Source organism: Streptomyces sp. NPDC030809 (assembly GCF_055572195.1).
The window spans coordinates 132-56,473 of record NZ_JBVIDV010000011.1 but is presented as its reverse complement, the minus strand read 5'-3'; the positions used below and the strand labels follow the sequence as shown (position 1 = coordinate 56,473).

Annotated in this window: 50 protein-coding genes; 19 read left to right on the top strand and 31 right to left on the bottom strand. The window is 73.3% G+C overall.

The window, feature by feature from the left end; genetic code table 11:
* Positions 1-150: 150 nt before the first annotated feature.
* From ACZ407_RS16585 to ACZ407_RS16510, 16 genes are all read right to left on the bottom strand, one after another.
* Positions 151-1,674: an aspartate aminotransferase family protein gene (locus ACZ407_RS16585; protein ID WP_468128797.1), complete on the bottom strand. Its 1,524-nt coding sequence runs from the start codon at positions 1,672-1,674 to the stop codon at positions 151-153.
* Positions 1,671-3,515, bottom strand: a complete 1,845-nt coding sequence (locus ACZ407_RS16580) for a 1-deoxy-D-xylulose-5-phosphate synthase (protein ID WP_468128796.1) — start codon at positions 3,513-3,515, stop codon at positions 1,671-1,673. The genes ACZ407_RS16585 and ACZ407_RS16580 overlap by 4 nt, the downstream gene beginning before the upstream one ends.
* A 73-nt stretch (positions 3,516-3,588) precedes the next feature.
* Entirely contained in the window at positions 3,589-4,611 is a 1,023-nt protein-coding gene (gene hpnH, locus ACZ407_RS16575) for an adenosyl-hopene transferase HpnH (RefSeq protein WP_468128795.1), read from the bottom strand.
* A gap of 5 nt (positions 4,612-4,616) precedes the next feature.
* Positions 4,617-5,384, bottom strand: a complete 768-nt coding sequence (locus tag ACZ407_RS16570; protein WP_468128794.1) for a phosphorylase family protein — start codon at positions 5,382-5,384, stop codon at positions 4,617-4,619.
* Positions 5,384-7,435: a squalene--hopene cyclase gene (gene shc / locus ACZ407_RS16565; protein WP_468128793.1), complete on the bottom strand. Its 2,052-nt coding sequence runs from the start codon at positions 7,433-7,435 to the stop codon at positions 5,384-5,386. The genes ACZ407_RS16570 and shc overlap by 1 nt, the downstream gene beginning before the upstream one ends.
* A gap of 110 nt (positions 7,436-7,545) precedes the next feature.
* Positions 7,546-8,703 carry a polyprenyl synthetase family protein gene (locus ACZ407_RS16560; protein ID WP_468128792.1) on the bottom strand — a complete coding sequence of 386 codons (1,158 nt, stop codon included), beginning with the start codon at positions 8,701-8,703 and terminating at the stop codon, positions 7,546-7,548.
* Positions 8,700-10,100, bottom strand: coding sequence for a hydroxysqualene dehydroxylase HpnE (hpnE, locus tag ACZ407_RS16555; protein WP_468128791.1), 1,401 nt, complete (start codon positions 10,098-10,100; stop codon positions 8,700-8,702). Before hpnE ends, ACZ407_RS16560 begins: the two co-directional genes overlap by 4 nt.
* 163 nt (positions 10,101-10,263) lie before the next feature.
* Positions 10,264-11,226 (bottom strand): presqualene diphosphate synthase HpnD, encoded by a 963-nt coding sequence (hpnD, locus tag ACZ407_RS16550; protein WP_468128790.1) that lies wholly within the window; start codon positions 11,224-11,226, stop codon positions 10,264-10,266.
* Entirely contained in the window at positions 11,223-12,134 is a 912-nt protein-coding gene (gene hpnC, locus ACZ407_RS16545; RefSeq protein ID WP_468128789.1) for a squalene synthase HpnC, read from the bottom strand. Before hpnC ends, hpnD begins: the two co-directional genes overlap by 4 nt.
* A 332-nt stretch (positions 12,135-12,466) precedes the next feature.
* Positions 12,467-13,279: an ABC transporter ATP-binding protein gene (locus ACZ407_RS16540; protein ID WP_468128788.1), complete on the bottom strand. Its 813-nt coding sequence runs from the start codon at positions 13,277-13,279 to the stop codon at positions 12,467-12,469.
* Positions 13,272-14,201, bottom strand: a complete 930-nt coding sequence (locus ACZ407_RS16535) for an ABC transporter permease (protein ID WP_468128787.1) — start codon at positions 14,199-14,201, stop codon at positions 13,272-13,274. The genes ACZ407_RS16540 and ACZ407_RS16535 overlap by 8 nt, the downstream gene beginning before the upstream one ends.
* A gap of 110 nt (positions 14,202-14,311) precedes the next feature.
* Positions 14,312-15,160, bottom strand: a complete 849-nt coding sequence (locus ACZ407_RS16530) for a glycosyltransferase family 2 protein (RefSeq protein ID WP_468128933.1) — start codon at positions 15,158-15,160, stop codon at positions 14,312-14,314.
* 35 nt (positions 15,161-15,195) lie between these two features.
* Positions 15,196-15,975 (bottom strand): CDP-alcohol phosphatidyltransferase family protein, encoded by a 780-nt coding sequence (locus tag ACZ407_RS16525; RefSeq protein ID WP_468128786.1) that lies wholly within the window; start codon positions 15,973-15,975, stop codon positions 15,196-15,198.
* Positions 15,953-17,014, bottom strand: coding sequence for an iron-containing alcohol dehydrogenase family protein (locus ACZ407_RS16520; RefSeq protein ID WP_468128785.1), 1,062 nt, complete (start codon positions 17,012-17,014; stop codon positions 15,953-15,955). Before ACZ407_RS16520 ends, ACZ407_RS16525 begins: the two co-directional genes overlap by 23 nt.
* Positions 17,002-17,754: a phosphocholine cytidylyltransferase family protein gene (locus ACZ407_RS16515; protein ID WP_468128784.1), complete on the bottom strand. Its 753-nt coding sequence runs from the start codon at positions 17,752-17,754 to the stop codon at positions 17,002-17,004. Before ACZ407_RS16515 ends, ACZ407_RS16520 begins: the two co-directional genes overlap by 13 nt.
* Positions 17,751-19,523, bottom strand: a complete 1,773-nt coding sequence (locus ACZ407_RS16510) for a DUF5941 domain-containing protein (RefSeq protein ID WP_468128932.1) — start codon at positions 19,521-19,523, stop codon at positions 17,751-17,753. The genes ACZ407_RS16515 and ACZ407_RS16510 overlap by 4 nt, the downstream gene beginning before the upstream one ends.
* 416 nt (positions 19,524-19,939) lie before the next feature.
* On the opposite strand from ACZ407_RS16510, the gene ACZ407_RS16505 reads away from it, so the two are divergent.
* Both ACZ407_RS16505 and idi read left to right on the top strand, forming a co-directional pair.
* Positions 19,940-21,187 carry a GNAT family N-acetyltransferase gene (locus ACZ407_RS16505; RefSeq protein ID WP_468128783.1) on the top strand — a complete coding sequence of 416 codons (1,248 nt, stop codon included), beginning with the start codon at positions 19,940-19,942 and terminating at the stop codon, positions 21,185-21,187.
* Positions 21,188-21,322: 135 nt separating this feature from the next.
* Positions 21,323-21,925 carry an isopentenyl-diphosphate Delta-isomerase gene (gene idi, locus ACZ407_RS16500; RefSeq protein ID WP_468128782.1) on the top strand — a complete coding sequence of 201 codons (603 nt, stop codon included), beginning with the start codon at positions 21,323-21,325 and terminating at the stop codon, positions 21,923-21,925.
* Positions 21,926-21,935: 10 nt separating this feature from the next.
* Here idi and ACZ407_RS16495 read toward each other — a convergent pair whose 3' ends face one another.
* Both ACZ407_RS16495 and ACZ407_RS16490 read right to left on the bottom strand, forming a co-directional pair.
* Complete coding sequence (locus tag ACZ407_RS16495; RefSeq protein WP_468128931.1) at positions 21,936-22,394, bottom strand: ATP-binding protein; 459 nt, start codon at positions 22,392-22,394, stop codon at positions 21,936-21,938.
* Between the two features lie 130 nt (positions 22,395-22,524).
* The gene (locus ACZ407_RS16490) at positions 22,525-23,217 is read right to left on the bottom strand and encodes an HdeD family acid-resistance protein (protein ID WP_468128781.1); all 693 of its coding nucleotides are present in this window, start codon (positions 23,215-23,217) and stop codon (positions 22,525-22,527) included.
* Positions 23,218-23,293: 76 nt separating this feature from the next.
* On the opposite strand from ACZ407_RS16490, the gene ACZ407_RS16485 reads away from it, so the two are divergent.
* Positions 23,294-24,046, top strand: coding sequence for an enoyl-CoA hydratase/isomerase family protein (locus ACZ407_RS16485; protein WP_468128780.1), 753 nt, complete (start codon positions 23,294-23,296; stop codon positions 24,044-24,046).
* On the opposite strand, the gene ACZ407_RS16480 is transcribed toward ACZ407_RS16485, so the two are convergent.
* A complete protein-coding gene (locus ACZ407_RS16480) occupies positions 24,036-24,671 on the bottom strand; it encodes a DJ-1/PfpI family protein (protein ID WP_468128779.1) in 636 nt (211 codons plus the stop codon). The genes ACZ407_RS16485 and ACZ407_RS16480 overlap by 11 nt on opposite strands.
* A gap of 164 nt (positions 24,672-24,835) precedes the next feature.
* Positions 24,836-25,798, bottom strand: coding sequence for a GlxA family transcriptional regulator (locus ACZ407_RS16475; protein WP_468128778.1), 963 nt, complete (start codon positions 25,796-25,798; stop codon positions 24,836-24,838).
* A gap of 235 nt (positions 25,799-26,033) precedes the next feature.
* On the opposite strand from ACZ407_RS16475, the gene ACZ407_RS16470 reads away from it, so the two are divergent.
* The 4 genes from ACZ407_RS16470 to ACZ407_RS16455 all read left to right on the top strand — a co-directional run bounded on the left by ACZ407_RS16470 (position 26,034) and on the right by ACZ407_RS16455 (position 31,180).
* Positions 26,034-28,463: a Tex family protein gene (locus ACZ407_RS16470; RefSeq protein ID WP_468128777.1), complete on the top strand. Its 2,430-nt coding sequence runs from the start codon at positions 26,034-26,036 to the stop codon at positions 28,461-28,463.
* A gap of 213 nt (positions 28,464-28,676) precedes the next feature.
* The gene (locus tag ACZ407_RS16465) at positions 28,677-29,174 is read left to right on the top strand and encodes a hypothetical protein (RefSeq protein WP_468128776.1); all 498 of its coding nucleotides are present in this window, start codon (positions 28,677-28,679) and stop codon (positions 29,172-29,174) included.
* Positions 29,164-30,354 (top strand): MAB_1171c family putative transporter, encoded by a 1,191-nt coding sequence (locus ACZ407_RS16460; protein WP_468128775.1) that lies wholly within the window; start codon positions 29,164-29,166, stop codon positions 30,352-30,354. The genes ACZ407_RS16465 and ACZ407_RS16460 overlap by 11 nt, the downstream gene beginning before the upstream one ends.
* A 52-nt stretch (positions 30,355-30,406) precedes the next feature.
* Positions 30,407-31,180: an SDR family NAD(P)-dependent oxidoreductase gene (locus ACZ407_RS16455; RefSeq protein WP_468128774.1), complete on the top strand. Its 774-nt coding sequence runs from the start codon at positions 30,407-30,409 to the stop codon at positions 31,178-31,180.
* A 40-nt stretch (positions 31,181-31,220) separates the two neighbouring features.
* Here ACZ407_RS16455 and ACZ407_RS16450 read toward each other — a convergent pair whose 3' ends face one another.
* Positions 31,221-32,858, bottom strand: a complete 1,638-nt coding sequence (locus tag ACZ407_RS16450) for an ABC-F family ATP-binding cassette domain-containing protein (protein ID WP_468128773.1) — start codon at positions 32,856-32,858, stop codon at positions 31,221-31,223.
* Positions 32,859-33,237: 379 nt separating this feature from the next.
* Here ACZ407_RS16450 and ACZ407_RS16445 point away from each other — a divergent pair, with 379 nt between their 5' ends.
* On the top strand, positions 33,238-34,770 hold the full coding sequence (locus ACZ407_RS16445) for a M1 family metallopeptidase (protein WP_468128772.1): 1,533 nt from the start codon (positions 33,238-33,240) through the stop codon (positions 34,768-34,770).
* 9 nt (positions 34,771-34,779) lie between these two features.
* Here the strand turns inward: ACZ407_RS16445 and ACZ407_RS16440 are convergent, their stop codons facing one another.
* Positions 34,780-35,649: an oxygenase MpaB family protein gene (locus tag ACZ407_RS16440; protein ID WP_468128771.1), complete on the bottom strand. Its 870-nt coding sequence runs from the start codon at positions 35,647-35,649 to the stop codon at positions 34,780-34,782.
* Positions 35,650-35,794: 145 nt separating this feature from the next.
* Here ACZ407_RS16440 and sph point away from each other — a divergent pair, with 145 nt between their 5' ends.
* Together sph and ACZ407_RS16430 are read left to right on the top strand one after the other, a co-directional pair.
* Positions 35,795-36,787, top strand: coding sequence for a sphingomyelin phosphodiesterase (gene sph / locus ACZ407_RS16435; protein WP_468128770.1), 993 nt, complete (start codon positions 35,795-35,797; stop codon positions 36,785-36,787).
* Between the two features lie 146 nt (positions 36,788-36,933).
* Positions 36,934-37,659 carry a MerR family transcriptional regulator gene (locus tag ACZ407_RS16430; protein ID WP_468128769.1) on the top strand — a complete coding sequence of 242 codons (726 nt, stop codon included), beginning with the start codon at positions 36,934-36,936 and terminating at the stop codon, positions 37,657-37,659.
* Positions 37,660-37,748: 89 nt separating this feature from the next.
* Here ACZ407_RS16430 and ACZ407_RS16425 read toward each other — a convergent pair whose 3' ends face one another.
* The 5 genes from ACZ407_RS16425 to ACZ407_RS16405 form a co-directional block, all read right to left on the bottom strand.
* The gene (locus tag ACZ407_RS16425; RefSeq protein ID WP_468128768.1) at positions 37,749-39,917 is read right to left on the bottom strand and encodes a 3-hydroxyacyl-CoA dehydrogenase NAD-binding domain-containing protein; all 2,169 of its coding nucleotides are present in this window, start codon (positions 39,915-39,917) and stop codon (positions 37,749-37,751) included.
* A 54-nt stretch (positions 39,918-39,971) separates the two neighbouring features.
* Positions 39,972-41,186, bottom strand: a complete 1,215-nt coding sequence (locus ACZ407_RS16420) for an acetyl-CoA C-acetyltransferase (protein WP_468128767.1) — start codon at positions 41,184-41,186, stop codon at positions 39,972-39,974.
* 45 nt (positions 41,187-41,231) lie between these two features.
* A complete protein-coding gene (locus ACZ407_RS16415) occupies positions 41,232-42,374 on the bottom strand; it encodes an acyl-CoA dehydrogenase family protein (RefSeq protein ID WP_468128766.1) in 1,143 nt (380 codons plus the stop codon).
* Entirely contained in the window at positions 42,371-43,531 is a 1,161-nt protein-coding gene (locus tag ACZ407_RS16410; RefSeq protein WP_468128765.1) for a CaiB/BaiF CoA transferase family protein, read from the bottom strand. Before ACZ407_RS16410 ends, ACZ407_RS16415 begins: the two co-directional genes overlap by 4 nt.
* Positions 43,532-43,697: 166 nt before the next feature.
* A complete protein-coding gene (locus ACZ407_RS16405; RefSeq protein ID WP_468128764.1) occupies positions 43,698-44,087 on the bottom strand; it encodes an MmcQ/YjbR family DNA-binding protein in 390 nt (129 codons plus the stop codon).
* 78 nt (positions 44,088-44,165) lie between these two features.
* On the opposite strand from ACZ407_RS16405, the gene ACZ407_RS16400 reads away from it, so the two are divergent.
* A complete protein-coding gene (locus tag ACZ407_RS16400; protein ID WP_468128763.1) occupies positions 44,166-45,356 on the top strand; it encodes a saccharopine dehydrogenase family protein in 1,191 nt (396 codons plus the stop codon).
* 86 nt (positions 45,357-45,442) lie between these two features.
* Here ACZ407_RS16400 and ACZ407_RS16395 read toward each other — a convergent pair whose 3' ends face one another.
* The gene (locus ACZ407_RS16395; protein ID WP_468128762.1) at positions 45,443-46,123 is read right to left on the bottom strand and encodes an endonuclease V; all 681 of its coding nucleotides are present in this window, start codon (positions 46,121-46,123) and stop codon (positions 45,443-45,445) included.
* Between the two features lie 27 nt (positions 46,124-46,150).
* Between ACZ407_RS16395 and ACZ407_RS16390 the strand changes: the two genes are divergently transcribed.
* Positions 46,151-46,450 carry a YciI family protein gene (locus ACZ407_RS16390; RefSeq protein ID WP_468128761.1) on the top strand — a complete coding sequence of 100 codons (300 nt, stop codon included), beginning with the start codon at positions 46,151-46,153 and terminating at the stop codon, positions 46,448-46,450.
* Positions 46,451-46,517: 67 nt separating this feature from the next.
* Here ACZ407_RS16390 and ACZ407_RS16385 read toward each other — a convergent pair whose 3' ends face one another.
* Complete coding sequence (locus tag ACZ407_RS16385) at positions 46,518-47,600, bottom strand: WD40/YVTN/BNR-like repeat-containing protein (RefSeq protein ID WP_468128760.1); 1,083 nt, start codon at positions 47,598-47,600, stop codon at positions 46,518-46,520.
* Positions 47,601-47,870: 270 nt separating this feature from the next.
* Between ACZ407_RS16385 and ssgD the strand changes: the two genes are divergently transcribed.
* The 6 genes from ssgD (at position 47,871) to ACZ407_RS16355 (ending at position 53,472) form a co-directional block, all read left to right on the top strand.
* Positions 47,871-48,287 (top strand): spore wall synthesis regulator SsgD, encoded by a 417-nt coding sequence (gene ssgD, locus ACZ407_RS16380; protein ID WP_468128759.1) that lies wholly within the window; start codon positions 47,871-47,873, stop codon positions 48,285-48,287.
* A 221-nt stretch (positions 48,288-48,508) separates the two neighbouring features.
* Positions 48,509-50,188: an ABC-F family ATP-binding cassette domain-containing protein gene (locus ACZ407_RS16375; RefSeq protein WP_468128758.1), complete on the top strand. Its 1,680-nt coding sequence runs from the start codon at positions 48,509-48,511 to the stop codon at positions 50,186-50,188.
* Between the two features lie 179 nt (positions 50,189-50,367).
* Complete coding sequence (locus ACZ407_RS16370; RefSeq protein WP_468128757.1) at positions 50,368-51,219, top strand: helix-turn-helix domain-containing protein; 852 nt, start codon at positions 50,368-50,370, stop codon at positions 51,217-51,219.
* Positions 51,220-51,293: 74 nt separating this feature from the next.
* The gene (locus tag ACZ407_RS16365; RefSeq protein WP_468128756.1) at positions 51,294-51,554 is read left to right on the top strand and encodes a hypothetical protein; all 261 of its coding nucleotides are present in this window, start codon (positions 51,294-51,296) and stop codon (positions 51,552-51,554) included.
* A gap of 40 nt (positions 51,555-51,594) precedes the next feature.
* Positions 51,595-52,371 carry a dimethylargininase gene (ddaH, locus tag ACZ407_RS16360; protein WP_468128755.1) on the top strand — a complete coding sequence of 259 codons (777 nt, stop codon included), beginning with the start codon at positions 51,595-51,597 and terminating at the stop codon, positions 52,369-52,371.
* 114 nt (positions 52,372-52,485) lie between these two features.
* Positions 52,486-53,472: an acyl-ACP desaturase gene (locus tag ACZ407_RS16355; protein WP_468128754.1), complete on the top strand. Its 987-nt coding sequence runs from the start codon at positions 52,486-52,488 to the stop codon at positions 53,470-53,472.
* 387 nt (positions 53,473-53,859) lie between these two features.
* Here ACZ407_RS16355 and ACZ407_RS16350 read toward each other — a convergent pair whose 3' ends face one another.
* A complete protein-coding gene (locus ACZ407_RS16350; protein ID WP_468128753.1) occupies positions 53,860-54,144 on the bottom strand; it encodes a WhiB family transcriptional regulator in 285 nt (94 codons plus the stop codon).
* A 69-nt stretch (positions 54,145-54,213) separates the two neighbouring features.
* Positions 54,214-55,008, bottom strand: a complete 795-nt coding sequence (locus tag ACZ407_RS16345; RefSeq protein WP_468128752.1) for a VOC family protein — start codon at positions 55,006-55,008, stop codon at positions 54,214-54,216.
* Positions 55,009-55,149: 141 nt separating this feature from the next.
* On the opposite strand from ACZ407_RS16345, the gene ACZ407_RS16340 reads away from it, so the two are divergent.
* A complete protein-coding gene (locus tag ACZ407_RS16340) occupies positions 55,150-55,875 on the top strand; it encodes a TetR/AcrR family transcriptional regulator (protein WP_468128751.1) in 726 nt (241 codons plus the stop codon).
* Positions 55,876-56,342 lie beyond the last annotated feature (467 nt).

Here is a 56,342-nt window from a genome sequence, read left to right as displayed (position 1 = left end):
CCGCGTCATCCGCCCCGCCCGCACCGGCCGCGTCATCCGCACCGCCCGCACCGATCGCGTCGCCCGCCCCCTCCACCCCGGAAGCCTGAGAGCGGGCCCCCGCCCCCGGCCCGAGTGACCACTCGGCGCGCCGGGGGCCCGCCCCACGGCTCAGCGGTTCGCGACGGCCTGCTTGACCAGCGTCCGGCCGAACTCCCACATCAGCCCGCCGCCCGCATGGGCCTCGTCCATGACCTCCCGGAAGGCCGTGACGAACCGGTCCACGTCCTTCTCGTCCACGACCAGCGGCGGAATCAGCTTGATCACTTCCAGGTGGTCCCCGGACACCTGGGTGAGGATCCGGTGCTTCTGCAGCAGCGGGACGACGACCATCTGCGCGAAGAGCCCCTTGCGGGCCGCCTGCAGCATGGTCCACCGGCTGCGCAGGCCCAGCGACGAGGGCCGGCCGAACTCGATGCCGACCATCAGCCCGCGCCCGCGCACCGCGTGCAGCAGCTCGTACTCGTCCACCATCGCCGCCAGCCGGCCGCGCAGCAGGTCCCCGGTGGCCCGGGCCCGGGCCACGATGCCCTCGTCCTCCATCACCGCGAGCACGGCCAGCCCGGCGGCCATGGCCTGGGCGTTGGAGCCGAAGCTCGCGGAGTGCACGAGGACGCGGTCCATGGACGAGTAGACCTTCTTGAAGATCCAGTCCTTGCCGAGGGTCGCACCCACCGGCACGTACCCCCCGGAGAGCGCCTTCGCCACGCACACGAGGTCCGGCTCCACCCCCTCCTCGTGCTGGTACGCGTAGAAGTCCCCGGTGCGGCCGAGCCCGGTCTGCACCTCGTCCGCGATGAGCAGCGCCTTGTGCCGGTGCAGCAGCTCCTGGGCGGCGCGCAGGAACCCGGGCGGGGCCTCGTGCACGCCCTTGCCCTGGATCGGTTCGACCACGAAGGCCGCCACGTCCCCGCGGCGCAGCTCGCGCTCCAGCGCTCCGAGGTCGCCGAGCGGGATCTGCGTGTCGGGGAGGAGGGGGGCGAAGCCCTCCCGGAAGCCGTTCTCCCCGTTGACCGACAGGGAGCCGGTGGTCAGGCCGTGGAAGGCGTGGGCGCAGTACAGGATCCTGGTGCGGCCGGTGGCGTAGCGGGCGAACTTCAGGGCGGTCTCGACGGCTTCGGTGCCGCTGTTGCCGAAGAACACCCGGTCCAGGTGCGGGCTGTGGGCGAGCAGCCGTTCGGCGAGCAGGCCGGGCAGGGGCTGGCAGTCGAAACGGGTCAGGTCGGCCAGCGAGGCGTCGAGCACGTCGTGCAGGGCCTTGCGGACCACCGGGTGGTGGCGGCCCAGCCCCATCACCCCGAAGCCGGCGAGCATGTCGAGGTAGTCGTTGCCCTCGGCGTCCCAGAAGTGGGCGCCTTCGGCCCGTACGTAGACCTTGTCGAAGCCGATGGTGTGCAGCATGCGCGGCAGCTGGTGGTTGAGGTGGCGGGCGTGCAGCTCGTACCGTTCGGCCCCGCGCTCGGCCAGCAGCCTCCCGAGGTCGAACCCGCCCGGCCGCTCCGCCCGCCCGGCCCCCTGCCCTCCCTCCTTCCCGCCGGCGCGCCCGGCACGGTCCGCGTGTTCCACGCGCTCCGCGTGCTCGGCGGGCGCCGCGTGTTCCACGCGCTCCGCGTGCTCTTCTGCGTGGCTGCTCATCCCGGTGACTCCCAGTCCTCCGTGGCTCCTCCCGTCAGGGCCGAGCCGATCGCCCCGGCGATCTCCACCGGGGTCAGGCCGATGTCCGCGAGCACCTCGCTCCGCTTGGCGTGGGCGAGGAAGCGCTCGGGGATCCCGAAAGTGCGCAGCGGTACGTCGTTCCCGGCGTCGCGCAGGGCCTGCCCGACCGCCCATCCGACCCCGCCCGTACGGCTGTTGTCCTCGACGACCGCGACCAGGCGGTGCCGGGCGGCGAGCGGGGCCAGGGCCGGGTCCAGGGGTTTGACCCAGCGGGGGTCCACCACGGTGGTCCCGATGCCCCGTTCGGCCAGCAGTGCGGCGGCGCCGAGGCAGACGGGGGCGAGGACCCCGGCGGACACCAGCAGCACGTCCGCCGGGGCGCCGGCCCGGGGCTCGGCGCCGCCCCAGCGCAGGACGTCCATCCCGCCGACCCGGCCGACGGCGGGCAGCGGCTCCCCGGCCGCCTCCTTCGGGAAGCGCAGGACGGTGGGGGCGTCGGCCACGGCGAGGGCCTCGCGGAGCTGGGCGCGCAGTTCGGCCGGGTCGCGCGGGGCGGCGATGCGCAGGCCGGGGACGACCTGGAGCAGGGACAGGTCCCACATGCCGTGGTGGGAGGGGCCGTCCACGCCGGTGATGCCCGCCCGGTCCAGGACGAAGGTGACCCCGCAGCGGTGCAGGGCCGCGTCCATGAGCACCTGGTCGAAGGCGCGGTTGAGGAAGGTGGCGTAGACGGCGACCACGGGGTGCAGGCCGCCGGTGGCGAGGCCGGCGGCGGAGGTGACGGCGTGCTGCTCGGCGATGCCCACGTCCCAGACCCGGTCGGGAAAGCACCGGGCGAACTCGGTGAACCCGACCGGGTGCAGCATGGCGGCGGTGACGGCGACCACGTCGGGGCGCTCGGCACCGATGCGGGCGAGTTCGGCGCCGAACACGTCGGTCCAGGAGAGGCCGGGCGGCGGACCGAGGGGTTCTCCGGTGAAGGGGTCCACGACTCCGACGGTGTGGAAGCGGTCGGCCTCGTGGGCGAGCGCGGGCGGGCAGCCGCGGCCCTTCTCCGTCAGGCAGTGGACGAGGACCGGCCCGGGGTGGCGGGCGGCCCGGTGCAGGGCCTCCTCGACGGCGCCGACCTCGTGGCCGTCGACGGGGCCGATGTACGCGATGCCCAGGGCCTCGAACAGGCCGGGGCCGGCGACCGTGTCCGCCCCGGGCCCGGACCCGGACCCTGCACCGGCCCCCGAAGCACTCCGTGCCCTGAGGTGTGCCGCGAGCCCGCCGACGGTGGGCAGGTAGGAGCGCCCGTTGTCGTTGAGGACGATGACGACCGGGCGGTCCCGGGCGGCCGAGATGTTGTTGAGGGCCTCCCAGGCCATGCCCCCGGTCAGGGCCCCGTCGCCGGTGACGGCCACGACGTGGCCGCCCAGGCCGCGGACCTGCCGGGCCTTGGCCAGGCCGTCGGCCCAGCCGAGGACGGTCGAGGCGTGCGAGTTCTCGACAAGGTCGTGCTCGGACTCCTCGCGGGCCGGATATCCGGAAAGGCCTCCCTTGCCGCGGAGTTTGGAGAAGTCCTGGCGTCCGGTCAGGATTTTGTGCACGTAACTCTGATGACCGGTGTCCCAGAGAATTCGGTCGGCCGGGGAATCGAAGACCCGGTGCAGGGCGATGGTGAGCTCCACCACCCCGAGATTGGGTCCGAGATGGCCTCCGGTCCTGGCCACGGAGTGGATGAGGAATTCCCTGATCTCTCCGGCGAGTTCCGCGAGCCGCTCCCCGGGGACCGCTTTCAGATCGCGCGGTCCCCGGATTCCTTCCAGGATCGACATACCGGTCCCCCTTGCTGGCGCTGGCTGCCGGGTCTTGCGGGGCGGGACGGGGCGGGCGGGGCGGCCGCCCGTTTCAGTCGCGGTTGCCCGTGACCGTCTCCCGGGCCGCTCGGATCGACTCCTTGAGGGAGCCCATCGTGGCGAGGACGGCGGTGGGCTCGTAGCCGCAGTGCGCCATGCAGTTGGCGCAGCGCGGGTCCTTGCCGCGGCCGTACTTGTCCCAGTCGGTCTCCTCGACGAGCTCGCGGTACGTGGGCACGTAGCCGTCGCTCATCAGGTAGCAGGGCCGCTGCCAGCCGAAGAGGGAGTAGTTCGGGATGGCCCAGGCGGTGCACGGGAAGTCCGCCTTGCCCTCCAGGAAGTCCAGGAAGAGCGGCGAGTGGTTGAGCCGCCAGCGGCGCCGGTTGCCGCCGGCGAAGGCCTTCCTGAAGAGCTCCCGGGTCTGCTCCACGCCGAGGAAGTGCTCCTGGTCGGGCGCCTTTTCGTAGGCGTAGGCGGGCGAGATCATCATCTCGTCCACCTTCAGGTCGTCGTTGAGGAAGTTCAGCACCTCGATGACGGTCTGGGGGGTGTCGGTGTTGAAGAAGGTCGAGTTGGTGGTGACCCGGAAGCCGCGCCGCTGGGCCTCCTTGATGGCGGCCACCGCCTCGTCGAAGACGCCTTCCTTGGCGACCGACTCGTCGTGGCGTTCGCGCAGGCCGTCGATGTGCACGGCGAAGGCGAAGTAGGGCGAGGGGGTGAAGTTCTCGATCTTCTTGCGGAGCAGCAGGGCGTTCGTGCACAGGAAGACGTACTTCCGCCTCGCCACGAGCTGCCGCACGATCTCGTCGATCTGCGGGTGCATCAACGGTTCGCCGCCCGCGATCGAGACCATCGGCGCACCGGACTCCAGTACGGCGCCCACCGCCTGCGCCACCGGCATGCGCTGCTTCAGCACCCCGGCCGGGTGCTGGATCTTGCCGCAGCCCTCGCACTTCAGGTTGCACGCGTAGAGCGGTTCCAGCTCGACGATGAGCGGGAACTTGTCGCGCTTGCGGAGCTTCTGTTCGAAGAGATAGGTCCCGACCCTGATGGACTGTCGCAGCGGCATGGCCATCTGGCTCACCTCCTGGGGAGCAGCAAAGAACGGTGCCAGTCGAAGAAAGCAGGTAGGACGGCACGAAGGACGCGGAAGGCCGATATTCCACCGCGTACCGTGCCGATTCGGACGAGCTCATGCTCCGGAGCGTCCACGATCACCCGGACGGCCGCAACCGGGCGGCGCCCGGCCCCCGGCCCGGTCCCGGACCCGGTCCCGGCGTCGGATCCGGATCCGGAACCCGGACCGGAGGCCGAGGCGGTCCACAGCGTGGCCGCCGATTCCATGTCCACGGCCACCGCCCCGCTCGCGCGCAGCGCCGCCCGTTCGGATCCGCGTACGACGTGGTCGGAGCCGATGAGCGGGCCGGTGTGGACGGTCCGGCCCGGTACGGCGCGGGCCACCGCCTCGGCGAGCGGCCCGGTCCCGGTGCAGGCGGTGGTGCCCCGGGGGTCCCGGGTCTCCTCCGCCACCACCAGGTCCCCGGGGTGCATCCCGGGGACGAGTCCGGCGCAGAAGCCGGTGGCGAGCACGGCCGCGTCCCGCAGCCGCGGGTCGCCGAGGGTGCGGCGCACCGCGGCGTCGGCGGCCTCGGGTCCCATGCCGGTCCGCAGCAGGGTGTAGCCGTCCGGGGCGCCGTGCCGGCCGCCGCTGCGCAGCGCGAACCGCTCGATGCCGAGGGCGCAGGCGATCACCAGCGCGGCCCCGGGCCCACCGGCGTGCGCAACGCCCGAGTCCGGGCCCGGATGCGCACCCGCACCCGCCGCCTCCCTGCCCCGCCCGGTGTCCATCAGGGCCCCTCTCCCCCGCCGGCCCGGACCCCCGCGGGTCCGCCGGCAGCGCCCGCGAAGGGCTCTCCGTACAGGTAGCGGCCCAGGGCGGTGAGCGGGAACACCTGCCGGTAGAGGTGGTAGTTGATGGAGAAGTCCCAGGGGAAGCCGGTCCCGGTGAAGTGCGGCTCGTCCCAGCTGCCGTCCGCCCGCTGGGTGCCGGTGAGGTAGCCGATGCCGCGGGCCACGGCCTTGCCCTCGCGCTCGCCCGCCGCGAGGAGGGCGAGCAGCGCCCAGGCGGTCTGCGAGGGGGTGGAGGCGCCCCGCCCGGCCCAGCCCGCCGGGTCCCGGTAGGAGCGCTGGTCCTCGCCCCACCCCCCGTCCTCATTCTGTACGGACTCCAGCCAGGCCACGGCCCGCCGGACCGCCGGATGGGAGGGCGGGATCCCCGCGGCGGTGAGGGCGGGCACCACCGAGCCGGTCCCGTACACGTAGTTGGTGCCCCAGCGGCCGAACCAGGCCCCGGTGGGCTCCTGTTCGGCGAGGAGCCAGTCGACTCCGCGCCGGGTGCGCGGGTCGGCGGCCCGCCCCTCGGCGGCCAGCATCTCGACCACGTGCGCGGTGACGTCGGCCGAGGGCGGGTCGATGACCTCGCCGAAGTCGCAGAACGGCAGCCGGTTGGGCAGCGGGCTGGTGTTGTCGGCGTCGAAGGCCCCCCAGGCTCCGTTGCGGGACTGCATGCCGAGGGTCCAGGAGACCCCGCGGGCGATGGCGGCGTCGAGCCGGGGCCGGTCGGGGTGGTCGATGCGGCGCAGGGCGAGGACGACCTCGGCGGTGTCGTCGATGTCGGGGTAGGTGTCGTTGTGGAACTCGAAGGCCCAGCCGCCGGGGGCGAGCCCGGGCCGCCGTACCGACCAGTCCCCGGGCCGCCGGATCTCCTCGGCGAGCATCCAGTCGGCGGCCTTCACCAGCGCCGGGTGGTCGGCCGGTACGCCGGCGTCGACGAGGGCGATGGCGGCGAGGCAGGTGTCCCAGACGGGCGACTGGCAGGCCTCGATCATGCGGGCCCCGTCCTCGCGCCAGACGGCGAACCGGTCGAGCGACTCCAGGCCCGCGCGCATCACGGGGTGCCCGAGGTCGTAGCCGAGCAGGTGGAGGGCGATCAGGGAGTACACGGCGGGGGGCTGGATCCCGCCCCAGCAGCCGTCGTTCTCCTGCCGTTCGACGATCCAGCGGGCGGCGGCGTTCATGGCGGCCCGGCGCAGCGGGCGGGGGGCGACCCGGTGGTAGAGGTGCAGGGCCCGGTCGAGCCGCTGGAAGGCGCCGTCCCAGCTGAGGGCGCGGGCGAGGGGCCGGCGCGGGTTGGGGCGGCGGGCGTCGGTGTGCAGCTCGTCGAGGGCGAAGGGGGCCGGGCGGACGGGGCGCAGGGCCGAGACGATGGTGAGCGGCACGATGGTCTGCCGGGCCCAGCAGCCGAAGTCGTAGATGTTGAGCGGTACCCAGGAGGGCAGGAAGATCAGCTCGGGCGGGACCTCGGGGAGGTCCTCCCAGCGCCACCAGCCGAAGAGGGCGAGCCAGATCCGGGTGAACACGCGGGCGGCCGCGATGCCGCCGTGGGCGCGGATCCAGGCGGAGGCCCGGGACATGTGGGGGGCGTCGGGGGGGTCCCCGGCGAGGCGGAGGGCGACGTAGGCCTCGATGGTGGCGGAGAGTTCGGGGGGCCCGCCGTGGAAGGTGGCCCAGGTGCCGTCGGGCCGCTGTTCGCCGCGGATGTGGAGGGCGGCGGCCCGGGTGAGGGCCTCGTCCCCGATCCCGAGGAACTGGCGCAGCAGCAGGTCCTCGGCGTCCATGGTGACGTTGGTTTCGAGGTCGCCCTTCCACCAGCCGGCCGCGTCCTGCCGCGCCAGCAGCCGGTGGGCGGCCCGCGCCACGGCCTCTTCCACGGCCGCGTCGGCCGGCGGGGGCTGCGGCCCGTCCCGGCCCGCCGGGGCGGCCGCCTCCCGGCGTGCCGTGCCGTTCGCCGCGTCCGCGTCGGGCGCAGACCCGCCGCTTCCGTCGGTCGTCGCTGTCATGCCTTCCCCTTCCCGCAGTGTCCTCTGCTTGCTGGGGTCCGACGTCGGCCGGCGGCTGCTCGTGAGGCAGGCCGCCGGCCGGCGACGCGCGATTCATCTCCGAACGGTGATCATCTCTTGCGGACGACGACAAAGTCCGCAAGCGCCACGAGCTGATCGCGGACGGTCTGCGGCATGTCGACCTCGTCGAGCGCCTGTACGGCAACGGTGTGCTGACGGCGGGCCTCCTCCTCGGTCCACCGGCGGCCGCCGGCCTCCTCGATGAGGGCGGCGCGCGCGGCGAACTCCTCCTCGGAGAAGTTCTCGAAGTCGGCGCTCTGCGCGTCGGCGGCGAGCAGGGCGCCGAGCCGCTCGGAGGCCGGTCCGCCCGCGGCGAGCGCGGCGACGACCGGCAGGGACTTCTTGCGCTGGCGCAGGTCGCTCCAGGTCTGCTTGCCGGTGGACTCGGGGTCGCCCCAGATGCCGAGCAGGTCGTCCACCGCCTGGAAGGCGAGGCCGAGGTGGTAGCCGTACTCCTCCAGCTTGTCGGCCGTGCGGTCGTCGGCGCCGCCGAGCACCGCGCCGATGGAAACGGCGCAGGCCAGCAGGGCGCCGGTCTTGTTGCCCTCCATCTCCAGGCACTCTTCGACGCTGACCCGCTCGCGGTGCTCGTACGAGATGTCCTGGGCCTGGCCGTCGATGAGCTTGCGGGTGGCCGCGGTCAGGCGGCGGGTGGCGCGGCCCGCCTCCACGGTGCCCATCTCCAGCAGGAGTTCGTTGGCGAGCGCGAAGAGGGCGTCACCGACGAGGATGGCCTGGGCCGGGCCGTGCACCTTCCACACGGTGTCCCGGTGGCGGCGCTGCTCGTCGCCGTCCATCAGGTCGTCGTGCAGCAGGGAGAAGTTGTGGACGAGCTCCACGGCGACCGCGCCGGGGATGCCGGTCTCGGCGGGGACCCCGGCGGCCTCGGCGGAGAGCAGGGCGAGCGCGGGCCGGACGGCCTTGCCGCTGTCGGCGTCGGTGGGGTTGCCCTCGGCGTCGATCCAGCCGAAGTGGTAGGCGGCGACGGTGTCCATGGGGGGTGCGAGGCGGGCGACCGCCGCGCGGAGTACGGGAGTCGACAGGGTGCGGCCGCGCTCCAGGAGCGCGAGCGTGTCTGCCTGCCGGCTGCCGCCGGCGCCTGCGGCGGGTGCCGCGGGCGCGGTGTCCGCCGGATTGTCGACAGCCGGGTTCACTGGCTCTCCTCTGGTTCCTGTACGTACCGTCGTGCGGGTGGTGCTGATCGTCATGCCGGCCTCCTGCCGGGGGTCTCCCCGGCGAAGCCGGGGAGCGGGTCTGTGCGGGGGCGGCCGAGGCCGGCGAGCGCGGCGTGTGCCGCGGTCAGTCCGCTGCGGACGGCGCCTTCCATGGTCGCGGGCCAGCCGGTGGCGGTCCATGCTCCGGCCAGGAAGAGACCGGGGGCGTGGGTGCGGGCGGGCGGGCGCAGCCGGCCCACCCCGGGGGTGGGGGCGAAGGTGGCGGTGCGCTCCCGGGTCACGAAGAAGTCGCGCACCTTGGCCCCGCGGGCGGCGGGGAGCAGCCGTTCCAGTTCGGGCAGGTACTTGGCGCGCAGGACGGAGACGGGTTCGTCGATGTCGTCCTGGGCGGCGGACTGGGAGAGGGCGAGGTACTGGCCGCCGTCGGTGAGCCCGGAGCTGTCGGTGCGGTCGAAGACCCACTGGACGGGGGTGCCGAGGGCGGCGAAGAAGGGCCGGCGGAGCACCTTGCGGTCGTAGACCACGTGCACGTTGAGGATGGGTGCGGTGCCGATGTCGAGGAGGGTGTCCGGGTCGTCGAGGGCGCCGTGCGGGAGCAGTCCGTGGGCCTCGCGCTGGGGTACGGCGAGGATGACGGTGCCGGCGTCCAGCGGGCCGCTGTCGGTGGTGACGCGCCAGCCGCCGTCGGGGGTGCGGGTGATCGAGCCGGCCCGGGAGCGGGTCTCGGTGTGCACGCCGGCCGCGTCGAGGGCCTTGCGGGCGAGGGTGTCGTGGAGTTCGCCGAGGGGTACGCGGGCCCAGCCGATGTCTGCGGCTCCGGGTTCGGAGAGCAGGCCGGTCTTGAAGACCATGGCGGCGAGTCCGAGGGAGGAGTGCTCGGCGGTGGCGTTGAGGGTGGCGATGCCGACGAGGTCCCAGAGGGCTTCGATGGTGCGCGGGGACTGGCCGTAGCGGCCGAGCCAGGTGGCGAAGTCCACTCCGTCGAGGGCCGGGTCGGCCGGGTCGAGGGCGCGCAGCGCGAGGGCGGCGCGGCCGACGGCGGCGCGTTCGGCGAGCGAGAGGTGCGGGTAGCGGGCCAGGGACGCGGCAAGGTGCAGCGGTACGGGCAGGGCGGCGCGGCGGAGCCGGCCGAGACGGGGGCCCTTGGGGTGGGCCACGTCGAGGACGGGCACGTCGAGCCGGTCCTGGAGCGGGGCGAGGGCGGTGCCGTCCACGCGGTCGAGGAACCACCGGTAGGCGGTGCAGCAGCGCAGGTACACGTGCTGGCCGTTGTCGACGGTGAGGTCCCCGCGCTTGAAGGAGAACGCCAGTCCGCCCAGCCGGGGGCGGCCTTCGAGCAGGGTGACGGAGAGTCCGGCGTCGGCGAGTTCGAGGGCTGCGGTCACGCCTGCGAGACCGCCGCCGACGACCACCGCGTGCTGCGTGGTCATGCGCCCTCCTGGGGTACCGGGCCCGTCCGCTCGGCTCGCGCGGCCGTCGCCTTGAGGGACGCGGCCGCGGCCCGCGGGGTTGCGTACCGGTTCCGCTGGTTCGTCTCTTCTGCCGGTGTTGTCCGTACGGGTGCCGTCCGTACGGGTGTTGCCGCTGTTCTCATCAGACCCGCCTCCTGGCCGCCTGGCGCGAGATGGTCCGCGCGTCGAGCCCCGACAGGCCGCGCACGGCGACGTACGCCTTCTCCCGCACGGGCAGCGAGACGCGTCCGCGCAGGACCGCCTCCGGCTCGCGTTCGATGCGGTCGAGCAGGCGGCGGTAGATCCCGGCCATCGCGGCCACGCACGCGCCGCTGCGCCGGTCGAGCATCGGCAGCAGCCGGTACCCCTCGGCGAACAGGGCCCGGGCGCGCCGTACTTCGTGGTGGACGAGACCCGCGAAGTCCGAGCCGGCCGGGGCCCGGCCCGCGCGGGATTCGCCGAGCCAGTCGGTGGAGCAGCCGAACTTGGCGAGGTCCTCGGCGGGCAGGTAGGTCCGGCCGTTTCCGGCATCTTCCCGGACGTCCCGGAGGATATTGGTCAGTTGGAGCGCGAGACCCAGTGTGTCGGCGTACTCGGGGGCGTGCGCGGCGTCGCGCGCGCCGGGTGCGGTGCCGAACACGCCCAGGGAGAGGCGTCCGATGGCACCGGCGACGCACCGGCAGTAGGCCTTGAGGTCGTCCCAGGTCTCGTACGTCTCCCCGCGGACGTCCATGAGGACCCCCTCGATGAGCTCGTCGAGCCCACCGAGCGGGATCGGGAAGCGGCCGGCCGCGTGCGCGAGGGCGACCGCGACCGGGTCGGTGTCGTCCTCGTCGATCCCGCCGTCGCGGATCCGGCCGAGCAGGCTTCGGGTCTCCTCCAGCCGGACCAGCTTGGCCTCGGGGGGCAGGGCGCCGTCGCCGATGTCGTCGACGCGCCGGGAGAAGGCGTACAGGGCGGACATCGCCTGCCGCTTCTCGGCGGGGAGCAGGCGGATGCCGTACGCGAAGTTGCGCGCCTGCGCTCCGGTGACGGCCTCGCAGTAGCTGTAGGCCGCGAGTACGGGAGCGGACACGTGCGGTTGGCCCTCCACTGTCGGGCTCACCCCTCTCTCGGCGCAGTGCGCAGAACGGCGCCCACCTCGCGGAGCAGGCCGGTCTTGGTGGGTTTGGGCGGGCCGGGTGCGACGTCGAACCCGGCCCGCTCGATGGCCTTCAGGGCCGCGCGGCCGCCGCCCGCGAAGCCGGCGAGCAGCAGCCGGAGCCGGCCGCGGACGCTGCCGACGAGCGGCAGGCCTTCGTCGATCAGGGCGCGGGCGCGGTCGGCTTCGAACGCGATGAGGGCCCGTACGGAGGACCCGGCGGCGGGGGCCTTCAGGTCGGCCTCGGTGACGTGGAAGCGGCGCATGTCCTCGGCGGGGAGGTAGATCCGGTCCCGGCCGAGGTCTTCGGTGACGTCCTGGAGGTGTTCGACGATCTGGAGGGCGGTGCAGATCATGTCGGAGCGGCGGACCCGTTCGGGGCTGCTGGTGCCGGTGATGGAGAGCACCAGGCGGCCGACGGGGTTCGCGGACAGCTCGCAGTAGGCGAGCAGCTCCTCGTAGGTCTCGTAGCGGCGGACCCGCTGGTCCTGCCGGTTGGCCTCGATGAGCCCGAGGAAGGGCTCGGGGGTCAGCGCGTACGCGGAGACCACGGGCTGCAGGGCGCGCAGCAGGGGGTGGCGGGGGGCACCGTGGAAGACCCGGCCGAGGTCGGTCTCGAAGGCGTCGAGCATGGCGAGGCGGTCGTCGGCGGAGGAGGCGGGGAGGCCGAGGTACTCGGCGTCGCGGCCGCCGGGGGCGAGGTCGCCGTCGCCGATGTCGTCGACGAGGCGGGCGTACCCGTAGACGGCGGTCAGGCCGGCGCGCCAGGCCTGCGGGACGAAGAAGGGGGCCACGGGGAAGTTCTCGTCGGCTGCCTTGCCGAGGGTGGCCTGGGCGTGGTCTTCGGGCCGGGTGCCGGGTGCCGGCGTCACCGGCCGCCGCCCGCGGCGGGGACGGCTCGAGCCCGGAGGGGCAGGAGAATTCCCGTAGCCATTGCCGTCACATCTCCCGTTCTACACTGCCGACCCAATACATCCTATTTCGGACACGCCGCCGGTCCGCCCCGGGAAGGTGTGCCCTCTCACCTGCGGGGAATCGTCCCCACTTGCCGCGATTCAGCACCGGTACAGCTTACGTTGTACAACGCGAAGCGGCCCCACCGGGTGTACGGCCCGTTACGTGATGTCGCGGCGTTCCCCGGCGCAGCACGGGACCCCCGCCGCGGTGCGGCGGGGGTCCCGTGAGGGGCGCGGGGGCCGTTGCCCTAGCGGCTGGTTTCCTTCTCGTACGCCTTCACGACCTCTTCGGTGGGGCCGTCCATCAGCAGCTCGCCCTTCTCCAGCCACAGGACGCGGTCGCAGGTGTCCCTGATCGACTTGTTGCTGTGGCTGACGAGGAAGACCGTGCCGGCCTCCTTGCGGAGCTCGCGGATGCGCTCCTCGGAGCGGATCTGGAAGCGCCGGTCACCGGTGGCGAGCGCCTCGTCGATCATCAGCACGTCGTGGTTCTTCGCCGCGGCGATCGAGAAGCGCAGGCGGGCGGCCATGCCGGAGGAGTAGGTCCGCATCGGCAGGGTGATGAAGTCGCCCTTCTCGTTGATGCCCGAGAAGTCCACGATGCCCTGGTAGCGCTCCTTGATCTCCTCGCGGGACATGCCCATCGCGAGGCCGCCGAGCATCACGTTGCGCTCGCCGGTCAGGTCGTTCATCAGGGCCGCGTTGACGCCGAGCAGCGAGGGCTGGCCGTCGGTGTAGACCTTGCCGGACTCGCAGGGCAGCAGGCCCGCGATGGCGCGCAGCAGGGTGGACTTGCCGGAGCCGTTGGAGCCGATCAGGCCGATGGCCTCGCCGCGGTAGGCGGTGAAGGAGACGCCGCGCACCGCGTGCACCTTGCGGACGCCGGGCTGCTCGCCCTTGCGGCGGAGTATCTTGCTGAGCGCCGCCGTGGCGCTGCCCTTGCCGCCGCCGCCCGCGTTGACGCGGTAGACGATGTGCACGTCGTCGGCGATCACCGTGGGGATGCGCGCGCCGTCCGGCGTGTGGTTGGGGTTGGGGTTGGGGGTGAGTCCGTCAGCCACGGCCGTAGCGCTCCTCAGCCTTCCAGAAGTACACGAAGCCGCCGAGGCCGATGACCACGGCCCAGCCCACCGCGAACGCCCAGACGTGCGGCGGCAGGAAGGAGGAGTCGTACTTGTCGATCAGGGCGAACCGGATGAGGTCCATGTAGATGGCGGCGGGGTTCCACTGCAGGACGTCCGCGACCCAGGCCGGCGCCTCCTTCAGGTACACGCCGATGGAGAACATGACGCCCGAGGCGTACATCCACGTACGCATGACGAACGGCATCAGCTGGGCGAGGTCCGGGGTCTTCGCGCCCATGCGGGCCATCACCATGGCGAGGCCGGTGTTGAAGACGAACTGGAGGAACAGCGCCGGGATCACCAGCAGCCAGGAGAGCTTCGGGTAGTTGCCGAAGCCCACGGCGACGATGAAGACCACGATCATCGAGTACAGCAGCTGCTGGAGCTGCTGGAGCGAGAACGAGATCGGCAGGGCGGCGCGCGGGAAGTGCAGGGCGCGGACCAGGCCGAGGTTCCCGGAGATCGCCCGGACGCCGGCCATCACCGAGCTCTGCGTGAAGGTGAACACGAAGATGCCCATGACCAGGAACGGGATGTAGGTGTCCTGGTCCATGCCGCGGCCGGCCTTCAGGATCAGCCCGAAGATCAGGTAGTAGACCAGCGCGTTGAGCAGCGGGGTGGCCACCTGCCAGATCTGGCCGAGCTTGGCCTGGCTGTACTGCGCCACCAGCTTGGCCGAGGAGAAGGCCAGGATGAAGTGGCGGCGGCTCCACAGCTGCCGCACGTACTCGACGAGCCCGGGTCGGGCACCGCTCACCGACAGGCCGTACTTCGCGGCGAGCTCCGCCGGGGTCAGCCCCTCGTCGGGAGACGGCGGCTTGCTCGTGGCGAGGGCGCCGTCGTGGGTTGTGTCACTCACAAGTTGAAACTTTCGTCTTCAAGATGCGCAGCAAGGGCGGACATCGGGCTCTGGGCCCCGGCCCCGGGAGGGTACCCGGAGTACGGGACATGCTCCCAGAGGCGAGCTTGTCAGATGACGGGCGGGCGGCCCAGCCGGGTCAGCCGCCACACGGTGCGCCACTTCATGGGGCGCCGGGGCCCGCAGGGAGTGGCCCAGCCTTCGCGGAAGCCGCCGAACCAGGCCTTGAGCGCGGCGGCCGAGGGCCTGCGCGCCAGGGTCAGCAGGGTCCAGACGCCGACGTAGACCGGGACCAGGGGGGCCGGCAGGTTGCGCCGGGCCAGCCAGACCCGGTTGCGGGCCACGTTGTGGTGGTAGCTCGCGTGCCGGGAGGGCGCGGTCGTCGGGTGGTGCAGCACCATGTCGGCGCGGTAGTCGATCTGCCAGCCCGCGTCGAGGGCCCGCCAGGCGAGGTCGGTCTCCTCGTGGGCGTAGAAGAACTCGTCCGGGAGGCCGCCGACCTGCTGGAAGACGGTGGTGCGCACGGCGTTGGCGCCGCCGAGGAAGGTGGTGACCCGGGAGGAGCGCATCGGGTCGGAGGCGCGCAGCCGGGGCACGTGGCGGCGGGCGGTGACCCCGGTGTCCGGGTCGGCGATGCGGAAGCTGACGATGCCCAGCTCCGGGTCCTCCGCGAAGGCCTGCCGGCACAGCTCGGCGGTGTCGGTGCGGGGCAGCAGCCCGTCGTCGTCGAGGAACAGCAGGACGTCCACGTCGCGGCCGCCGGGGCCGAAGGCCTCGATGCCGGCGTTGCGGCCCCCGGGGATGCCGAGGTTCTCCGGCAGGTCGAGGGTGCGTACGCCCTCGGGGACCAGGCCGGTGACCTTGACCCCCTGGCCGACCACGACCACCTCGACCGGGTCGCCCTCCTGGCGGGCGACCGAGTCGAGCAGGGCCTGGAGGTCGTCGGGGCGGTTGCCCATGGTGATGATCACCGCGCCGACGCGCAGCGGGGCGCTCACCGCAGCCTGCTCGAGACGAGGATGGACACCAGGTGCAGCACCGTCTGGAGGAGCGCGATGCCGGCGAGCACGGCGACCCCGAGGCGGGAGAAGTACAGGTCGCCGCGGACGTGGTCCAAGACGGCCAGCAGCAGGATGAGCAGCGAGGCCTCGATGCCGAGGACCAGCCGGTGGAACTTGAACGCGGCGGCGGCCCGGCGGGCCAGGGCCATGCCGGAGGAGCGCGGTTCGGCGGCGGACTCCTGCACGGGCGGCAGGCCGCCCTGGTGGCGGGCGACGCCGACGAGGTCGGTCTCCGCCTTGATCAGGATGGCGCCGAGCGCGGCGAGGGTGCCGAGGAAGGCCCACAGCCAGTCGATGCGGCCGCCGCCCCACAGGTCGGCGGCGCGCAGGCCGAAGCCGACGAGGACGGCCGCGTCGCACAGGTAGGCGCCGACCCGGTCCAGGTACACGCCGGAGAGCGAGTACTGCTGCTTCCAGCGGGCGACCTCGCCGTCGACGCAGTCGAGCAGCAGGTACATCTGGACCATCACGACGCCGAGGACGGCACCCCAGACGCCCGGCACCAGCAGGGCCGGGGCGGCGAGGACGCCGAACAGGGTCATCAGGTACGTCAGCTGGTTGGGCGTGACCTTGGTGCCCACCAGGACGCGGGTGATGCGCAGGGAGATCTCGCGCATGTAGAGGCGGCCGCCCCAGTGCTCCCCGCTGCGCCGGTCCTTGACCCCGGCGGGGTGCACGACCGGGCGGAGCTCAGCTACGGATGGTCTGGGCATAGTCGGAGTAGGCGTCCCTGATCTCGGCTGCGGACAGGTTGAGGTGCTCCAGGATGGTGAAGCGTCCCGGGCGGGTCTGCGGGGCGTACTCGACGGCCTTGACGAACTCGTCCACGCTGAACCCGATCTCCTCGGGCAGCACGGGCAGTCCGTGGCCGCGCAGCACCTCGGCGAAGAGCCCGGACTGCTCCGTGGCGCCGCGCAGGTGCATCGCGAAGGCGGCGCCGAGGCCGACCTGCTCGCCGTGGAGGGCGGAGCGCCCCGGGTAGAGCAGGTCGAAGGCGTGGCTGATCTCGTGGCAGGCGCCGGACGAGGGGCGGCTGTCGCCGCTGATCGACATGGCGATGCCGGAGAGCACGAGGGCCTCGGACAGGACCGTGAGGAACTCGTCGTCGCCGACGCCGCCGGGGTGGCGCAGCACGGACTCGCCGGCGGTGCGGGCCATGGCGGCGGCGAGGCCGTCGACGGCCTCGCCGGTCAGCCGGTGGGAGAGCTCCCAGTCGGCGATGGCCGAGATGTTGGAGATCGCGTCGCCGATGCCGGCGCGGATGAACCGCACCGGGGCGTCCTTGATCACATCGAGGTCGATCACCATGGCGATCGGCGTGGGGACGCCGTAGGAGCCCCGGCCGTTGTCGTTGTCGAGGATCGACACCGGCGAGCAGATGCCGTCGTGCGACAGGTTGGTGGCGACGGCCACCATGGGCAGGCCGACCCGCGCCGCGGCGTACTTCGCCACGTCGATGATCTTCCCGCCGCCGAGGCCGACGACGGCGTCGTAGCGGCGGCCCTTTATGTCGTCGGCCAGCTTGACCGCGGAGTCGATCGTCCCGTCGACCACCGGGTACCAGTCGGCGTGCGGGAGCACGGGCTCCAGCTTGGCGCGCAGCGCCTGGCCGGACCCCCCGCTGATCGCGATCGCCAGCTTGCCGGACGCGGAGATGCGCTGGTCGGCCAGGAGGCCGGCCAGGTCGTCCATCGCCCCGCCGCTGATGTCGACGACGACCGGCGAGGGGATCAGCCTCGTCAGTACTGGCATGCGATCTTCCGGCCCTTGGCGAGGTCGTCGTGGTTGTCGATCTCGACCCACTGGACGTCGCCGATGGGGGCCACGTCGATCGTGAAGCCGTCGTTGACGAGCTGCTGGTAGCCGTCCTCGTAGTAGAGGTCGGGGTCGCGCTCGAAGGTGGTCTTGAGGGCCTCGGCCAGCTGCTCGGCGGCCTCGGGCTCGATCAGGGTGACGCCGATGTACTCGCCGGTCGCGGTGGCGGGGTCCATCAGCTTCGTGATCTTCTGCACGCCCTGCCCGTCGGCGGTGATGACCTTCATCTCCTCGTCGGCCAGGTTCTTGACCGTGTCGAGGGCGAGGATGATCTTCTGGCCGTTGCCGCGGGCGGCGAGCAGGGTCTTCTCGACGGAGACCGGGTGCACGGTGTCGCCGTTGGCGAGGATGACGCCCTTCTTCAGGACCTCGCGGGCGCACCACAGGGAGTAGGCGTTGTTCCACTCCTCGGCCTTGTCGTTGTCGATGAGCGTGATCGACAGGCCGTACTTGGCCTCCAGCGCGGCCTTGCGCTCGTACACGGCCTCCTTGCGGTAGCCGACGACGATCGCGACCTCGGTGAGGCCGACCTCGGCGAAGTTGCCCAGGGTCAGGTCGAGGACCGTGAGGCTCTCCTCCTGGCCCTCGGGGCCGACCGGCACGAGGGCCTTGGGGAGGGTGTCGGTGTAGGGACGCAGGCGGCGTCCGGCACCGGCAGCGAGTACAAGGCCGATCATGCTGGTTCTCCTTCGTCATGTACGGCGGGTGCTCCGGAGGAGACCCAGAAGCGGATGCTCTCGGCGAGCACCACGAGTGCCACGAACGCGGCCAGGGCCGTGAGCGCGACGGGGAAGTCGTTGCGTGCGAGGACGACCGCCAGGACCGCGGTGAGCAGCACCCGGCCTTCGTGGCCGCCGGTGGTCCGCACCAGCCAGTGCGGGGGCGCGCCGGTGCCGCCGCGGATGCGGTACACCGTGTCGTAGTGATGGTAGGCGACCGCCGCCACCAGGCCGAATGCCGCGGGGAGCGCCCCGGGGACGTCCGCCTTGACCGCCAGGACCAGCACCGCCGTGTACTCGGCGGCCCGGAACAGCGGCGGGACCAGCCAGTCCAGGGGGCCGGCGGGCGGGCGGGCGGCCGTGAGGCCGGCGAGCAGGACGTAGCCCGCCGCGAAGGGCAGCAGGCGGGCGTCGCCGAAGGGCGCGGACAGGACGCCGGTGAGGATCACGGCGGTCCCGAGGACGGCCCAGACGAGGGCGGGCAGCCGCATCCACCGGGTCGCGCGGGACACGAGCTCGGCGAGCGGCCCGCTGTCGGTGAGGTCCACGAGGGCCTGCACGGCCCGGGGGGTGCGCTCGGCCCTGCGGGTCACCGAGCGCAGCACCCGGCCCGCCGTGGTGTACAGCGCGCCGAAGGCGCAGCCCGCCAGGAGGGCGTAGAAGGTGATGCGGGGGGTGGTCGCGGCGGTGAGGACCGCGATCATCGCCCAGCGCTCGCCGATCGGCAGGATGATCATCCGGCGTACCCAGACCGTCCAGCCGACGCTGTCGAGGCGTCCGGACAGGGCGGCGGTGGGGCTGGTGTTGGCCGTGGCGTCGTGGTTGGCCTCGTTGAAGGCGAAGTCCACGACGTGCCGGCTGGTCATGAGGATCATCGAGCCGAGGGCGAGGGCCCAGACGTCGTCCCCGCCGCGCGCCGCGCCGAGCGCGAGGCCGGCGTAGAAGGAGTACTCCTTGGCCCGGTCGAAGGTGGCGTCGAGCCAGGCGCCCATCGTCGAGTACTTGAGTGCGTAGCGGGCGAGCTGCCCGTCGGTGCAGTCGAGCACGAAGGAGACGATCAGCAGCACGCCGGCGGTGATGTAGCCGGCCCGCTCGCCGGTGGCCGCGCAGCCGGCCGCGACCAGCGCGGTGAGCAGCGAGGCGGTGGTGACCTGGTTGGGGGTCAGTCCGCGGCGGGCGCACCAGCGCGCGATGTAGCGCGAGTACGGGCTGATGAAGAAGGTGGTGAAGAAGCCGTCGCGGGACTTGACGGCGGTGCGCAGGCGGACCGCCTCGTCGTCCACGGCGGCGACGGCCGCCTCGGCGGCGGTGCGCGCTTCGGGGACCTCGGGCACCTGTGCCACCAGCGTGCCCAGCTCGGGCCGCTGTACGGGGGCTCCGCCGGACTCCAGGGCGGCGGCGAGCCGGTCCGGGAGGTTGGCGGCGAGCGGGTCGGGTTCGGCGGCGGCCTCGGCCAGCCGGGCGCGCAGCGGGGCCTGCACCCCGAGGGCGCCGGGGATGGCGCAGGCGTCGAAGCGCGGGTCGGTCAGCGCCAGGCGCAGGGCGTGGGTGTGCCCGACGAAGCGGCTGTCCACGAGGGCGACCCGCTCGTCGGCGGGCAGCGCGGACAGCACGTGGCCGGCGTCCCACGGAGCGGGGGCGCGCCGCACCTCGAATCCGAGGGAGCGCAGTTCGCCTTCGAGCGGCGATCCGGGGACCGGCGGGCCGGTGAGGATGGCGGTCGGCAGACGAACTCACTCCTTGGGACAAGTGCGGAAGCGGGCCCCGCGCGGGGGCGGCGGCACGTCCGGCAGAGGCTATCGGATGAATGGAAGGGCCCGTTCATCACCCGTTCACGCCCCGATAAGCCCATGAATGCGGGGCTCGGAGCCGGTCCGCCGGGCCGTGATCATCATGGTGGAGATCCCCTTCCGGCGACAAACCGCCCGGTGTTAGGCTGCCTCAGGGACATCCGAGGTCCCCCAGTGCGCGTGTGCGCCCCGAACGCCTTGAAGGAGGTGGGTTGATGACCGTCGCAGTGTCCGCTGCCGTGTGCGGCGACGAGCGGTTCATCCCCACGTTCCGGGCGTCCGGCCGGGTCTGATCGCGCCTTCTGCGCGCTGATCGCGCCGCGGTCCGGAGCCCCTCCATCCAAGGGTTCACGTTGACCGACAGCACTTTCTTCGAGGCATTTCTCACTCTCCACCGCGGGCTGCCCCGCCAGGGTCCGGGTTCCGACGCCACGACCCGGCGGCTGCTCTCCCTCGCCGGACCGCTGCCCGAGCGGCCGCGGGTCCTGGACCTGGGCTGCGGCCCGGGCCGCAGTGCCCTCCTCCTCGCCGCCGAGGCGGGGGCCGAGGTGACCGCCGTCGACCTGCACCAGGGCTTCCTGGACGAGCTGGCCGCGGCCGCGCGGGCGCGGGGGCTGGCCGGGCGGGTGCACCCGGTGCGCGCGGACATGCGCGCGCTCCCCTTCCCGGACGGTTCGTTCGACCTGGTCTGGGCGGAGAGCTCCGTGTTCGTCGTCGGCTTCGACACCGCGCTGCGGGAGTGGAAGCGGCTGCTGGCACCCGGGGGCACCCTCGTGCTCACCGAGTGCGTGTGGACCACCGGCGAGCCCTCCGGGGAGGCCCGCGCCTTCTGGGAGGAGCACTACACCCTGCGCTCCGACGCGCAGAACGCGGCGGCCGCCGAGGCGGCCGGCTACCGGGTCCTGGGGGTGCACCCGCAGCCCGAGGGCGACTGGGAGGAGTACTACGGGCCGCTGGCCGGCCGGGCCGCGGCGGCGGACCTGTCCCTGCCGTGGATGGCCGAGGCCGTCGAGGGGGCCCGCCGGGAGATCGCACTGCGCCGCGAGCACGGCGCGGAGTACGGCTACAGCGGGTACGTCCTGCGGCCCGCCGGGCCGGAGGGCTGGGCGGTGCGCGAGGAGCGGCCGGCCGACCGGGCGGCGGTGCACGCGGTGCACGCGGCCGCGTTCCCGACCCCGTACGAGGCGGATCTCGTGGACGCGCTGCGGGCGGACGAGGCCTGGGTACCGGGCCTGTCGTACGTGGCGCAGGCCCCGGACGGGTCGGTCGCGGCGCACGCGCTGGTGACCCGCTGCCATGTCGGGGGCGAGCCGGCCCTGGCGCTGGCTCCGGTGGCCACGGCCCCCGGGCACCAGCGCACGGGGGCGGGCGCGGCCGTGGTGCGGGCGGTGCTGGAGGCCGTACGCCGCCGGGGCGAGCCGCTGGTGCTGGTGCTCGGGCACCCGGAGTACTACCCGAGGTTCGGATTCGAGCCGGCCGCCCCGTACGGGATCACGCTGCCGTTCGAGGCGCCGGAGGAGGCGAACATGGTCCTCGTCCTCGACGGTTCGGTGCCGGTGCCTTCGGGCATGATCCGTTATCCGGCGCCGTTCGGGGTCTGAGCCCGCAGGTGCCGCATGTCTGCCCCCCGGCACATAGCACGTGCCGGGGGGCAGACATGCGCGGATCACCGAAGTGCGGACAAGCCGGTTTTGTGCGGCAGACTGAAGGCCGTAGTCCGAAGCGAAGGATGGTTCATGCCGATCACATCAGCCACCGCCGCCACCGGTGCGTCCCAGGACGCCGGCACCGACGCCGAGCCGATCATGCTCGAACTGGTCGACGAGGCGGGCAACACCATCGGCACCGCGGAGAAGCTCTCCGCGCACCAGGCCCCCGGCCGGCTGCACCGGGCGTTCTCCGTGTTCCTCTTCGACGAGGAGGGGCGGCTGCTGCTCCAGCAGCGGGCGCTGGGGAAGTACCACTCCCCCGGGGTCTGGTCGAACACGTGCTGCGGGCACCCGTACCCCGGGGAGTCCCCGTTCGCGGCCGCGGCCCGGCGCACGTACGAGGAGCTGGGGCTGTCGCCCTCGCTGCTCGCGGAGGCGGGCACGGTCCGCTACAACCATCCCGACCCGGCGTCCGGGCTGGTGGAGCAGGAGTACAACCACCTGTTCGTGGGACTCGCGCAGGCCGAGGTGAAGGCGGACCCGACGGAGGTCGGCGACACCGCGTTCGTGACCCCCGAGGAGCTGGCCAAGCGGCACGGGGCCGACCCGTTCTCGGCGTGGTTCATGACGGTGCTCGACGCGGCGCGGCCGGCGATCCGCGAGCTGACCGGGGACGCCGCGGGCTGGTAGCCCGTACGGGTCACCGGGCGGTCTGGCGCGGGACGAGCGGCAGGGCCGCCCAGATGACCTTGCCGCCGCCCGCCGTGTGCTCGACGTCGCAGACCCCGCCCGACTCCAGGGTGATCTCGCGGACGAGCAGCAGCCCGCGGCCGCCGGTCTGCCCGAAGTCGGCCTCCAGGGCCTTGGGGCGGTACGGGTGGTTGTCCTCGACGGCCACCCGCACCCACTCCCGGCCGATGGCCACCTCGACCGCGACCTCGGGCGAGAGCAGGGCCGCGTGCCGTACGGAGTTGGTGACCAGCTCCGAAACGATCAGCAGCAGGGAGTACGCGGTGTCCCCGCCCGCGGGGACACCCTGCCGGCCCAGCAGATCGCGGACGGCCCGGCGGGCCTGCGGAACGGATTCTTCTACTGCAGGTGCCGTGAACCTCCAGACACCGTCGTAGACGGGTGGTTCACTCGGGGGCGCTGCTTCCATGTCCCGGCCCCCGTCTTCACGCTCGATCGTCTCCACAGGTCAAGGGTGGGGAGGCGGCCGGGACCGGCCGGGACGCTGACAAGAAGTCAGCACTAATCGGACGCATTTTGACCGGTGGCGTATGACAGCGTCAGTTGTTCGACTGCTCCTGATCTTCTCGGCCGCCCTTCCCCTCCGCATCCCCGACCAGGCCGAGGATCCGGCGCGCCCCCATGCCCAGGCCGACCAGGCTCAGCCCGTCGAAGAGCAGGGCGAGGGAGAAGAACGTGCCGATCACGTACTGGCTGCTGCCGGGCCACCCGGCCAGGACGAGCACACCCAGCAGCACCCCGAAGGCGCCCTGCACCAGGGCCAGCCCCAGGTTCGGGCCGCGCACCACCAGGGCCCCGGCCAGCCGGAACACCCCGCCGGTGAGGAAGAGCAGCGCCGCGAACATGGTGAGCGCCTCGGCGCTGGCCTCCGGGCGGCGCAGGATCACGAACCCGGCGGCGAGGTTGATCGCCGCGACGATCACCGCCAGCCAGAAGTAGCTGCTCTTGCGGGACTGGAAGGCCTGCAAGAGGCCCACCACCCCGCCGACCAGCAGCAGCCAGCCGAAGAGGAACATCGAGGTGAGGGTGGCGAACCCGGTGTAGACGAGGCCCACCAGGCCGGCGAGTACGAGGATGACCCCGAGCGCGGCCAGCAGGCCGAAGCTCCGGCTGAGCTTCCGGCGGCCCCGGTCGGCCTCCCGCGCCTGCGGGTCCTGCGGATCCAGTGGATCCCGGCTGCCGTCGCGGCCCTGCCGGTCCCATTCCTGCGCCCCGGTTCGGTCAGCGGGCATGAGCGCTCCTTCTCCAGCGCCCCCCTGCCGGACTCCCTTGATCATAGGATCGGGCGGCCGGGATAGCATCCGGCGCATGGACGCTCAGCTGCAGTACGGCGTGGACGGCGCGGTGGCCACCGTCGTCATCTCGCACCCGGCCAAGCGCAACGCCATGACCACGGACATGTGGCGGGCCCTGCCGGAACTGCTCGGCACGCTGGCCGCCGACCCCGCCGTCCGGGCCCTCGTGCTCACCGGGGCCGGGGACACCTTCTGCGCGGGGGCGGACATCTCCACGCTGCGCGGTCCGGCCGCTGCCGAGGACCCGCAGGCCCTGGCGGTGGCCGCCGAGGAGGCGCTCGCCGCCTTTCCCCTGCCCACGCTCGCCGCGATCCGCGGCTTCTGCGTCGGCGGGGGCTGCCAGCTGGCGGCCGCCTGCGACCTCCGCTTCGCGGAGGAGGGCGCGTCCTTCGGGGTGACCCCGGCGAAGCTCGGCATCGTGTACCCGGCCTCCTCGACCCGCCGGCTGGCCTCGCTCGTGGGGCCCGCGGCTGCCAAGTACCTTCTGTTCTCGGCCGAGTTGGTCGACGCCGAGCGGGCGCTGCGCACCGGGCTCGTGGACGAGGTGCTGCCCGCGGGCCAACTGGACAAGCGGGTGGCGGAGTTCACCCGGATCCTGACCTCGCGGTCCCGGCTGACCCAGGCCGCCGCCAAGGAGTTCGCGGACGGGCGCACCGGGCGCGAGGAGTACTGGGCCGGGCAGCAGCGGGCGGGCGGCGACACCGCGGAGGGGGTCGCCGCCTTCCTGGAGCGCCGTACGCCCCGGTTCACCTGGCCTATGCCATGATCACCGAGGCCTGGGCCCGCAGCTCCTCGACCAGGTCGGCGGGGGCCTTCTCCGGCGAGCCCGCGTCGTAGGGCGGCTGCGGGTCGTACTCGGTCAGCAGCTGCACCGTCTGGGCCGCCCGGTCCCCGGCGATCCGGCCGAGCAGGGTGAGGCCCATGTCGATGCCGGAGGAGACCCCGGCGGCGGTCACGTACTTGCCGTCGGTGACCACGCGTTCGCCGGTGGGCCGGGCCCCGTAGCCCGCCAGCGCGTCCAGGGCCAGCCAGTGCGAGGTGGCCCGGCGGCCCTCCAGCAGGCCGGCCGCGCCGAGGAGCAGGGAGCCGGTGCACACCGAGGTGGTCCAGGTGCTGCCGGCGTCCGCGGCGCGCAGCCAGTCGAGCACCTCCTTGTTCCCGGTCTGCGCGTGCGCGACGGGGCTGCCCGGCACGATGAGGATGTCGGGGCCGGGGACCTCGTCGAGGGACCGCTCGGCGATCAGGCTCAGCTGCCCGGAGTCGTTGCGGACGGGGCCGGGGGTCTGGGCCACGAACACCGTCTCGGCGCCGGGGAGCCGGCCGAGGGTGTCGAAGGGGCCGATGGCGTCGAGCGCGGTGACGCGGTCGTAGAGCAGGATCGCGATCTGCACGGGTGTCCTCCGGAGTACGGGTGGGTGTGAGGGTGCGGGTGGGTGCCCGTGGGGGCGTGGTGCGTCGGTGGCGTACGGGTGCCGCCGGGGGGTACGGGTGCCTGCCGGGTGCGGCGCCGCAGGGCGCCGGGAGCCCGGCCGCCGTCCGGGGCCCGGCGGCGCCCTCAGGGGGCCGCGGGCTCGCCGAAGCGGCGCCGGTATTCCGCCGGGGGCTGGCCGAGGGTCCGCACGAAGGCCCGGCGCAGCGCCTCGGGGGTGCCGTACCCGCAGGCGCGGGAGATCTGTGAGACCCCCTCGGAGGTGTCCTCCAGGAGCCGCCGGGCGTGCTCGACGCGGGTCCGTTCCACGTACCGGCCGGGGCTGACCCCGGTCTCGGCGCGGAAGGCCCGCGCGAAGTGCCGCGGGGAGAGCCGGGCGCGCCGGGCGAGGGCCGTGACGCTCAGGTCCTCGCCCGGGTGCTCGGTGATGAACTGCTGGACGTCCCGCAGGGGTTCGCGCTGGGCGACCTGGGCCGCGAGCTGGGCGCTGAACTGTGCCTGGTTGCCGGGTCGGCGCAGGAACACCACCAGGTGGCGGGCCACTTGGAGGGCGGTCTCGCGGCCGAGGTCCTCCTCCACGAGGGCGAGGGCCAGGTCGATCCCGGCGGTGACCCCCGCCGAGGTGGCGATGTGCCCGTCGCGTACGTAGATCGGGTCGGGATCCACCTGCACGGCCGGGTACTTGTCGGCGAAGTCCTCGCAGAGCAGCCAGTGCGAGGTGGCCCGGCGGCCGTCGAGCAGTCCGGCCTCGGCCAGGAGCATGGAGCCGGTGCAGACGGACACCAGCCGTGCGGCGTCCGGCCCGTGCGTGCGCAGCCACGCGATGAGGGCCGGGTCGGGCCGCTTGGTGCCGAACCCCCCGGGGACGAGCAGGGTGTGCGGGCGGGGGGCGGCGGCGAGCGCCCCGTCGGGCACGACCGCGAGCCCGCTGCTGGTCCGTACCGGCCCGCCGTCCAGCGAGGCGGTCACGATGCGGTACCCGGCCTGCGGATCGAGGAGGGAGGCCCCGCTGAAGACCTCCACGGGTCCGGTGACGTCGAGGCTCTGGACCCCGTCGAAGAGGACCACCAACACGGTTCGCTGCGGCATGCCCCCATCGTGGTCGGCACCGGTCGACGGCCGCAATGACGGTGTTCCCACCTTTCCTGCCACGGCAGTCGGGCAGTCGCCCGCCCCGGCAGCCCAGCGGCCGGATCCCGTCCGCCGGCAGGGCCCGACGGGAACCGGCCGGCGGCCCCGCCCGCCCGGCAAGGCCTGGCCCGCCACCCGGCCGCTGCCTGCCACAATGGCAAGCCTTGAGGCTCAAACGGAGGCGGGACCGATCGTGACGACGTCCATCGAAGGCAGGATCGCCGAGGAGCTCGGCGTACGGGAGCGGCAGGTCAAGGCGGCTGTCGAGCTGCTCGACGGCGGCTCGACCGTGCCCTTCATCGCGCGCTACCGCAAGGAAGCGACCGAGATGCTCGACGATGCGCAGCTGCGCACGCTGGAGGAGCGGCTGCGCTACCTGCGGGAGCTGGAGGACCGGCGGGCGGCGGTCCTGGAGTCGGTACGCGAGCAGGGCAAGCTGGACGAGGCCCTGGAGGCGCGGATCCTGGCGGCCGACACGAAGGCCCGGCTGGAGGACATCTACCTGCCCTTCAAGCCCAAGCGGCGCACCAAGGCGCAGATCGCCCGCGAGGCGGGGCTCCTGCCGCTGGCGGAGGCGCTGCTCGCGGACCCGTCGGCGGACCCGGCGGCCGCGGCGGCCGCGTACGTGTCCGCGGACCGGGGGGTGGCCGATGCGGCCGCGGCCCTGGAGGGCGCGCGGGCCATCCTGACGGAGCGGTTCGCGGAGGACGCGGACCTGATCGGCGAGCTGCGCGAGCGGATGTGGAGCCGGGGCCGGCTGGCCGCGAAGGTCCGCGAGGGCAAGGAGGAGGCGGGGGCCAAGTTCGCCGACTACTTCGACTTCGCCGAGCCGTTCACGGCGCTGCCCTCGCACCGGGTGCTGGCCATGCTCCGCGGGGAGAAGGAGGAGGTCCTCGACCTGACCCTCCAGCCGGAGGAGCCCGAGGAGGCGGCCGCCCCGGGCCCGTCCTCGTACGAGGGCCTGGTGGCGCGCCGGTTCGGGATCGCCGACCGGGGCCGCCCCGGGGACAAGTGGCTCGCGGACACGGTCCGCTGGGCCTGGCGCACGAAGATCCTCGTGCACCTCGGGATCGACCTGCGGATGCGGCTGCGGCAGGCGGCCGAGGACGAGGCGGTGCGGGTGTTCGCGGCCAATCTGCGCGACCTGCTGCTGGCGGCGCCGGCCGGGACCCGGGCGACGCTCGGACTGGACCCCGGCTTCCGCACGGGGGTGAAGGTGGCCGTGGTGGACGCCACCGGCAAGGTCGTGGCCACGGACGTGATCCACCCGCACGTGCCGGCCAACCGCTGGGACGAGGCGCTGGCGAAGCTGGCCCGGCTGGCGAAGGAGCACGCGGTCGAGCTGATCGCGATCGGCAACGGCACCGCCTCCCGGGAGACGGACAAGCTGGCCGGTGAACTGTGCGCGAAGCACCCCGAGTTGAACCTGACGAAGGTGATGGTCTCGGAGGCCGGCGCCTCGGTGTACTCGGCCTCGGCCTTCGCCTCGCAGGAACTCCCGGACATGGACGTCTCGTTGCGCGGTGCGGTCTCGATCGCGCGGCGGCTCCAGGACCCGCTGGCCGAGCTGGTGAAGATCGACCCCAAGTCCATCGGGGTGGGGCAGTACCAGCACGACCTGTCCGAGGTGAAGCTGTCCCGTTCGCTGGACGCGGTGGTCGAGGACTGCGTGAACGGCGTCGGGGTGGACGTCAACACCGCCTCGGCACCGCTGCTTTCCCGGGTGTCGGGGATCAGCGGCGGGCTGGCGGAGAACATCGTGGCGCACCGCGACGCCAACGGCCCGTTCCGCAGCCGCCGGGCGCTCAAGGACGTGGCCCGGCTCGGCCCGAAGGCGTACGAGCAGTGCGCGGGCTTCCTGCGGATCCGCGGCGGGGACGACCCGCTGGACGGCTCCAGCGTGCACCCGGAGGCGTATCCGGTGGTGCGGGCGATGGGGAAGTCGGCGGGCGGGGACGTCGCGGCGCTGATCGGCAACACGGCGGTGCTGCGGTCGCTGCGCCCGGAGAGCTTCGTCACCGAAACGTTCGGTCTGCCGACGGTCACGGACATCCTGCGGGAGCTGGAGAAGCCGGGCCGGGACCCGCGGCCCGCCTTCAGGACGGCCAGCTTCAAGGAGGGCGTCGAGAAGATCGGCGACTTGGAGCGGGGCATGGTCCTGGAGGGCGTGGTCACGAACGTGGCCGCCTTCGGCGCCTTCGTGGACGTCGGCGTGCACCAGGACGGGCTGGTGCACGTCTCGGCCATGTCGAAGACGTTCGTGAAGGACCCGCGCGACGTGGTCAAGCCCGGTGACATCGTCCGCGTCAAGGTGATGGACGTGGACATCCCGCGCAAGCGGATCTCGCTGAGCCTGCGGCTCGACGACGAGACCCCGGCGGGCGAGGGCGCGGGCGGCCGGGACGGCGCCCGGGGCGGCGGCGCGCCGGGCGGCGGCGAGGGCGGGGACCGCCGGCAGCGCCAGGACCGGCGGGGCGGTCGGCCCCAGCAGCAGCGCGGCGGCCCGGGGGGCGGCGCGGGCCGCGGCCGCCGGGAGGGGACCCCGCCGCCGGCGAACAGCGCGATGGCCGACGCCCTGCGCCGGGCCGGCCTGGCCGATCCCCAGGAGCGCCGCCGCGGCTGATGGCCGGATCGGCACCACCCGTCCCGGGTCTTCTTGCACGCCGCGGACAAGATCGGTAGGGATGAAGGAAGCCGTCCGCACCACGGCGGTCGGCTTCCCCCCACCCCCTGCGGACCGAACTCCACAGAGGCCGTCTCGAAGGCTCAGGACTCCATGACCGTTTCCGCACCTGCCTACCGACGCTGCCCGAGGACGGGACCTAAGAGGGAACACATGCCATACGGGCGCCACCACCTGCGCAAACGCTGCGAGTCGATCATCAGCCGACTCGATCTGTCCCACCCCTTCTCGCTCGAAGGGCTGTGCGCGCGCATCGCCGAGCAGCGGGGCCGCCCGATACGGCTGCACCCGTTACCCAGAGAGGCCGCCGAATCCGGGGTCTGCGGGCTGTGGGTGGGAACCGCGACCGTGGACTACGTGTTCTTCGAGGCGCAGACCTCGCGGCTGCACCGGGAGCACATCGTCCTGCACGAGCTGGGACACATCCTGTTCGGCCACAACTCCCTGACCGGGGAGGAGCCCGCCGGACCCGGGGAGGCCCATCCGGTCATTCTGGGCCGGACCAACTACACGACCCGCCAGGAGCGCGAGGCCGAGCTGCTCGCCAGCCTGATACGGACCAAGGCCGGGCTGCTGCCGGGGCGGGAGCCTCAGGGGGCCCTGGAGAAGCTGGGCTCGGCGCTCGGAGTGAGGACGACCGATGTCGGCTGACCTGGTGGCGTTCGGCGAGTGGCTGGCCGTCCCGAGCGTGGTCCTCCTGTGGGCCGCGGTGCTGCTGCGGGCGCCTTCCGCGGTCCGCTCCCCCGACCAGCGCGGTCTGCTGCTGGCGGTGGCCACCGCGGCCGCGGCGATGACCCTGAACCTGCCCGACGTGGTCGAGGCCGCCCAGCGCAACCCCGGCACCGCGCACCTGGTGGGCCTGGTGCGGAACCTGATCGGGGTGCTGTCGGCGGGGGTGGTGCTCTACTTCGTCTCGTCCACCACCCGCGGGCGCCGGCTCCAACTGGCCTCGATGGGCGGCACGGTGGCCCTGCTGGGCGCCATGCTGGTGCTGGACGCCGCGGCCCCCGCGCACACGCTGCACGGGATGCCCCCGGGCCGCGACCCGGTGCCCTCGCTGCCGTACTGGCTGACGCTCATGTCCGCGCACCTGCTGGCGAACACGGTCTGCGTGTTCGTGTGCTGGCGCTACAGCCGGCGGGCCGGCAGCCGCGGACTGGCCGCCGGGCTGCGGCTGTTCGGGCTGGGCACTGCGCTGGCCGGGCTGTTCTGGTTCGCGTACCTGCTCAAGGCGCTGTTCTCGGTGGTGTGGCCGCTGCCGTACCTGCCGCTGCTGATGAACCTGCACGGGGTGCTGCGGGCCGCGGCCATCCTGGTGCCCACCCTGTTCACGCTGCGGCGGACCGTCGCGGACAGTGCGGCCGCGTGGCGGCTGTGGCCGCTGTGGCGGGACCTGGTGGCCGCCGTGCCGCACGTGGCCCTGCACAAGCCGCGGGCCGGCCGGCTGGTCGAGCTGCTGTGGCCGCCGGTCCCCCGCGACCTGCTGGTGTACCGCAAGGTCATCGAGACCCGGGACGCGATCCTCGTGCTGCACGAGTACGTGGCTCCCGGGGTGCCCGAGCAGGCGCGCGGGCACGTGGCCGCGGCGGGGGTGCCGGAGCAGCAGGCGGAGGCCGCGGTGCTGGCCTGCGTCGTGCGGGAGGCGCGGCGGGCGAAGGACGCGGGGCGGGCCCCGGAGCCGGGCGCGTACAGCGCCGCCACCCGGGACGGGAGCGGGCTCGCGGACGAGCGCCGGTTCCTGGTGGCCGTGGCGGAGGCCTACGGATCGGCCACGGCCGGGTCCTTCCGGCCCGGGGCCGGGGCCGCGTCCGCCGCCGGGCCGGCGCTCTGACCGCCCGCCGCCCTCTGATCAGCAGAAACGATCCATCGGAAGTGGAAGACCTGTGACCACTGTGCTCATCACCGGCGCGAGCGCCGGTCTCGGTGCCGCCTTCGCCCGCGGTTTCGCGGCGAAGGGCTGCGACCTGGTGCTCGTCGCCCGGGACAAGGACCGCCTGGAGCGGGCCGCCGCCGCGCTGTCGGCCTCGTACGGGGTGTCCTGCGAGGTGCTGGCGGCGGACCTGCTGGATCCGGCGCAGTGCCGGTCGGTCGCGGAGCGGCTGTCCGATCCGGCCCGGCCGGTGGACATGCTGGTGAACAACGCGGGCTTCGGGCTGCCCGCTCCCTTCCCGTACAGCCCGGTCGAGGACGAGGAGCGGATGCTGGAGCTGCTCGTGCGGGTGCCGATGCGGCTGACGCACGCGGCGGTGCCCGGCATGCGGGAGCGGCGGCGCGGCGCGGTGCTGAACGTGTCCTCGGTGGCGGGACTGCTGCCCACCGGCACGTACGGGGCGGCGAAGGCCTGGGTGACGGCCTTCAGCGAGTCCCTGCGGGTGGACCTGGCGCCGTACGGGGTGCGGGTGCTGGCGGTGGTTCCCGGCTTCACGAGGACCGAGTTCCAGGAGCGGGCCGGGATGGACGTGAGCGCCCTGAAGGAGTCGGTCTGGCTGGACGCGGACGCGGTGGTGGCCAGGGCGCTGAAGGACCTGGCCCTGCGGCGGCCGCTGAGCGTGACCGGCTGGCGCTACCGGGTGTACGCCCAGGCGGTGCGGCACCTGCCGCGCCACCTGGTCGCCACGCGCATGGCCCGCACCCGGCGGCCCCCGGCGGGGGTCTGAGCGGAGGCCCGGCGCCCGCCGGGTGCCGGGCCGGCCGCCGTCAGTCCTCCGTGACCTTGCCGGCCTCGACGCGCAGCCGCCGGGTGGTGCGGACCGCGTCCAGCATCCGGCGGTCGTGCGTGACCAGCAGCAGGGTGCCCTCGTAGGCCTCCAGGGCCGATTCGAGCTGCTCGATGGCCGGCAGGTCGAGGTGGTTGGTCGGCTCGTCGAGGACGAGCAGGTTGACCCCGCGGCCCTGGAGCAGGGCGAGGGCGGCGCGGGTGCGCTCGCCCGGGGAGAGGGTGGCGGCCGGGCGCAGCACGTGCGCGGCCTTGAGGCCGAACTTGGCGAGCAGGGTCCGCACGTCGGCCGGCTCGGTGTCGGGTACGGCGGCGCAGAAGGCGTCGAGCAGGGATTCCTCGCCGAGGAACAGGCCGCGGGCCTGGTCCACCTCTCCGACGAGCACCCCGGAGCCGAGGGCGGCGTCGCCGGAGTCCAGGGGCAGCCGGCCGAGGAGGGCGGCGAGCAGGGTGGACTTCCCGGCCCCGTTCGCGCCGGTGATCGCGACCCGGTCGGCCCAGTCGATCTGGAGGGAGGCGGGGCCGAAGGCGAAGTCCCCGCGGCGGACCTCGGCCTCGCGCAGGGTGGCCACGACGGAGCCGGAGCGGGGGGCCGCGGCGATCTCCATCCGCAGCTCCCATTCCTTGCGGGGCTCCTCGACCACTTCGAGGCGTTCGATCGCGCGCTGGGTCTGGCGGGCCTTGGCGGCCTGCTTCTCGCTGGCCTCGCCGCGCAGCTTGCGGCCGATCTTGTCGTTGTCGGTGGCCTTGCGGCGGGCGTTGCGGACGCCCTTGTCCATCCAGTTGCGCTGCATGAGGGCGCGGCCCTCCAGGGCGGACCGCTTGTCGGCGTACTCCTCGTACTCCTCGCGCGCGTGCCGGCGGGCGGTGGCCCGCTCCTCCAGGTAGGCCTCGTAGCCGCCGCCGTACAGGTTGATCTGCTGCTGGGCGAGATCGAGTTCGAGGACCTTGGTGACGGTGCGGGCGAGGAACTCGCGGTCGTGGCTGATCACGACGGTGCCGGCGCGCAGGCCCGTGACGAACTCCTCCAGGCGCTCCAGCCCGTCGAGGTCGAGGTCGTTGGTGGGCTCGTCGAGCAGGAAGACGTCGTAGCGGGAGAGCAGCAGGGAGGCGAGGCCCGCGCGGGCGGCCTGGCCGCCGGAGAGGGCGGTCATGGGGAGGTCGAGGCTGACGGCCAGGCCCAGGGAGCCGGCGGTCTCCTCGGCGCGCTCGTCGAGGTCGGCCCCGCCGAGGTTCAGCCACCGGTCGAGGGCGGCGGCGTACGCGTCGTCGGCCCCGGGGGTGCCGTCGACGAGCCCCTGGGTGGCCTCGTCGAGCGCGGCCTGCGCGGCGGCCACGCCGGTGCGGCGGGCCAGGAAGGCGCGTACGGACTCGCCGGGGCGGCGGTCGGGCTCCTGGGGCAGGTGGCCGACGGTGGCGGTGGGCGGGGAGAGCCGCAGCTGCCCGTCCTCCGGGGTGTCGAGCCCGGCGAGGAGGCGCAGGAGCGTGGACTTCCCGGCTCCGTTGACGCCGACGAGGCCGATGACGTCGCCGGGGGCGACCACGAGGTCGAGACCGGCGAACAGGGTGCGCTCGCCGTGGCCGGCGGCGAGCTCCTTGGCGACGAGGGTTGCAGTCATGAGGACACCGATCCTACGGCCTGGGGTGTGGCGCCGGAGCAGCGCCGGCCGGGCTCCGGCCGGGCGGGGCCCTGCGGCACGACCGCCGGTGCGGGCATATGCCGGGTCGGGTTCCGGACACCCTTGGCACCCGGCCGGCCCCACCGGGGCCCGGCCAACCGGATGAAGGGGGCAGACCGCCCGGCCCGGCGGCGGGCGGGGGCGATCACGCGGCGGCAAAGTGCGCAGGCCGCGCGCGGCGGGCCGGCCCGGGCGGCGGCGGGTGGCTCCTTTGCACCCACATGGCGATCGTGTGACAGGTGGGGCCATGGACATGACTGGAGCGGGCGCGCGTGAATACGGTCGGACGTATCAACGGCCCCTCATCCTTGGAGCTTTCGTGCACCGCAAAGTCATCGCCCCGAGCGTTCTCGCCGCCTCCCTCCTGCTGGCGATCCCGGCATCCGCGGCCAGCTTCGCTCCCGGCGCCCCGGGCATCGGAGACACCTACTACCCGGCGAGCGGAAACGGCGGATACGACGTCTCGCATTACGATCTGAGGCTGAAGTACCAGCCTGCGACGGACCTCCTGGAGGGCACGGCCACCCTGCTGGCCACCGCGAAGCAGGACCTGTCCCGGTTCAACCTGGACTTCGGCCTGAAGGTGAGCGAGATCCGGGTCAACGGGATCAAGGCGAAGTTCGCCACCTCCGGCGCCCAGGAGCTGGAGGTGACCCCGGCGGTGCCGCTGCCCAAGGGCAAGGCGATCACGGTGGTCGTCAAGTACGCGGGCAAGCCTTCGGAGTTCAAGGTGGACGGCTGGACCGCCTGGCACCGCACCCCGGACGGCGGGGTCGCCGCCCAGGAGCCGGACTCGGCGATCTGGTGGTTCCCCAGCAACGACCACCCGCTGGACAAGGCCACGTTCGACGTCTCGGTGAACGTGCCGGACGGCACCCAGGCCATCAGCAACGGCGTTCTCCAGTCCACGAGTTCGCGACTCGGCTGGACCCGCTACAACTGGCGCTCGAACAAGCCGCAGGCCACGTACCTGGCCACCCTCGCGGTCGGCAAGTTCGAGATCACCACCGACACCACGGCGAACGGCCTGCCGATCCTCAACGCGTACAGCAAGGACCTGGGCGACAACGCGGGCGCCGCGCGGGCCAGCCTGGAGCGGACCGGCGAGGTGGCCGACTGGCTCTCGGAGGTCTTCGGGCCGTACCCCTTCAACGCGCTCGGCGGCTACGTGCCGAACGTGACCAGCGGCTACGCGCTGGAGACCCAGACCCGGCCGTTCTACAGCCCGCGGCAGTTCGCCAACGGCGCGAACGTGCAGGTGGTCGTGCACGAGCTGGCGCACCAGTGGTACGGCGACAGCGTCTCGGTGGACAACTGGAAGGACATCTGGATCAACGAGGGCTTCGCCCGCTACAGCCAGTGGCTGTGGTCGGAGAAGGAGGGCGAGGGCACCGCGCAGGAGCTCGCCGACTGGGCGTACGCCTCCCGTCCGGCCGAGGACCCGTTCTGGCAGGTCAAGCCGGGTGACCCGGGGGCCGAGAACCAGTTCCACGGGGCCGTCTACGACCGCGGGGCGATCGCCCTCCAGGCGCTGCGCAACGAGATCGGGGACGAGAAGTTCTTCGCCGTGCTCAAGGGCTGGCCGACGGAGCGGGCGTACGGCAACGCGAAGGTGGGCGACTTCGTCCGCTACGCCGAGCGGATCTCGGGCAAGCCGCTGGGCGCCCTGTTCGACACCTGGCTGTACACGCCGGGCAAGCCGGCCGTGGGCCCGGTCGTGAAGCCCAACGTGCGCAAGGGCTCGGCGGCCACCCCGTGGTCGGTCGCGGTGCCCTCGAAGAAGCCGGCCAAGGGGGCCGAGCCGAAGTCGTGGAAGAAGATCGCCGCGACGAACACGGTCCACGAGCACTGAGGCCGCTCGTCAACGGGCCCGGGTGGCGGCCCGGGCGGCTCGGGCCGCCCGGGCCACCGGCAGGTACCGCAGCCGCTCCGGCAGCACCGGCACGAGCAGCCGGACGGCGGTGCTGAACCGGCGCAGGCGCCGCTCCTGGGCCGCGCTCCACGAGAGCCCGAGCGCGGCGCGGGCCTCCGGCGGCAGGTAGCCGGTGGTGACGAAGGCCCGCAGGTGGAGGAAGAGGGGCCGGAGCACGGGCCAGGAGGCCTTCAGCAGCAGCCGGAGGGGGAGCGGGCCGGGCCGGGGGCAGGGCAGCGGCACGTCGGTGGCGAGCAGCTCGCGGGCCACCTTGGTCGGCTCGATCTCCTCCGCCAGCATCCGGTGCCAGTAGGGCCAGTACTCCTCGACGGTCTGCGGCATGTCCCGGTCGCGGATGCCGAGGACCCGGCCCACCTGGAGCCACTCCCGGTACAACTGCCGCTGCTGGTCGGGGGTGAAGGGCCGGAAGAGGTAGCGCCCGGCGTAGAGGTAGAGGGGGAAGCCGGTCGCGTGCACCCAGGAGTAGCAGGCCGGGTCGAGGGAGTGGTAGCGGCGGCCGCGGGTGTCGACGCCCTGGATCTCCTTGTGGAGCCGGCGCACCCGGCGGCCCTCCTCGGCGGCCCGGTCCCCTCCGTACACCCACAGCTGCACCGAGGTCAGGGAGCGCTCGCCGCGCCCCCAGGGGTCGGTGCGGAAGACGGAGTACGCGTCCACCCCCGCGCCGATCGCCGGGTGCGCCACCTGGAGGGTGAAGGCGGCGGGCAGCATCAGCAGGGTGCGGACGTCGCCGGCGATGGTCCAGAGCACTCCGCCGGGCGGCGGGGGCACGGGTCCGGGCCTCGGCTCTGCTGCTCCCACCTGGCGCTCCCGTGATCGTTCCGGCCGGTCCCTTCCAGTATGGCCACGGCCCGTCAAGATTCCCGGTGCACGGGTGTTACCCAGAGGTAACTGGGGCTGCTTTGATGGCGCGGTCGATCTTCCCCACAGGACTGCTGGAGATCCCATGCCGCTCGCAGTGAACCGCCGTTCCAGGGCTGCCGCCGCCGTCGCGGCCGTGGCCGCCGCCGCGCTGGCCGCCACCGCCGCACCCGCCTCCGCGGCCCCCGCCGCCGAGGAGGCCGCGACCCCGCGGCTCAGCGTGCTGACGTACAACGTCTTCCTGATGAGCAAGAACCTGTACCCGAACTGGGGCCAGGACCACCGCGCCCGCGAGATACCGAAGACCTCCTTCTTCCAGGGGCGCGACGTGGTCGTGCTCCAGGAGGCCTTCGACAACTCCGCGAGCGACGCCCTCAAGGCGAACGCGGCCGCCCGGTACCCGTACCAGACCCCGGTCGTGGGGCGCAGCAAGGACGGCTGGGACGCCACCGGCGGGGCCTACTCCTCGACCACCCCGGAGGACGGCGGGGTCGCGATCCTCAGCAAGTGGCCGATCGTGCGCAAGGAGCAGTACGTCTACAAGGACGCCTGCGGGGCGGACTGGTGGTCCAACAAGGGCTTCGCGTACGTGGTGCTGGACGTCAACGGCACGAAGGTGCACGTGGTCGGCACGCACGCGCAGTCCACCGACCCGGGCTGCTCGGCCGGCGAGGCGGCGCAGATGCGCAGCCGCCAGTTCAGGAACATCGACGCCTTCCTCGACGCGAAGAACATCCCGGCGGGCGAGCAGGTCATGGTGGCGGGCGACATGAACGTGGACTCCCGCACCCCGGAGTACGCCTCGATGCTCGCGGACGCGGGCCTGGCGGGCGCGGACACCCGCACCGGGCACCCGTACTCCTTCGACACCCGCGACAACTCGATCGCCAACTACCGCTACCCGAGCGACCCGCGCGAGGACCTGGACTACGTGCTGCACCGCGCCGGCCACGTCCGTCCCGCCGGCTGGGACAACAACGTGGTCAAGGAGCAGAGCGCCCCCTGGACCGTCTCCAGCTGGGGCACCTCGTACACGTATGCGAACCTGAGCGACCACTACCCGGTCATCGGCTCCTGACCTCACCCCGCCCGCCGGACCGGTCGCAGCGCCCCCTCGGGGGCTGCGACCGGTCGGCACGGGCAGGTCCCTGCCGTTTCACATCGTTGGTGCGACAGCAATACTGTTGAACCCGAAGCGGAGGATCAGAGAGCGAGGCACAGCCGATGACCAGCCAGGCGCAGGAGCCCGCACTCACCGTGGACGAGCTGGCCGCCCGGGCCGGGGTCACCGTCCGCACCGTACGGTTCTACAGCACGCGCGGCCTGCTGCCCCCTCCCGTGATCGGTCCGAGGCGGGTGGGGCACTACGGGCCCGAGCACCTGTCGCGGCTGGCGCTGATCGAGGAGTTGCAGGTCCAGGGCATGACCCTGTCCGCGATCGAGCGCTACCTGGACGCGCTGCCGGACGATCTGAGCGCGCACGACCTGGCCATCCACCGGGCGCTGGTGGCCAGTTGGGTGCCGGACGCGGCGGAGCAGGTGTCCCGGGAGGAGCTGGAGAAGCGGGCCGGGCGGCCGCTGCCGGACACGGACCTGCGCCGCCTCGCGGCCATGAACGTGATCGCGGAGAGCCCGGAGGGGTACCGGGTGGACCCGGCGCTGCTGCGCCTGGGGGTGGCCCTGCTGGACGTCCCGATCGCCCACGAGACGATCCTCGCGGCCCGCCGGGTGCTGCTGGAGCACGCGCGGGCCACGGCGCACGAGCTGACCCGGCTGTTCCGCGACGAGGTGTGGGGGCCGTTCACCGAGGGCGAGGACGACCCGGAGCGGGTGGAGTCCATGAAGGCCCTGTCGGCGCACATGCAGCCGATGGTGGTGCAGGCGCTGGTCACCGCCTTCCAGCGGTCGCTGAAGGAGGAGCTGCGGGCGGCGTTCACCGCCCCGGAGTAGCACGTACGGGAAGGACCGCCGGGGCGCGAGCGCGCCCCGGCGGTCCTGTCCGTTCCGCAGCGTCCGTGCGGTCGGTGCGGTCGGTGCGGTCAGTCGCGGAAGGTCTCCCCGCGCTCGGCCTTCTCGATCAGCAGGGCGGGCGGGGTGAAGCGCTCGCCGTACGCGGCGGCCAGTTCGCGGGCCCGGGCCACGAAGCCGGCCAGCCCGCCCTCGTAGCCGTTCATGTACTGCATCACCCCGCCGGTCCAGGCCGGGAAGCCGATGCCCATGATGGAGCCGATGTTGGCGTCGGCCACCGAGGTGAGCACGCCCTCCTCGAAGCAGCGGACGGTGTCCAGCGCCTCGGCGAAGAGCATCCGCTCCTTCATGTCCTCGAACGGGATCCCCGCGTCCGGCTTGGCGAAGTGCTCGCGCAGTCCGGGCCACAGGCGGACCCGCTTGCCGTCGGCGTACTCGTAGAAGCCGGCACCGCCGCTGCGGCCGGGGCGCTCGAACTCGTCGACCATGCGGTCGATCACGGCGTCCGCCGGGTGCTCGGCCCAGCTGCCGCCCGCGGCCTCGACGGCCTTGCGGGTCTCGTTGCGGATCTTGCGCGGCAGGGTCAGCGTGAGCTCGTCCATCAGGGAGAGGACCTTGGCCGGGTAGCCGGCCTGGGCGGCCGCCTGCTCGATGGAGGCGGGCTCGATGCCCTCGCCGACCATCGCGACTCCCTCGTTGATGAACTGGCCGATGACCCGCGAGGTGAAGAAGCCGCGGGAGTCGTTGACCACGATCGGGGTCTTGTTGATCTGGCGGACCAGGTCGAAGGCTCGGGCCAGCGCCTCGTCCCCGGTCCGCTCACCCTTGATGATCTCGACCAGCGGCATCTTGTCCACGGGCGAGAAGAAGTGCAGGCCGATGAAGTCGGCCGGCCGCTTGACGCCCTCCGCGAGCCCGGTGATCGGCAGGGTGGAGGTGTTGGAGCACAGCAGCGCGTCCGGGGCGACCACGTCCTGGATCTCCTGGAAGACCCGGTGCTTGAGGCCGGTGTCCTCGAAGACGGCCTCGATGACGGCGTCGCAGCCCGCGAGGTCGGCGGCGTCCGCGGTCGGGGTGATCCGGGCGAGCAGCTCGGCCCGCTTGCCCTCGGTGGTGCGGCCGCGGGAGAGGGCCTTGTCGAGGAGCTTCTCGGAGTACGCCTTGCCCTTCGCGGCGGCCTCGGCGCTGACGTCCTTGAGGACGACCTCGATGCCGGCGCGGGCACAGGAGTAGGCGATCCCGGCGCCCATCATCCCGGCGCCCAGCACGGCCACCTTGCGGACCGCGCGCGGCTCGACGCCCTTCGGGCGGCTGGCACCGGAGTTGACGGCCTGCAGGTCGAAGAAGAACGCCTGGATCATGTTCTTGGCGGTCTGCCCGGTGACCAGCTCGGTGAAGTAGCGTGCCTCGATCACGAGGGCGGTGTCGAAGTCCACCTGGGTGCCCTCGACCGCGCAGGCGAGGATGTTGCGCGGGGCCGGGTAGGGGGCGCCGGCGAGCTGCTTCTTCAGGTTGGCGGGGAAGGCGGGCAGGTTCGCGGCGAACCGCGGGTTGGACGGGGTCCCGCCGGGGATCTTGTAGCCGGGCACGTCCCACGGCTGGTGCGACTCGGGGTGCGCGTCGATGAAGGCGCGGGCCTTGGCGAGCATCTCCTCGGGGGTGGCGGCCAGTTCGTGGACCAGGCCGTTGTCGAGGGCGCGCTGCGGGCTGTACTGGGTGCCCTGGAGGAGGACCTTGAGCAGGGCGTCGGCGATGCCCATGAGCCGTACGGTACGGGTGACCCCGCCGCCGGCCGGGAGCAGGCCGAGGGTGACCTCGGGCAGGCCGATCTTGGAGCCGGGGGCGTCCAGGGCGATGCGGTGGTGGCAGGCGAGGGCGATCTCGTAACCGCCGCCGAGGGCCGCGCCGTTGACGGCGGCGACCACGGGCTTGCCGAGGGTCTCGATGCGGCGCAGGGCGGCCTTGATGGCGGTGCCGGTCTCGAAGGCGACCTGGGCGTCCTCCGGCCGGAGCCGGATCATCTCCTTGAGGTCACCGCCCGCGAAGAAGGTCTTCTTCGCCGAGGTGACGATGATGCCCCGGATGGAGTCCTTCTCGGCCTCGGCCCGGTCGGCGATCGCGGCGATGGACGCCTTGAAGGCCTGGTTCATCGTGTTCGCGGACTGGTTGGGGTCGTCGAGGACGAGGGTGACGACGCCGGTCTCGTCCTGTTCCCAGCGGATCGTGGTGGACTCGCTCATGTTCGCTACTTCCGTGTCAGACGGGTCGGAGAGGGGTCTGGGGATACGGGACGGTCAGATGCGCTCGACGACGGTGGCGACGCCCATGCCGCCGCCGACGCAGAGGGTCACGAGTCCGTAGCGCTTGTCCTGGCGCTCCAGCTCGTCCACGACGGTGCCGAGGATCATGGCGCCCGTCGCGCCGAGCGGGTGGCCCAGGGCGATCGCGCCGCCGTTGACGTTGACCTTGTCCAGCGAGACTCCCATGTCCTTGACGAAGCGCAGCACGACGCCGGCGAAGGCCTCGTTGATCTCGATCAGGTCGATGTCGTCGATGGTCAGGCCGGCCTTGGCGAGGGCCTTGCGGGTGGCCGGGGCGGGGCCGGTGAGCATGATGGTGGGCTCGGAACCGGAGACGGCGGCGGACACGATCCGGGCGCGCGGGGTCAGCCCGTTGCGCTCGCCGGCCTCGCGGGAGCCGATGGCCACGAGGGAGGCGCCGTCCACGATCCCGGAGGAGTTGCCCGCGTGGTGCACGTGGTCGATCTTCTCGATCCAGTGGTACTTCTGCAGGGCGACGGCATCGAAGCCGCCGAGCTCGCCGATGTCGGCGAAGGAGGGCTTCAGCTTCGCGAGGGTGTCGGCGGTGGTGCCGGGGCGGACGAACTCGTCGTGGTCGAGGACGGTCAGGCCGTTGCGGTCGGTGACCGGGACCACCGAGCGGGCGAAGCGGCCGTCCTTGATGGCGGCGGCGGCGCGCTCCTGGGACAGGGCGGCGTACTCGTCCACGTCGCGGCGGGAGAAGCCCTCGATGGTGGCGATCAGGTCGGCGCCGATGCCCTGGGGGACGAAGCCGGTGTCCCAGTTGGTCATCGGGTCGGCGAACCAGGCGCCGCCGTCGGAGGCCATCGGGACCCGGGACATGGACTCGACCCCGCCGGCCAGGACCAGGTCCTCCCAGCCGGAGCGGACCTTGGCCGCGGCCAGGTTGACGGCCTCCAGGCCGGAGGCGCAGAAGCGGTTCTCCTGCACGCCGGCGACCGTGTCGGGCAGGCCCGCGGCGATCGCCGCGATGCGGGCGATGTCCGAGCCCTGGTCGCCGACCGGGCCGACCACGCCGAGCACGATGTCGTCGATCGTGCCCGGGTCCAGCTCCGGGTTGCGCGCGCGCAGGGCGTCGATGAGGCCGACGACCAAGTCGATCGGCTTGGTGCCGTGCAGGGCCCCGTTGGCCTTGCCGCGGCCGCGCGGGGTGCGGATCGCGTCGTATACGTAAGCTTCGGTGCTCACTGGTCAAGCCTTTCGCAGGGCGGGTCTGGGTGGTGGTGGGAGGGGTCAGCCGAGCAGGGAACGGCCGATGATCTCTTTCATGATCTCGGTCGTGCCGCCGTAGATGGTCTGGATCCGGCCGTCGGTGAAGGCGCGCGCGACCCGGTATTCGGTCATGTAGCCGTATCCGCCGTGCAGTTGGAGGCAGCGGTCGGCGACCCGCTTCTGGAGTTCGGTGGCCCACCACTTGGCCATGGAGGCGTGGACGGCGTCGAGTGCGCCCTCGGCGTGCTCGGCGATGCAGCGGTCCAGGAAGGTGCGGGTCACGGCGCACTCGGTGGCCATCTCGGCGATCTCGAAGCGGATGTGCTGGAGCCGGGAGAGCGGCCGTCCGAAGGCCTCGCGCTCCTTCACGTACCCGGTGGTGATCTCCAGCAGGTGCTCGGAGGCGGCGATCGCGGACATCGCGATGCTGAGGCGCTCCTGCGGGAGGTTCGTCATCAGGTGGACGAACGCGCCGTTCGGCTCGCCGAGCAGGTTCTCCTTGGGGACGCGTACGTCGTTGAAGAACAGTTCGGCGGTGTCCTGGGACTTCTGGCCGATCTTGTCGAGGTTGCGGCCGCGCTCGAAGCCCTCCGCGCCCCGTTCGACGACGAGCAGGGACAGGCCGTGGGCCCCGCCCTCGGGGGTGGTGCGGGCGACCACGATCACGAGGTCGGCGAGGATGCCGTTGGAGATGAACGTCTTGGAGCCGTTGAGGAGCCAGTGGTCCCCGCGGTCCTCGGCGGTGGTCCGGATGCCCTGGAGGTCGGAGCCGGCGCCCGGCTCGGTCATGGCGATCGCGGTGATGGTCTCGCCACTGCAGAAGCCGGGCAGCCAGCGGCGCTTCTGCTCCTCCGTGGCGAGGGAGGTGAGGTAGGGGCCGATGATGTCGTTGTGCAGGCCGAGGGCGAGGCCCGGGGTGCCGGCGCGGGTGAACTCCTCGGCGAGGACGGCGGCGTAGCGGAAGTCGGTGTTGCCGCCGCCTCCGTACTCCTCGGGCACGGCCAGCCCCAGCAGGCCCTGCCGGCCCGCCGCCCGCCAGGCCTCCCGGCTGACGATGCCCTCCTGCTCCCACCGCTCGTAGTGGGGCAGCACCTCCTTGGCGAGGAAGGTGCGCACGGTCTCGCGGAACGCCTCGTGGTCCGCGTCGAAGATCTGCCGTTTCATCGGTCCTCCGCCGTCCTGTCGAGTGCGGGGACCGCCCAGTCCCGGGCCACCTCCGCGGTGTCTGCTCCGGGCTGCGCCGGCCCGCGGTGCACGCTCCCGGGGGTCCGCGAGAAGCGGGGTGCGGGGGCCGGCTGGGTGATGCCGCCGAAGTCGGTGAAGGTGCCGCGGGCGGCCAGGTGCGGGTGGCCGGGGGCCTCGCGCAGCGAGAGCACGGGTGCCACGCAGGCGTCCGAGCCCTCGAACACGGCCGTCCACTCCTCCCGGGTACGGGTGCGGAACGCGGCGGCGACGGCCTCGCGGAGCTCCCCCCAGCGGGCGAGGTCCTTGCGGGCGGGGGCCGTGTCCCCGATGCCGAGCCGACCGGTGAACTCCTCGTAGAACTGCTGCTCCAGGGCGCCGACCGCCATGTACTGGCCGTCGGAGGTCTCGTACGTCCCGTAGAAGGGGCAGCCGCCGTCCAGCAGGTTGGCCCCGCGGCGGTCCTGCCAGCCGCCGGCGGCGAGCATGCCGTGGATCATCGCGGTGAGGTGGGCGGTGCCGTCGACGATCGCGGCGTCCACGGTCTGCCCGGCGCCGGTGGCCCGGGCGTGCTGGAGGGCCGCGAGCACGCCGATGACCAGGTAGAGGGAGCCGCCCGCGTAGTCCCCGACCAGATTGGCGGGGACGGCCGGGGGCTCTCCCGGGTTGCCGATCATGCCCAGGGCCCCGGTGACGGCGATGTAGGCGATGTCGTGGCCGGCCCGCGGGGCGAGCGGGCCCTCCTGGCCCCATCCGGTCATCCGGCCGTAGACGAGCCGCGGGTTGCGGGCCCGGCAGTCTTCGGGGCCGACCCCGAGCCGCTCGGCGACCCCCGGCCGGAAGCCCTCGATCAGGATGTCGGCCCGTTCGGCCAGGTCGAGGACGGTGGCGGCGCCCCCGGGGGCCTTGAGGTCCACGAGTACGGACCGCTTGTTCCGGTTGGTGACGTCGTACGCGGGGTTGATCGCGAGCCCGCCGCCGCCCGGCCGGTCCACCCGGACCACGTCCGCGCCCAGGTCGGCCAGGAGCATGGCGGCGAACGGACCGGGCCCGATGCCCGCCAGCTCGACCACCCGTACGCCCGCCAGCGGGCCGCCGGTCCCGGTCCGGGGCCCGCTCCCGTGCCCTGCCACTGCCATCGAGCCCCCAGGTAGCCAGGTATGTGACACAACTGATGTAACACCGGTGATGCTAGGAACGCGTTCCACTCAGCACAAGCCCCTGGGCGAGCAAGCGCTTAGCCGTTTTCGGCCGCGGGGGTGCGGCGGGCCGTCGGACCCGGGGCCGGGGCCGCTCCCGGCCCGGCTACTCCCCCGCCGTACGGGCGTCGAGCTCCTTGATCAGGCTCTTGAGGGCCACGGACCGGTAGCTCTCCTCCACCCACTCGCACAGCAGCTCCACCGGCGGCGCCCCCTTCTCCCCCAGCGGCACGGACACCCACCCGGCCCGGCCGAGCCCGTACCCGGTCGGCTCGGCGCCGGGCGAGCCCATCGCGTGCTCGTGCACGTCCTCGTCCTTGAGCTTCACGGACAGTCCGGGCGGATTCGGACCGTCCGCGTTCCCCAGGAACACGAAGATCTTCTTGTTGACCTTGACCACGCAGTCCTCGGGCCCCCACGGGAATTCCTCCGCCGCACCCGGCAGATCGAGGGCGAATGCCCGTACTTGCTCCCACTTGCGGACGGCATTCTTCACCGGCGCACCTCCCTGGTCTCACGGGCAGCCGGCACTCACGCTAGCCTCGGCCACCGACAACAGCCGGGAGGAGCGGGGATGAACAGACCGGACGGGCCCGAACGGGCCTATGACGTGGTGCTTTTCGGGGCCACGGGCTTCGTGGGCGAGCTGGTCGCCGAATACCTCGCCGAGCACGCCCCGGCCGACTGCCGCTGGGCGCTGGCCGGGCGCAGCACGGCGAAGCTGGAGCAGCTGCGCGAGCGGCTGGCCGAGCGCCACGCCCGGTGCGCGAAGCTGCCGCTGCTGGCCGCGGACGCCGGGGACCCGGCCGCGATGCGGGAGCTGGCGGCCTCGGCGCACGTCGTGGCCACGACGGTCGGCCCGTACGTCTGGTACGGGGAGGAGCTGGTCGCCGCCTGCGCCCGGGCCGGGACGGACTACGTGGACCTGACGGGCGAGCCGGAGTTCGTGGACCGGATGTTCCTGCGGTACGACGCGCGGGCCCGGGAGACCGGGGCCCGTATCGTGCACGCCTGCGGTTTCGACTCGGTGCCGCACGACCTCGGGGTCCTGTTCACGGTGCGGCAGCTCCCGGAGGGCGTGCCGCTGCGGGTGGACGGGTTCGTCCGGTCCAACGCCCTGTTCTCGGGCGGCACCTTCGCCTCGGCGCTGACCGCGATGGGACGCGGCCCGCAGGCCCTGCGGGCGGCCCGGGAGCGGCGCCTGCACGAGCCGCGGCTGCTCGGCCGCCGGGCCAGGGCCCCGCTCGGGGCCCCGCACTTCAGCCGCGAGACGGGGACCTGGGCGCTGCCGCTGCCCACCCTGGACCCGCAGGTCGTCGCCCGGTCCGCGACCGCGCTGGAGCGCTACGGGCCGGACTTCCGCTACCGGCACTTCGCGTCCGTGGAACGGCTGCCGATGGCGCTGGGCGGCGCGGCGGCGGTGGGGGCGACGGCCGCCCTGGCCCAGGTGCCGGCGGCGCGGCGGTGGCTGATGGACCGGTGGGAGCCGGGTTCGGGGCCCGATGCGCAGCGGCGGGCGCGCAGCTGGTTCACCGTGCGGTTCGTGGGCGAGGGCGGTGGCCGGCGGGTGTTCACGGAGGTGTCCGGCGGGGACCCCGGCTACGGGGAGACGGCCAAGATGCTGGCCGAGTCGGCCCTGTGCCTGGCGTACGACGAACTGCCCGCGACCGCGGGCCAGGTGACCACGGCGGTGGCCATGGGCGAGGCGCTCACCGAGCGGCTGCGGGGCGCCGGGATCCGCTTCCGGGTGGCGGCGCGCCGGTAGCGGGGCCGGGCGGGCGCCCGGGCGGGGCGCCCGCGGCCGGGGCCCGCGGCCCGGGTCCGTACGGGTGCCGGCCCGCGGTGCCGGTCTCAGCCGAGGGCCTCGCGCAGGGCGCGGCGGCAGAGCGAGTCGGCCTGCCGGGTGGTCTCCGGGATCCGGAAGCGGGGGCTCAGGGCCAGCGTGTGCGCGCAGGCGTTGTCCAGGGAGACCCGGTGCCCGACGGACACGTAGACGGGCTTCACCCCGCGCTGGGTGCGCAGGGCCCGGCCCACCTCGGCCCCGTCGGGGCCGAGCAGCGGCGAGCCCTCGCCGCGCTCCTCGCCGGGGGGCTCGTACCGGAAGGTGAACGGGTTCTTCGCGACGCCGATCGTGGGCAGGCCGGTGACCACGCCGAGGTGGCTGGCCAGTCCGAACCCGCGGGGGTGGGCGATGCCGTAGCCGTCGCAGACGACGAGCCCGGGGGCCGAGCCGAGCGCGTCGAGGGCGGCGAGCACGGTGGGCAGTTCCCGGAAGGCGAGCAGCCCGGGCACGTAGGGGAAGCTGACGTGGCCGACCGCGGTGGCCTCTTCCACGGTCTCCAGGGTGGCCGCGTCGAGGACCACGGCCGCGGCGGCGACCAGGTCGCGCTCGTCGTCGTAGGCCACGTCGACTCCGGCGACGAGCCCGGCTCCGGGCGGCGGTCCGGGCTGGTCCCGGACGACCCGGGTGCGGAGTTCGTCCTGTACCGCCCGGGCCTCGGCCTCGTCGGCGGGGGTTTTCACACTCGTCATGGTGGGTCCGAGAGTAGCCTGACGATCATGTTTGTCATGGAGTTGACCTACACCGCCCCGATCGAGGCCGTCGAAGAGCAGCTGGACGCCCACATGGCCTGGCTCGAACGCTATTACGCCTCCGGGGTGTTCCTCGCCTCGGGCCGCAAGGTGCCGCGGGACGGCGGCATGATCCTCGCGGCCGGGATCTCCCGCGAGGAGGCGGAGCGGATCGCGGAGGAGGATCCGTTCACGGTGGCGGGCGTGTGCGCGTACCGGATCACGGAGTTCATCGCGTCGAAGACCTCGGCCGACCTGTCCGCCGTCCGCGAGACCTTGCGCACCTGAGCGCGCGGGGCCCCGGGTCGGCGTTCCGGGGCCCCACGCAGGCCGGCGCACCCGCAGCGCGGGCGACCTAGCGGTGCAGGCGGGCGATGCGGCCCTTCTCGCCGGAGGCCCAGCAGGAGCCGTCCGCGGCGCAGTCCACCGTGTCGAACGAGCCCGCGTCCACGGTGCGCCAGCTGCGGCCGCCGTCGGTGGTGAGGTCCGTGCCGGTCGGCCCGACGGCCAGGGCCGCGCCGCGCCCGTACGGCAGCCAGGCCGCGCCCGAGCGGTAGGCGGGCGGCGGGGCCGCCGCGGCGTTCCAGGCGCGGCCGCCGTCGCCGGTGGCCGCGGCCGCCCGGGGCGAGGCCTGGTCGGCGCGGTAGTCCCCGCCGACCGCTATCCCGTGCCGGCGGTCACGGAAGGCGAGGCCGAAGACCCCCTTGGCGCCCTCCCCGGCGGGGATGGTGGTGTCGGTTGCGGTCCAGTTCAGGCCGCGGTCGGAGGTGTGCAGGACGCGCGCGGTGGCGCCGCCGCCCGTGGCCAGCCACGCATCGCGCGGCCCGGCGCTCACCAGGCACTGGCCGCTGGCGGCGAATCCGGCCTCGCCGGGCAGGGCTGCGGGCATGCCGGCGTCCGGCAGCACCTTCCAGGAGCGGCCGCCGTCGGCCGTGGCGAGGATCCGGAACTTCCCGTCCACCGGGTCGCTCACGGCCAGCCCGTGGCGGCGGTCGAAGAAGGTCAGGCAGTCGTAGAAGGCCCGCGGGTCGGGGTTGCGGAAGCTCTCGGTCCAGGTGGCCCCGCCGTCCTCGGTGCGCAGCACCCGGGAGTCCTCGCCCTCTCCGATGGAAAGGGCCACCGCCCGCCGGGAGTCGAAGGCCTCGATGTCGCGCAGTTCCAGCCCGGCCGCCTGGGGCGGGGAGACGTTCCGCCAGCTGCGGCCGCCGTCGGTGGTGCGCAGGACGGTGCCCTTGGATCCGGACACCCAGGCCGTGCTGCGGCTCACCGCGGCCAGCCCGCGGAAGCGCGCGTCCGTGCCGCTGCCCTGGAGCTCCCAGCGGAGTTCAGGCCGCCCGCCCCGTCCGGCTCCGCCGGAGCCCTCGTCCGCCTGGGCCGCGGGAACCGCGAGGGCCCCCGTCAGCACTGCCGCGCACATGCCAACCGCCAGAAGTCTCATGGCGCGGGAAGCTAACGCACCCCGGTGATCGCCGTCCAGAGTGCGGACGGCGCCCCGCAGCCGACGGAGCAGCGAGATCCGGCCCTTCTCGAACCAGTCCCCCGAACCGGCAACCGGCTCCCCAACTGGGGGGAAACGATCACGCTGAGCTACCGGACCACCGGTTTTCCGCCATCCGGTGACGCAGGTCACGCCCCCGGCGTGTGCACGGATCCGGCCGTTCCTGCGTCTACCCAGATGCCCTACTGATCCGCCGCAAGGGAGCAGGCCATGATCACCGTCATCGAGCAAGCAGTACAGGCCCGGCTGGTCGCGACCGCCCCCAAGGTCGAGTCCGTTCCGGTCACGCTCTGCTACGACCGGTCCGACCCGTTCGCGGTCCGCATGGCCTTCCCCGCCCCCGCCACCCTCGAAGGCATCGAGGTCTCGTGGACCTTCGGGCGGGAGCTCCTGGAGACGGGGATCGAGCGCTCGACCGGCATGGGCGACGTGCGCGTGCGCCCGTACGGCGCCGGCCGCACCGTCATCGAGTTCCACGCCCCCGAGGGCATGGCCATCGTGCTGATGGAGACCGCCGAGCTGGAGGGCTTCCTGCACCGGGTCGCCGCGGTGGTCCCGCCCGGCATGGAGCACCTGTACGTGGACATGGACGCGGACCTCGCGGAGCTGCTGCGCGACACCCTCTGACCGGCGCCCTCCCCGCCGACCCCGCCCGAAGGACATCCGGCCCGGCCCGGACCGACCCGCCGCACCCGCGGGACAAATGGTTTGCGGACCGGGCGGCCGCCCTCTTACCGTCGACGACGGCTCTGCTGTCGTCGATCGGAGAAGTCCGTTGCTCTTGAGGCCTTGAGACACCGCCGGTGTCTCCACGTGTTGCCCGTAGTCACACGCAACCGGAGGCCTCCATGTCTCGATCTTCCGGCGCTTTCGCCGGCTCTCCTTCCGCCCCCGCTTCCGTCACCTGCTCCGCCCTGGGCTTCGAATGGCCCGACGGCACCCCGGTCTTCGAGGACCTGCAGCTGGCGATCGGCCCCGGCCGCACCGGCCTGGTCGGCCTCAACGGGTGCGGGAAATCCACTCTCCTCAGGCTCCTCGCGGGCGAACTCGCCCCCACCGAGGGGCAGGTGACGGCCGCCGGCTCGGTCGGCCACCTCCCGCAGGACCTCACTCTCGACACCTCGCTGCGCGTGGACGCCGCCCTGGGCATCGACTCCGTACGGGCCGCCCTGCACGCCATCGAGGCGGGCGAGACCAACGAGGAGCACTTCGCCGCGGTCGGCGACGACTGGGACGTCGAGGAGCGCGCCCGCGCCACCCTCGACCAGCTCGGCCTGGGCCGGATCGGCCTGGACCGCACCGTGGGCGACCTCTCCGGCGGGGAGTCCGTCCTGCTGCGGCTGGCCGCCCTGCTGCTGCGCCGGCCGCAGGTCCTGCTGCTCGACGAACCCACCAACAACCTGGACCTGCGGGCCCGGCAGCGGCTGTACGACGCGGTCGAGGCCTGGCCGGGCGTGCTGGTCGCGGTCAGCCACGACCGCGAACTCCTGGAGCGCGTCGACCAGATCGCCGAGCTCCGCGAGGGCCGGGTGCGCTGGTTCGGCGGCAACTTCTCCGCGTACGAGCAGGCATTGGCGGCCGAGCAGGAGACCGCCGAACGGCTGGTGCGGGTCGCCGAGGCGGACGTGCAGCGGCAGCAGCGCGAACTCGCCGAGGCCCAGGGCAGGCTGGCCCGCCGCAAGCGCTACGGCCAGAAGATGTGGGACCAGAAGCGCGAACCCAAGATCGTCATGGGTGCGCGCAAGCGGCAGGCCCAAGTCGCGGCCGGCAAGCACCGCATCCTGCACGAGGAGCGGCTCGCCGAGGCCCGCGAGCGGCTCGGCCAGGCGGCCGGGGCGGTGCGCGACGACGCCGAGATCCGCGTGGAACTGCCCGCCACGCTGGTGCCGTCGGGCCGCGAGGTGCTGACCCTGCGCGGCCTGTCCCTCGTCCACGGCCCGGGGGTGCCCGCGGTGCCGGAGGCCTGGGAACTGCGCGGGCCGGAGCGGATCGCCCTGGTGGGCCGCAACGGTGCGGGCAAGACCACGCTGCTGCGCACGCTGGCCGGGGAGCTGGCCCCGGCGGCGGGCGAGGCGGAGGTCCACGTGCCGCTGCGCTACCTCCCCCAGCGGCTCGACCTCCTCGACGGGGAGCTGTCGGTCGTGGCGAACGTGGCCGCAGCGGCACCGGGCAGGACGAACAACCAGATCCGCGCGCAGCTGGCCCGCTTCCTGTTCCGGGGCGCGCGGGCGGACCGGCCGGCCGGGACCCTGTCGGGCGGCGAGCGGTTCCGCGCCACGCTGGCGGCCCTGCTGCTCGCGGACCCGGCGCCGCAGCTGCTGATGCTCGACGAGCCGACCAACAACCTGGACCTGGCGAGCGTCCGGCAGCTGACCGCGGCGCTGGGGGCGTACCAGGGGGCGCTGATCGTGGCCAGTCACGACCTGCCGTTCCTGGAGTCGGTCGGGATCACGCAGTGGCTCCTGCTGGACGGGGAGTTGCGCACGAGTTCCCGCGAGGAGGTCGGGGACCTGATGCGAACCGGGTGAGGGCCGAGGGTGCCGTAGTCCCCTCGCCCGAGGTCGCCGCGTGTGAAACTTGCACTACCGAACGTAGCGCCATGAGGTGCACAGTGCTACTACTTGGGTGGCTACGTGAGGTTTTCTCATGCCATGTCGGGCGTGGGGTGCGGTTTCCACGCGGCCCGCGACCGAGGAAAGGGGGACACGTGCCGCCCAGGAGCAGCCCGACCGCACGGCAGCAGCGCCTCGGCAGCGAACTGCGCAAACTGCGCGAGCAGTCGGGCATGACGGTGCAGCAGGCCGCGGCCCTCCTGGGCGTCGACCGGACCCGGATCCCGAACATCGAGTCGGGTCGGATCGGGATCACCGCCCAGCGGGTCCGCACCCTCGCCTTCAACTACGACTGCCCGGACACCGCCCTGGTGGACGTGCTGGCCGCGATGACCCAGGAGCGCGAGAAGGGCTGGTGGGAGGAGCACCGCGGAATGCTGCCGCCCGCCCTCCTCGACATCGCCGAACTGGAGCACCACGCCGTCGCGTTGCACACGGCCGTGACCACGCACATACCGGGACTGCTCCAGACGGAGGACCACGCGCGGGCGGTGTTCGACACCGCGGATCCGCCGCTGCCCGAGCCGGACTTCCGGGCCCGGATGGCCCTGCGCATGTCCCGCCGGAGGATCTTCGACCGCGACCGCCCGCCGCAGTACGAGGCGGTGGTCCACGAGGCCGCGCTGCGCATGCAGTTCGGCGGGCCGAAGGTGGCCCGGGCGCAGTTGGAGCACATCCTGGAGCAGTCCGAGCGGCCCCACACCACGCTGCGGGTGATCCCCTTCGAGGCGGGCGGCTTTCCCGGGGCCGGCCAGGCCTTCACGTACGCGGCGGCCTCGATAGCCCAGCTCGACACCGTACAGCTCGACACCTCGCACGGCTCGATGCTCCTGGACTCGGACATGAAGCTGAGGCGGTACCGGGGGCTGCTGGAGAGGCTGCGCCGGCTGGCCCTGCCGGAAGGCGCCTCGCGCGAGTTCGTGCACCGCGTGGCGCGGGAGTTGTGACCGCGCCGCCCGCGACCGCCACCGCGACCGCCACCGTCACCGTCACCCGGAAACCCGAGGAGAGACGAGACCAGATGAGCATGCGTACGAGCCCCATCGCCTGGGACGATGCCTTCTGCAGCGAGGGGGCCAACTGCTTCCGCTTCGGCCGGGACGCCGACGGCCGGGCATACATAGGCACCACCCAGTCCCCGCTCTACGTCACGGATTCGATCGACGCGCTCCGGGCCCTGATCACCGCGGTCAAGGCGGGGGCGGCGGACCACCTGCTGGCCCCCTGGACGGGTGCACCGTCCGGCCGGGAACCGTCTGGCGGGGACCCGGCCGCGGCGTGATGATGGGCACCGGCCCACTCCCGGACCCAGGAGCCGCGCGGTGCCCAGCAGAAGAGCCCTGATCCGCCGCCCCGGCCCGCGCCTCGCGGAGGGGCTCGTCACCCACGTCGAGCGCAAGTCCGTCGACCCGGACCTCGCCCTGCACCAGTGGGAGGCGTACGGGCAGGCGCTGCGCGACCACGGCTGGGAGACGGTCGAGGTCGCACCGGCCGAGGACTGCCCGGACGCCGTCTTCGTCGAGGACGCCGTCGTGATGTTCCGCAACGTCGCCCTGATCACCCGGCCGGGCGCGGAGTCCCGGCAGCCGGAGACCGCCGCGGTCGAGGAGGCGGTGGCCGGGCTCGGCTGCTCGGTGAACCGGGTCCGGGCCCCGGGCACCCTCGACGGCGGCGACGTCCTCAAGATCGGCGACACGGTGTACGTCGGCCGCGGCGGCCGGACCAACGCGGCCGGGGTGCAGCAGCTGCGGGCCGCCTTCGAGCCGCTGGGGGCGAAGGTGGCCGCGGTGCCGGTGAGCCGGGTGCTGCACCTGAAGTCCGCCGTGACGGCGCTCCCCGACGGCACGGTGATCGGTCACCCGCCGCTGGTTGACACCCCTACCGCTTTCGGGTCATTCCTGCCCGTGCCGGAGGAGGCGGGGGCGCACGTGGTGCTCCTCGGCGGGGACCGGCTGCTGATGGCGGCCAGTGCGCCGCGCAGCGCCGAGCTGTTCGCCTCGCTCGGCTACCGGCCGGTACCGGTGGACATCTCGGAGTTCGAAAAACTCGAAGGGTGCGTGACATGCCTCTCGGTCAGGTTGCGTGAGCTCCACACATAACGGTGCGTAGCCGGACATTCCCAGGACGGGGCTTGGCGGGCCCTGACGCCGGGCTTAACCTACGGTCTCGTAACCTACGAAGCCGTAAGTATCGGCCGGCCCCCTGGAGTACCCGTGACCATCACCTCTCCCCACCTCGGCAGCTCGGAGGCGTGGACGGACGCCAAGCTGCTGTTCGCGCTGGAAGAGGTGGTCGAGAAGGAGCTCAACCGCCACCTGAAGGTGACCAAGGACTGGATGCCGCACGAGTACGTGCCGTGGGGCGACGGGCGGAACTTCCCGGGCTTCTTCGAGGACGGCGAGGCCTGGGACCCGTCCCAGTCCAAGGTCACCGACATCGGCAAGATCGCGCTGGTCGTCAACCTCCTCACCGAGGACAACCTGCCCAGCTACCACCACGAGATCGCCACGCTCTTCGGCCGTGACGGCGCCTGGGGCACGTGGGTGCACCGGTGGACCGCGGAGGAGGGCCGGCACGGCATCGTGATGCGCGACTACCTGCTCGCCTCGCGCGCCGTGGACCCGGACAAGCTGGAGCAGTTCCGCATGGCGCACATGTCGGAGGGCTTCGAGTCCGACAACCGCCACTCGATGCTGCACTCGGTGGCGTACGTGGCCTTCCAGGAGCTGGCCACGCGCATCTCGCACCGGAACACCGGGCACCAGTCCGGCGACCCGGTCTGCGACCGGATGCTGGCGCGCATCGCGCAGGACGAGAACCTGCACATGGTCTTCTACCGCAACCTGCTCGGCTCCGCCTTCGAGCTGGCCCCGGACCTGACCATGCAGGCGGTCCGCGACGTGGTCGTCAACTTCCGGATGCCCGGACACGGCATGCCCGGCTTCGAGCGGGCCGCCGCGCAGATGGCCATCGGCGGCATCTACAACCTGCGCATCCACCACGACGACGTGATCTCGCCGGTGCTGCGGTTCCTGAAGGTCATGGACATCGACGGGCTCGGCCCGGAGGGCCGGCAGGCCCAGGAGGAGCTCGGGCTCTACATGGCCGGCCTCGACAGCGAGGCCCGGAAGCTGGACGAGCGCCTCGCGGCGCGGGCGGCCCGGGTCGCGGCCCGGGGCAACCCGCCGAAGAAGGCCTGACGGCCGAAGGCCTGACGGCCGGGGCGGACGGGGCGGGGCCGGGACCGGGCGGACGGGTCGTGGCACGGGTCCGCGTCCGCAGCGGGTCCGTTCACGTGAGCGGCCCGATCGGGTAAGCGGTCCGATCGGGTAAGCGGTCCGTTCGCGTGGGACCCCCTCCCGGCGGACGTGCGGGTGCTGCCGGCGGGCGGGTCCGGCGGACGTACGGGTCCTACCGACGTGCGGGTCCTACCGACGTGCGGGTCCTGCCTACCTGCGGGTCCTGCCGACCTGCGGGTCCGGCGGCCGTGCGGGGCCTATCGGCGTGCGGTCCGGCAGACGTGCGAGGCCGCCGGCCGGTCCCGGTGCGGAGGGGGCCGATGGACGGGGACCGGCCCGCCGTGCGCATCAGCGGCGGCGCAGCAGCTGCCGTTCCTGCTCGGACAGGCCGCCCCACACCCCGAAGCGCTCGTCGTTGGCGAGGGCGTACTCCAGGCAGGCGGCGCGGCCCGGGCAGGCCGCGCACAGCCGCTTGGCCTCCCGTACCGACGTGCCCGGCTCCGGGAAGAAGAACTCCGGGCCGGTCTGCGCACACAGCGCTCCCAGCTGCCAGTCCTGCTCGGACAGGACGGTCGTTGCAGTCGGCGCGATCCTGTCGGCGGTGGCGGTCGCGGCGGTCGTCTTCATCGGCATGACCGCAGCATGACGCGCGTCGATATACATCCGATCAACGCGCATTCAACGGCCCGTCCGCGGCCCGTTTCAGCCCCCGGCCGGGGGCGCACTCGTGATCACCGCGAACCGCGCCCCGTAGGGGTCGGCCAGCTTCGCGAAGCGTCCCACCCCCTCCATGGACACCGGGGTCATCCGGACCTTCCCGCCCAGCTCCTCGGCCTGCGCCGCCGTGACGTCGCAGTCGGCCACCTCGAAGTACGGGGTCCAGTACGGCGAGGACGCGTCCTCCACGGGGTCCGAGCCGATCGGCACCAGCCCGCCGAAGGCCGCCTCCGCGGGCGCGCGCCCCGGCCGGACCGTCGTGTACGAGCCGCCCGCGGAGGCGGTCTCGGTGATCTCCCAGCCGAACACCGACCGGTAGAACGCGCCCGCGGCGGCCACGTCGCGGGTGTAGAGCTCGGTCCAGCACATGGCCCAGACCGCGGTCACCGCCGCCAGGCCGCGGCCGCGCACCGGCTGCCAGGAGGCGAACGCCACCCCGCCCGGGTCGGCGAACACCGCCATCCGGCCGAGGTCCTGCACGTCCGCCGGCTCGTACAGGACGGCCCCGCCGGCCCCGCGCACGGCCGCGGCGGTGGCGTCGACGTCGGAGCTCTGGAAGTAGACCGTCCAGCCGGGCAGCGCCTGCCCGGCGGTCAGGGCGATCCCGCCGGCGACGGTCTTCCCGCCGGAGCGGAACAGTCCGTAGCCCTCGGTCTCCGGCCCGCCCGGCTCGAATTCCCAGCCGAAGAGCCCGCCGTAGAAGGCGCTCGCGCCGTCCGGGTCGGGGGTGCCGAGATCCACCCAGTCGGGGGCACCGTCGACGTAGTCCGTGGTGAGCATGCCGCTCCTCCTCCGCTCCGGCCGGATCGGGCCCCCGCCCTTCGAGTCTGGCACCGGGGAGGCGCCGTGCACCCGGCGGAGCGGATCCCGGGCGTGGCGCGCGGGGAAACCGTACGACCGTCCGTTCAGTAGAATGGGCGGATGACTGACGGGCGCATCGAGCGCGGCAACCAGACCCGCAGGCTCGTCCTCGACCACACCATGCGGATCGCCTCGGCCGAGGGCCTGGAGGGGCTGTCCCTGGGGAAGATCTCCACCGATCTGGGGCTCAGCAAGAGCGGGGTGTTCGCCCTGTTCGGCTCGAAGGAGAGCCTCCAGCTGGAAACCGTACGGGCCGCCGTGGCGCTCTTCGTCGACCACGTCGTACGGCCGCTGCGCGGCGAGCCGGCCGAGGCCGCGAAGGCCTGGCGGCTGTGCGAGCTGTGGCTGGCCTACTCGGGCCGCCGCATCTTCCCGGGCGGCTGCTTCTTCTACGCGGCCTCGGCGGAGTTCGACTCCCGGCCGGGTCCGGTACGCGACGAGATCGCGAAGGTCCGGACGGACTGGAGCCGGTACATGGAGCGCACGCTGGACGAGGCCCGGCTCGCGGGCGGTCTCACGGCGGATCTGGACGTGCCCCAGCTCGCCTTCGAGATCATCGCGTTCATGGAGCACGCGAATGCGCTGTCCGTGCTGCACGAGGATCCCGCCGTGTACCGGCGGGCCGCGACCGGCATCCTCACCCGCCTCCGCGCGGCCGCCACCGACCCGTCCCTCCTCCCCGAACACCCCCCACTCCCGGAGACGTTCACAGCCCCTCCGGCGCTTGAGGCCCGGGTCCGGGCAGAGCCCGACGACCCGGCAACCCCCAGCCCCGCCGGCGCTTGAGGCCCGGGTCCGGGCAGAGCCCGACGACCCGGCAACCCCCAGCCCCGCCGGCGCTTGAGGCCCGGGTCGGGGCAGAGCCCGGTGACCCGGCCAAACCCAGCCTCGCCGGCGTTTGAGGAGCGGGTCCGGGCGGAGCCCGGTGCCCGGCGCCAGCCGGGTTGCCTTGGGGCTCCGCCCCAAACCCCGCTCCTCAAAAGCCGGAGGGGCTGGAAGTTGCGCCCGGACAACGCCGAAACCGGAACCCGAGGCCACCAGACGAGGCGCGCCAAAAACCAGCCCCGCCGGCGCTTGAGGCCCCGGTCCGGGCAGAGCCCGGTGACCCGGCCAAACCCAGCCCCTCCGGCGCTTGAGGAGCGGGTCCGGGCGGAGCCCGGTGCCCGGCGCCAGCCGGGTTGCCGGGGGGGGGGGGGGGGGGGGGGGGGGGGGGGGGGGGGGGGGAGAAGGGGGGGGGGGGGGGGTGGGTGGAT

Excerpts from the sequence above, each read along its gene's own strand:
- ACZ407_RS16345 (WP_468128752.1), bottom strand. The coding sequence starts at position 55,008 with ATGCTCACCACGGACTACGTCGACGGTGCCCCCGACTGGGTGGATCTC.
- ACZ407_RS16430 (WP_468128769.1), top strand. The coding sequence starts at position 36,934 with ATGACCAGCCAGGCGCAGGAGCCCGCACTCACCGTGGACGAGCTGGCC.
- idi (WP_468128782.1), top strand. The coding sequence starts at position 21,323 with ATGCCGATCACATCAGCCACCGCCGCCACCGGTGCGTCCCAGGACGCC.
- ACZ407_RS16400 (WP_468128763.1), top strand. The coding sequence starts at position 44,166 with ATGAACAGACCGGACGGGCCCGAACGGGCCTATGACGTGGTGCTTTTC.
- ACZ407_RS16530 (WP_468128933.1), bottom strand. The coding sequence starts at position 15,160 with ATGGGCAACCGCCCCGACGACCTCCAGGCCCTGCTCGACTCGGTCGCC.
- ACZ407_RS16340 (WP_468128751.1), top strand. The coding sequence starts at position 55,150 with ATGACTGACGGGCGCATCGAGCGCGGCAACCAGACCCGCAGGCTCGTC.
- ACZ407_RS16570 (WP_468128794.1), bottom strand. The coding sequence starts at position 5,384 with ATGGACACCGGGCGGGGCAGGGAGGCGGCGGGTGCGGGTGCGCATCCG.
- ACZ407_RS16560 (WP_468128792.1), bottom strand. The coding sequence starts at position 8,703 with ATGACGATCAGCACCACCCGCACGACGGTACGTACAGGAACCAGAGGA.
- ACZ407_RS16375 (WP_468128758.1), top strand. The coding sequence starts at position 48,509 with ATGTCTCGATCTTCCGGCGCTTTCGCCGGCTCTCCTTCCGCCCCCGCT.
- ACZ407_RS16395 (WP_468128762.1), bottom strand. The coding sequence starts at position 46,123 with ATGACGAGTGTGAAAACCCCCGCCGACGAGGCCGAGGCCCGGGCGGTA.
- ACZ407_RS16580 (WP_468128796.1), bottom strand. The coding sequence starts at position 3,515 with ATGTCGATCCTGGAAGGAATCCGGGGACCGCGCGATCTGAAAGCGGTC.
- hpnH (WP_468128795.1), bottom strand. The coding sequence starts at position 4,611 with ATGGCCATGCCGCTGCGACAGTCCATCAGGGTCGGGACCTATCTCTTC.
- ACZ407_RS16390 (WP_468128761.1), top strand. The coding sequence starts at position 46,151 with ATGTTTGTCATGGAGTTGACCTACACCGCCCCGATCGAGGCCGTCGAA.
- hpnE (WP_468128791.1), bottom strand. The coding sequence starts at position 10,100 with ATGACCACGCAGCACGCGGTGGTCGTCGGCGGCGGTCTCGCAGGCGTG.
- ssgD (WP_468128759.1), top strand. The coding sequence starts at position 47,871 with ATGATCACCGTCATCGAGCAAGCAGTACAGGCCCGGCTGGTCGCGACC.
- ACZ407_RS16495 (WP_468128931.1), bottom strand. The coding sequence starts at position 22,394 with ATGGAAGCAGCGCCCCCGAGTGAACCACCCGTCTACGACGGTGTCTGG.
- ACZ407_RS16525 (WP_468128786.1), bottom strand. The coding sequence starts at position 15,975 with ATGCCCAGACCATCCGTAGCTGAGCTCCGCCCGGTCGTGCACCCCGCC.
- ACZ407_RS16410 (WP_468128765.1), bottom strand. The coding sequence starts at position 43,531 with ATGGCAGTGGCAGGGCACGGGAGCGGGCCCCGGACCGGGACCGGCGGC.
- ACZ407_RS16450 (WP_468128773.1), bottom strand. The coding sequence starts at position 32,858 with ATGACTGCAACCCTCGTCGCCAAGGAGCTCGCCGCCGGCCACGGCGAG.
- ACZ407_RS16520 (WP_468128785.1), bottom strand. The coding sequence starts at position 17,014 with ATGCCAGTACTGACGAGGCTGATCCCCTCGCCGGTCGTCGTCGACATC.
- ACZ407_RS16490 (WP_468128781.1), bottom strand. The coding sequence starts at position 23,217 with ATGCCCGCTGACCGAACCGGGGCGCAGGAATGGGACCGGCAGGGCCGC.
- ACZ407_RS16415 (WP_468128766.1), bottom strand. The coding sequence starts at position 42,374 with ATGAAACGGCAGATCTTCGACGCGGACCACGAGGCGTTCCGCGAGACC.
- ACZ407_RS16350 (WP_468128753.1), bottom strand. The coding sequence starts at position 54,144 with ATGCCGATGAAGACGACCGCCGCGACCGCCACCGCCGACAGGATCGCG.
- shc (WP_468128793.1), bottom strand. The coding sequence starts at position 7,435 with ATGACAGCGACGACCGACGGAAGCGGCGGGTCTGCGCCCGACGCGGAC.
- ACZ407_RS16425 (WP_468128768.1), bottom strand. The coding sequence starts at position 39,917 with ATGAGCGAGTCCACCACGATCCGCTGGGAACAGGACGAGACCGGCGTC.
- ACZ407_RS16585 (WP_468128797.1), bottom strand. The coding sequence starts at position 1,674 with ATGAGCAGCCACGCAGAAGAGCACGCGGAGCGCGTGGAACACGCGGCG.
- ACZ407_RS16385 (WP_468128760.1), bottom strand. The coding sequence starts at position 47,600 with ATGAGACTTCTGGCGGTTGGCATGTGCGCGGCAGTGCTGACGGGGGCC.
- ACZ407_RS16475 (WP_468128778.1), bottom strand. The coding sequence starts at position 25,798 with ATGCCGCAGCGAACCGTGTTGGTGGTCCTCTTCGACGGGGTCCAGAGC.
- ACZ407_RS16485 (WP_468128780.1), top strand. The coding sequence starts at position 23,294 with ATGGACGCTCAGCTGCAGTACGGCGTGGACGGCGCGGTGGCCACCGTC.
- ACZ407_RS16515 (WP_468128784.1), bottom strand. The coding sequence starts at position 17,754 with ATGATCGGCCTTGTACTCGCTGCCGGTGCCGGACGCCGCCTGCGTCCC.
- ACZ407_RS16460 (WP_468128775.1), top strand. The coding sequence starts at position 29,164 with ATGTCGGCTGACCTGGTGGCGTTCGGCGAGTGGCTGGCCGTCCCGAGC.
- ACZ407_RS16465 (WP_468128776.1), top strand. The coding sequence starts at position 28,677 with ATGCCATACGGGCGCCACCACCTGCGCAAACGCTGCGAGTCGATCATC.
- ACZ407_RS16365 (WP_468128756.1), top strand. The coding sequence starts at position 51,294 with ATGAGCATGCGTACGAGCCCCATCGCCTGGGACGATGCCTTCTGCAGC.
- sph (WP_468128770.1), top strand. The coding sequence starts at position 35,795 with ATGCCGCTCGCAGTGAACCGCCGTTCCAGGGCTGCCGCCGCCGTCGCG.